General features: G+C 72.8%; 60 protein-coding genes and 1 pseudogene (2 of these 61 only partly in view). 34 read left to right on the top strand and 27 right to left on the bottom strand.

Going from position 1 to position 54065, the window contains the following annotated elements; all coding sequences use genetic code 11:
* From R9X44_RS29680 to R9X44_RS29660, 5 genes are all read right to left on the bottom strand, one after another.
* On the bottom strand, positions 1-180 hold the start of the coding sequence (locus R9X44_RS29680) for a QsdR family transcriptional regulator (RefSeq protein ID WP_319817633.1). Its footprint begins 417 nt before the window's first position; only the first 180 of its 597 coding nucleotides appear in the window; the start codon lies at positions 178-180; its stop codon lies beyond the left edge, outside the window.
* Between the two features lie 9 nt (positions 181-189).
* Positions 190-2157, bottom strand: coding sequence for a sigma-70 family RNA polymerase sigma factor (locus tag R9X44_RS29675; RefSeq protein WP_319817632.1), 1968 nt, complete (start codon positions 2155-2157; stop codon positions 190-192).
* A gap of 5 nt (positions 2158-2162) precedes the next feature.
* On the bottom strand, positions 2163-2477 hold the full coding sequence (locus R9X44_RS29670; protein WP_319817631.1) for a YciI family protein: 315 nt from the start codon (positions 2475-2477) through the stop codon (positions 2163-2165).
* An 84-nt stretch (positions 2478-2561) separates the two neighbouring features.
* Positions 2562-2981, bottom strand: coding sequence for a hypothetical protein (locus R9X44_RS29665; RefSeq protein ID WP_319817630.1), 420 nt, complete (start codon positions 2979-2981; stop codon positions 2562-2564).
* A 139-nt stretch (positions 2982-3120) separates the two neighbouring features.
* Positions 3121-3708 (bottom strand): helix-turn-helix domain-containing protein, encoded by a 588-nt coding sequence (locus R9X44_RS29660; protein WP_319817629.1) that lies wholly within the window; start codon positions 3706-3708, stop codon positions 3121-3123.
* 136 nt (positions 3709-3844) lie between these two features.
* Between R9X44_RS29660 and R9X44_RS29655 the strand changes: the two genes are divergently transcribed.
* Together R9X44_RS29655 and R9X44_RS29650 are read left to right on the top strand one after the other, a co-directional pair.
* Positions 3845-5374, top strand: coding sequence for an NCS1 family nucleobase:cation symporter-1 (locus tag R9X44_RS29655; RefSeq protein ID WP_319817628.1), 1530 nt, complete (start codon positions 3845-3847; stop codon positions 5372-5374).
* Positions 5371-6096 carry an aspartate/glutamate racemase family protein gene (locus R9X44_RS29650; protein WP_319817627.1) on the top strand — a complete coding sequence of 242 codons (726 nt, stop codon included), beginning with the start codon at positions 5371-5373 and terminating at the stop codon, positions 6094-6096. Before R9X44_RS29655 ends, R9X44_RS29650 begins: the two co-directional genes overlap by 4 nt.
* Before the next feature lie 29 nt (positions 6097-6125).
* Here the strand turns inward: R9X44_RS29650 and R9X44_RS29645 are convergent, their stop codons facing one another.
* From R9X44_RS29645 to R9X44_RS29625, 5 genes are read right to left on the bottom strand one after another with little or no spacing between them, the layout of a single operon-like run.
* Positions 6126-6743: an HAD-IA family hydrolase gene (locus R9X44_RS29645; protein WP_319817626.1), complete on the bottom strand. Its 618-nt coding sequence runs from the start codon at positions 6741-6743 to the stop codon at positions 6126-6128.
* 50 nt (positions 6744-6793) lie between these two features.
* Positions 6794-6976, bottom strand: coding sequence for a hypothetical protein (locus tag R9X44_RS29640; protein ID WP_319817625.1), 183 nt, complete (start codon positions 6974-6976; stop codon positions 6794-6796).
* 9 nt (positions 6977-6985) lie between these two features.
* Positions 6986-7390: a DUF2795 domain-containing protein gene (locus tag R9X44_RS29635; protein ID WP_319817624.1), complete on the bottom strand. Its 405-nt coding sequence runs from the start codon at positions 7388-7390 to the stop codon at positions 6986-6988.
* On the bottom strand, positions 7374-7691 hold the full coding sequence (locus tag R9X44_RS29630; protein ID WP_319817623.1) for a hypothetical protein: 318 nt from the start codon (positions 7689-7691) through the stop codon (positions 7374-7376). Before R9X44_RS29630 ends, R9X44_RS29635 begins: the two co-directional genes overlap by 17 nt.
* Before the next feature lie 52 nt (positions 7692-7743).
* Entirely contained in the window at positions 7744-8784 is a 1041-nt protein-coding gene (locus R9X44_RS29625) for an NAD-dependent epimerase/dehydratase family protein (protein WP_319817622.1), read from the bottom strand.
* Between the two features lie 205 nt (positions 8785-8989).
* On the opposite strand from R9X44_RS29625, the gene R9X44_RS29620 reads away from it, so the two are divergent.
* Positions 8990-10027, top strand: coding sequence for a chitinase (locus R9X44_RS29620; protein ID WP_319817621.1), 1038 nt, complete (start codon positions 8990-8992; stop codon positions 10025-10027).
* Here R9X44_RS29620 and R9X44_RS29615 read toward each other — a convergent pair.
* Positions 10024-11244 carry a PAS domain-containing sensor histidine kinase gene (locus tag R9X44_RS29615; RefSeq protein ID WP_319817620.1) on the bottom strand — a complete coding sequence of 407 codons (1221 nt, stop codon included), beginning with the start codon at positions 11242-11244 and terminating at the stop codon, positions 10024-10026. The two genes, R9X44_RS29620 and R9X44_RS29615, sit on opposite strands and share 4 nt — an antisense overlap.
* 143 nt (positions 11245-11387) lie before the next feature.
* Here R9X44_RS29615 and R9X44_RS29610 point away from each other — a divergent pair, with 143 nt between their 5' ends.
* Positions 11388-11657: a DUF6343 family protein gene (locus tag R9X44_RS29610; RefSeq protein ID WP_319817619.1), complete on the top strand. Its 270-nt coding sequence runs from the start codon at positions 11388-11390 to the stop codon at positions 11655-11657.
* Between the two features lie 26 nt (positions 11658-11683).
* Here the strand turns inward: R9X44_RS29610 and R9X44_RS29605 are convergent, their stop codons facing one another.
* On the bottom strand, positions 11684-13141 hold the full coding sequence (locus R9X44_RS29605; protein ID WP_319817700.1) for an MFS transporter: 1458 nt from the start codon (positions 13139-13141) through the stop codon (positions 11684-11686).
* Between the two features lie 37 nt (positions 13142-13178).
* Here R9X44_RS29605 and R9X44_RS29600 point away from each other — a divergent pair, with 37 nt between their 5' ends.
* Entirely contained in the window at positions 13179-13640 is a 462-nt protein-coding gene (locus R9X44_RS29600) for a MarR family winged helix-turn-helix transcriptional regulator (protein WP_319817618.1), read from the top strand.
* A 260-nt stretch (positions 13641-13900) separates the two neighbouring features.
* Here the strand turns inward: R9X44_RS29600 and R9X44_RS29595 are convergent, their stop codons facing one another.
* Genes R9X44_RS29595 through R9X44_RS29585 form a run of 3 tightly spaced genes read right to left on the bottom strand, consistent with a single transcriptional unit; the run spans position 13901 to position 16187 of the window.
* Positions 13901-14893, bottom strand: a complete 993-nt coding sequence (locus tag R9X44_RS29595) for a HEAT repeat domain-containing protein (protein ID WP_319817617.1) — start codon at positions 14891-14893, stop codon at positions 13901-13903.
* A gap of 13 nt (positions 14894-14906) precedes the next feature.
* Positions 14907-15554 carry a HEAT repeat domain-containing protein gene (locus R9X44_RS29590; RefSeq protein ID WP_319817616.1) on the bottom strand — a complete coding sequence of 216 codons (648 nt, stop codon included), beginning with the start codon at positions 15552-15554 and terminating at the stop codon, positions 14907-14909.
* 45 nt (positions 15555-15599) lie between these two features.
* Entirely contained in the window at positions 15600-16187 is a 588-nt protein-coding gene (locus tag R9X44_RS29585; protein ID WP_319817615.1) for an XRE family transcriptional regulator, read from the bottom strand.
* Positions 16188-16253: 66 nt separating this feature from the next.
* On the opposite strand from R9X44_RS29585, the gene R9X44_RS29580 reads away from it, so the two are divergent.
* Both R9X44_RS29580 and R9X44_RS29575 read left to right on the top strand, forming a co-directional pair.
* Entirely contained in the window at positions 16254-17234 is a 981-nt protein-coding gene (locus tag R9X44_RS29580; protein WP_319817614.1) for an NAD(P)/FAD-dependent oxidoreductase, read from the top strand.
* 339 nt (positions 17235-17573) lie between these two features.
* The gene (locus R9X44_RS29575) at positions 17574-18167 is read left to right on the top strand and encodes a hypothetical protein (RefSeq protein ID WP_319817613.1); all 594 of its coding nucleotides are present in this window, start codon (positions 17574-17576) and stop codon (positions 18165-18167) included.
* A 65-nt stretch (positions 18168-18232) separates the two neighbouring features.
* Here the strand turns inward: R9X44_RS29575 and R9X44_RS29570 are convergent, their stop codons facing one another.
* Positions 18233-19201, bottom strand: coding sequence for an SDR family NAD(P)-dependent oxidoreductase (locus R9X44_RS29570; RefSeq protein ID WP_319817612.1), 969 nt, complete (start codon positions 19199-19201; stop codon positions 18233-18235).
* Between the two features lie 83 nt (positions 19202-19284).
* Between R9X44_RS29570 and R9X44_RS29565 the strand changes: the two genes are divergently transcribed.
* Positions 19285-20193 carry an AraC family transcriptional regulator gene (locus R9X44_RS29565; protein WP_319817611.1) on the top strand — a complete coding sequence of 303 codons (909 nt, stop codon included), beginning with the start codon at positions 19285-19287 and terminating at the stop codon, positions 20191-20193.
* Between the two features lie 54 nt (positions 20194-20247).
* Positions 20248-20397, top strand: a complete 150-nt coding sequence (locus tag R9X44_RS29560) for a hypothetical protein (RefSeq protein WP_319817610.1) — start codon at positions 20248-20250, stop codon at positions 20395-20397.
* 122 nt (positions 20398-20519) lie between these two features.
* Here R9X44_RS29560 and R9X44_RS29555 read toward each other — a convergent pair whose 3' ends face one another.
* The gene (locus R9X44_RS29555; RefSeq protein WP_319817609.1) at positions 20520-21074 is read right to left on the bottom strand and encodes a flavin reductase family protein; all 555 of its coding nucleotides are present in this window, start codon (positions 21072-21074) and stop codon (positions 20520-20522) included.
* A 299-nt stretch (positions 21075-21373) separates the two neighbouring features.
* Between R9X44_RS29555 and R9X44_RS29550 the strand changes: the two genes are divergently transcribed.
* Positions 21374-22579 (top strand): acyl-CoA dehydrogenase family protein, encoded by a 1206-nt coding sequence (locus R9X44_RS29550; RefSeq protein ID WP_319817608.1) that lies wholly within the window; start codon positions 21374-21376, stop codon positions 22577-22579.
* Here R9X44_RS29550 and R9X44_RS29545 read toward each other — a convergent pair.
* Positions 22563-23879 carry a PucR family transcriptional regulator gene (locus tag R9X44_RS29545; protein WP_319817607.1) on the bottom strand — a complete coding sequence of 439 codons (1317 nt, stop codon included), beginning with the start codon at positions 23877-23879 and terminating at the stop codon, positions 22563-22565. The genes R9X44_RS29550 and R9X44_RS29545 overlap by 17 nt on opposite strands.
* Before the next feature lie 87 nt (positions 23880-23966).
* On the opposite strand from R9X44_RS29545, the gene R9X44_RS29540 reads away from it, so the two are divergent.
* From R9X44_RS29540 to R9X44_RS29515, 6 genes are all read left to right on the top strand, one after another.
* Positions 23967-24908 carry a VOC family protein gene (locus R9X44_RS29540; protein WP_319817606.1) on the top strand — a complete coding sequence of 314 codons (942 nt, stop codon included), beginning with the start codon at positions 23967-23969 and terminating at the stop codon, positions 24906-24908.
* Complete coding sequence (locus R9X44_RS29535) at positions 24905-26863, top strand: acetoacetate--CoA ligase (protein WP_319817605.1); 1959 nt, start codon at positions 24905-24907, stop codon at positions 26861-26863. The genes R9X44_RS29540 and R9X44_RS29535 overlap by 4 nt, the downstream gene beginning before the upstream one ends.
* Entirely contained in the window at positions 26860-27930 is a 1071-nt protein-coding gene (locus R9X44_RS29530) for an amidohydrolase family protein (RefSeq protein ID WP_319817604.1), read from the top strand. The genes R9X44_RS29535 and R9X44_RS29530 overlap by 4 nt, the downstream gene beginning before the upstream one ends.
* Positions 27927-28883 carry an amidohydrolase family protein gene (locus tag R9X44_RS29525; protein WP_319817603.1) on the top strand — a complete coding sequence of 319 codons (957 nt, stop codon included), beginning with the start codon at positions 27927-27929 and terminating at the stop codon, positions 28881-28883. Before R9X44_RS29530 ends, R9X44_RS29525 begins: the two co-directional genes overlap by 4 nt.
* Before the next feature lie 127 nt (positions 28884-29010).
* Positions 29011-30063, top strand: coding sequence for an aldehyde reductase (locus tag R9X44_RS29520; RefSeq protein ID WP_319817602.1), 1053 nt, complete (start codon positions 29011-29013; stop codon positions 30061-30063).
* A 30-nt stretch (positions 30064-30093) separates the two neighbouring features.
* A complete protein-coding gene (locus R9X44_RS29515) occupies positions 30094-30678 on the top strand; it encodes a TetR/AcrR family transcriptional regulator (RefSeq protein WP_319817601.1) in 585 nt (194 codons plus the stop codon).
* Positions 30679-30911: 233 nt separating this feature from the next.
* On the opposite strand, the gene R9X44_RS29510 is transcribed toward R9X44_RS29515, so the two are convergent.
* The gene (locus tag R9X44_RS29510) at positions 30912-32063 is read right to left on the bottom strand and encodes a tyrosine-type recombinase/integrase (RefSeq protein WP_319817600.1); all 1152 of its coding nucleotides are present in this window, start codon (positions 32061-32063) and stop codon (positions 30912-30914) included.
* A 170-nt stretch (positions 32064-32233) separates the two neighbouring features.
* Between R9X44_RS29510 and R9X44_RS29505 the strand changes: the two genes are divergently transcribed.
* The 3 genes from R9X44_RS29505 to R9X44_RS29495 all read left to right on the top strand — a co-directional run bounded on the left by R9X44_RS29505 (position 32234) and on the right by R9X44_RS29495 (position 34288).
* Positions 32234-33331 carry a hypothetical protein gene (locus R9X44_RS29505; RefSeq protein ID WP_319817599.1) on the top strand — a complete coding sequence of 366 codons (1098 nt, stop codon included), beginning with the start codon at positions 32234-32236 and terminating at the stop codon, positions 33329-33331.
* 72 nt (positions 33332-33403) lie between these two features.
* Entirely contained in the window at positions 33404-33634 is a 231-nt protein-coding gene (locus R9X44_RS29500; RefSeq protein WP_319817598.1) for a hypothetical protein, read from the top strand.
* A 378-nt stretch (positions 33635-34012) separates the two neighbouring features.
* Positions 34013-34288 carry a hypothetical protein gene (locus R9X44_RS29495; protein ID WP_319817597.1) on the top strand — a complete coding sequence of 92 codons (276 nt, stop codon included), beginning with the start codon at positions 34013-34015 and terminating at the stop codon, positions 34286-34288.
* A 43-nt stretch (positions 34289-34331) separates the two neighbouring features.
* Here R9X44_RS29495 and R9X44_RS29490 read toward each other — a convergent pair whose 3' ends face one another.
* Positions 34332-35267: a LysR family transcriptional regulator gene (locus tag R9X44_RS29490; protein WP_319817596.1), complete on the bottom strand. Its 936-nt coding sequence runs from the start codon at positions 35265-35267 to the stop codon at positions 34332-34334.
* Positions 35268-35407: 140 nt separating this feature from the next.
* Here R9X44_RS29490 and R9X44_RS29485 point away from each other — a divergent pair, with 140 nt between their 5' ends.
* Together R9X44_RS29485 and R9X44_RS29480 are read left to right on the top strand one after the other, a co-directional pair.
* A complete protein-coding gene (locus R9X44_RS29485) occupies positions 35408-36652 on the top strand; it encodes an MFS transporter (RefSeq protein ID WP_319817595.1) in 1245 nt (414 codons plus the stop codon).
* A gap of 97 nt (positions 36653-36749) precedes the next feature.
* A complete protein-coding gene (locus tag R9X44_RS29480; protein ID WP_319817594.1) occupies positions 36750-37349 on the top strand; it encodes a cysteine hydrolase in 600 nt (199 codons plus the stop codon).
* Between the two features lie 142 nt (positions 37350-37491).
* On the opposite strand, the pseudogene R9X44_RS29475 reads toward R9X44_RS29480, so the two are convergent.
* Together R9X44_RS29475 and R9X44_RS29470 are read right to left on the bottom strand one after the other, a co-directional pair.
* Positions 37492-37728, bottom strand: a pseudogene (locus R9X44_RS29475) (Tn3 family transposase); the annotation flags it as partial.
* A 75-nt stretch (positions 37729-37803) separates the two neighbouring features.
* The gene (locus R9X44_RS29470) at positions 37804-38445 is read right to left on the bottom strand and encodes a helix-turn-helix domain-containing protein (RefSeq protein ID WP_319817593.1); all 642 of its coding nucleotides are present in this window, start codon (positions 38443-38445) and stop codon (positions 37804-37806) included.
* A gap of 70 nt (positions 38446-38515) precedes the next feature.
* Between R9X44_RS29470 and R9X44_RS29465 the strand changes: the two genes are divergently transcribed.
* Positions 38516-39268, top strand: a complete 753-nt coding sequence (locus tag R9X44_RS29465; RefSeq protein WP_319817592.1) for an MBL fold metallo-hydrolase — start codon at positions 38516-38518, stop codon at positions 39266-39268.
* Positions 39269-39595: 327 nt separating this feature from the next.
* Here the strand turns inward: R9X44_RS29465 and R9X44_RS29460 are convergent, their stop codons facing one another.
* A complete protein-coding gene (locus tag R9X44_RS29460) occupies positions 39596-40831 on the bottom strand; it encodes an alpha/beta hydrolase (protein WP_319817591.1) in 1236 nt (411 codons plus the stop codon).
* A gap of 38 nt (positions 40832-40869) precedes the next feature.
* Here R9X44_RS29460 and R9X44_RS29455 point away from each other — a divergent pair, with 38 nt between their 5' ends.
* From R9X44_RS29455 to R9X44_RS29425, 7 genes are all read left to right on the top strand, one after another.
* Entirely contained in the window at positions 40870-41745 is an 876-nt protein-coding gene (locus tag R9X44_RS29455) for a LysR family transcriptional regulator (RefSeq protein WP_319817590.1), read from the top strand.
* Positions 41746-41852: 107 nt separating this feature from the next.
* A complete protein-coding gene (locus tag R9X44_RS29450) occupies positions 41853-43010 on the top strand; it encodes an NAD(P)/FAD-dependent oxidoreductase (RefSeq protein WP_319817589.1) in 1158 nt (385 codons plus the stop codon).
* Positions 43011-43055: 45 nt separating this feature from the next.
* The gene (locus R9X44_RS29445; RefSeq protein ID WP_319817588.1) at positions 43056-43952 is read left to right on the top strand and encodes an RNA polymerase sigma-70 factor; all 897 of its coding nucleotides are present in this window, start codon (positions 43056-43058) and stop codon (positions 43950-43952) included.
* Between the two features lie 318 nt (positions 43953-44270).
* Complete coding sequence (locus tag R9X44_RS29440; RefSeq protein ID WP_319817587.1) at positions 44271-44393, top strand: hypothetical protein; 123 nt, start codon at positions 44271-44273, stop codon at positions 44391-44393.
* Positions 44394-44403: 10 nt separating this feature from the next.
* A complete protein-coding gene (locus R9X44_RS29435; RefSeq protein ID WP_319817586.1) occupies positions 44404-45150 on the top strand; it encodes an SAM-dependent methyltransferase in 747 nt (248 codons plus the stop codon).
* Positions 45151-45421: 271 nt separating this feature from the next.
* A complete protein-coding gene (locus R9X44_RS29430; protein WP_319817585.1) occupies positions 45422-45778 on the top strand; it encodes an RNHCP domain-containing protein in 357 nt (118 codons plus the stop codon).
* Positions 45778-46182 carry an RNHCP domain-containing protein gene (locus tag R9X44_RS29425; protein ID WP_319817584.1) on the top strand — a complete coding sequence of 135 codons (405 nt, stop codon included), beginning with the start codon at positions 45778-45780 and terminating at the stop codon, positions 46180-46182. Before R9X44_RS29430 ends, R9X44_RS29425 begins: the two co-directional genes overlap by 1 nt.
* A gap of 108 nt (positions 46183-46290) precedes the next feature.
* On the opposite strand, the gene R9X44_RS29420 is transcribed toward R9X44_RS29425, so the two are convergent.
* Positions 46291-46818, bottom strand: a complete 528-nt coding sequence (locus R9X44_RS29420) for a DUF6326 family protein (protein ID WP_319817583.1) — start codon at positions 46816-46818, stop codon at positions 46291-46293.
* Positions 46819-46978: 160 nt separating this feature from the next.
* On the opposite strand from R9X44_RS29420, the gene R9X44_RS29415 reads away from it, so the two are divergent.
* The gene (locus R9X44_RS29415; RefSeq protein ID WP_319817582.1) at positions 46979-48124 is read left to right on the top strand and encodes a sensor histidine kinase; all 1146 of its coding nucleotides are present in this window, start codon (positions 46979-46981) and stop codon (positions 48122-48124) included.
* The gene (locus R9X44_RS29410) at positions 48121-48768 is read left to right on the top strand and encodes a response regulator transcription factor (protein ID WP_319817581.1); all 648 of its coding nucleotides are present in this window, start codon (positions 48121-48123) and stop codon (positions 48766-48768) included. Before R9X44_RS29415 ends, R9X44_RS29410 begins: the two co-directional genes overlap by 4 nt.
* Before the next feature lie 60 nt (positions 48769-48828).
* Here the strand turns inward: R9X44_RS29410 and R9X44_RS29405 are convergent, their stop codons facing one another.
* On the bottom strand, positions 48829-50892 hold the full coding sequence (locus R9X44_RS29405; RefSeq protein WP_319817580.1) for a hypothetical protein: 2064 nt from the start codon (positions 50890-50892) through the stop codon (positions 48829-48831).
* 191 nt (positions 50893-51083) lie between these two features.
* Between R9X44_RS29405 and R9X44_RS29400 the strand changes: the two genes are divergently transcribed.
* On the top strand, positions 51084-51752 hold the full coding sequence (locus R9X44_RS29400; RefSeq protein ID WP_319817579.1) for a PP2C family protein-serine/threonine phosphatase: 669 nt from the start codon (positions 51084-51086) through the stop codon (positions 51750-51752).
* Positions 51753-51856: 104 nt separating this feature from the next.
* Here the strand turns inward: R9X44_RS29400 and R9X44_RS29395 are convergent, their stop codons facing one another.
* Positions 51857-52258: a helix-turn-helix domain-containing protein gene (locus R9X44_RS29395; RefSeq protein WP_319817578.1), complete on the bottom strand. Its 402-nt coding sequence runs from the start codon at positions 52256-52258 to the stop codon at positions 51857-51859.
* A gap of 102 nt (positions 52259-52360) precedes the next feature.
* Between R9X44_RS29395 and R9X44_RS29390 the strand changes: the two genes are divergently transcribed.
* Complete coding sequence (locus R9X44_RS29390) at positions 52361-52960, top strand: flavodoxin family protein (RefSeq protein WP_319817577.1); 600 nt, start codon at positions 52361-52363, stop codon at positions 52958-52960.
* A 58-nt stretch (positions 52961-53018) separates the two neighbouring features.
* On the opposite strand, the gene R9X44_RS29385 is transcribed toward R9X44_RS29390, so the two are convergent.
* The gene (locus R9X44_RS29385) at positions 53019-53906 is read right to left on the bottom strand and encodes an oxidoreductase (RefSeq protein ID WP_319817576.1); all 888 of its coding nucleotides are present in this window, start codon (positions 53904-53906) and stop codon (positions 53019-53021) included.
* A gap of 82 nt (positions 53907-53988) precedes the next feature.
* Between R9X44_RS29385 and R9X44_RS29380 the strand changes: the two genes are divergently transcribed.
* Positions 53989-54065 carry the start of a TetR family transcriptional regulator gene (locus R9X44_RS29380; protein WP_319817575.1) on the top strand. Its footprint extends 523 nt past the window's final position, so the window shows 77 of its 600 coding nt (coding positions 1-77); its start codon is at positions 53989-53991; its stop codon lies beyond the right edge, outside the window.

Below are 54065 nucleotides of genomic sequence, written 5' to 3'. Positions count from 1 at the left end.
CAGCTGGTCCCGGTTGCCGACCCACCGGAACAGCGTCGAGCGGTCCACGCCCAGCTCGTCGGCCAGGCGGCGCATGTCGACCCGCTGCCCGGCCATGAAGGTCCGCCGCGCCAGCCGGAACGCCGCCTGCGCGTCAGGCCGCACGACGGGGGCGCGCCCGGGGCTGACAGATCCGCTCACACCGCGATCCTATTTCGCGCCGGGCACGGGGCCGGACGGGTCGCGGAGCCTGCCGAGCGTGAGGCCGGACGGGGACAGGCGGCGGGTCGCGGACTTGAACAGGTACTCCGCCCGCTCATACGACAGCCGGACCCGGCCGGTCTCGGGGCACACGTCACGCGGCGAGGCCGGCGCGCGGGAAGGGGCGGGGCGGCGGTCGGTCAGGAACACCGGACCCCGCGTGCGGCCCGCGACCAGCCCCGACAGCAGATCCGCCGTCGTCGCCGACCACGTGACGGCCCCCGCCCGCCGGGAGGCCAGGTCGAGGTCCTCCACGTTCAGATCCAGGACCACGCCGATCGGCGCGGCCGACTCATGCAGCACCCGCCACAGGACGACCTCGCGCACCCCCACCCCCGGCAGGGACCACAGACGCGCCACCTCCTGCGCAGGCAGCGGAGCCGCACGGGCGCGGGCGACGGGGCGCAGGGCGAGGCCGTCGCCGAGGTCGGGACGGCCCGCCCACGCCGCGAACGAGCGGACCGTCGAGACATGCCGGTTCCAGGTGCGCGGCGACGCCGACCCCCACGCCGTCACCACCGCGCCCGCCACCGCCGAGGCGTCGGCGTCGGCCAAAGGCAGCGAGTCGCCCAGCGCGCGGCACAGCCGCGCCAGCGTCTGGGCGTAGGAGCGGGCCGTCGCGCCGGAGCGCCCGGCGAGGAACGCCGCGCCCGCCTCACCCAGCGACCTGCCCCGCGACGGACCGGGCGCGGCGACGGCGTCGGCGCGGCGCAGCAGAAAACCGCGCTCGGCGTCGTTGGCGGTGAGCGCCGCCGCCCGCTCGTAGTGGATGCGGGCGTCGGCGGGGCGGCCCGCGCGCTCCAACAGGTCGGCCTGTACCGCGGGCAGCAGGTGGTAGTCGCGCAGCGAAGGGTCGGCCGTGAGCGGCGCGAGGAGGGCGAGGCCCGCCTCGGGGCCTTCGGCGCGGCCGAGCGCCGCCGCGCGGTTCAGCCGCACGACCGGCGACGGGGTGAGGGCGTCGAGGACGGCGTACAGGGCGGCGATCGCGGGCCAGTCGGTGTCGGCGTCGCTGGCCGCGCGGGCGTGGCAGGCGGCGATCGCGGCCTGCACCAGGTAGGGGCCGGGCGGGCCGCCCAGGTCGCGGGCGCGCAGCATCGCGGTGAAGCCGCGCCGGATCAGCAGCGGGTCCCACCGGCCCCTGACCTGCTCGTGCAGCGGCACCGGCGCGCCGTCCGGGCCGATCCTGGCCGGTGAGCGGGAGGCTTGCAGCTCCATCAGTGCGACGAGGCCGTGGACCTCGCTTTCGTCGGGCGCGAGGGCGGCGAGGGTGCGGCCGAGCCGCAGCGCCTCGCGCACCAGCTCGGGCCGCAGGACCCGGCCGCCCGACGTCGCGGAGTAGCCCTCGTTGAACACCAGGTAGACCACGCCGAGGACCGAGCCGAGGCGTTCGGTGAACTCCGCGCCCTCCGGTCGGTCGAACGCGACGCCGGCGCGGGCCAGCGCGGCGCGCGCCGCGGCGATCCGGCGGACGATCTCGGTCTCGGCGGTGAGCAGCGCGCGGGCGATCTCGGCGGCCGACAGGCCGGCGACCAGCCGGAGCGTCAGCGCGACGCGTTCGCGCGCGGGCAGCACCGGATGGCAGGTGACGAGCATCAGCCGCAGCACCTCATCGCCCGCGCCCTCCCCCGGGCCCGCGACGGCCGCGCCCGCCCGGTCGACGGCGTCGCCGTCGGGACGGGCGCGGCGGAGCCGTCGCAGGTGGTCGAGGGCGCGGCGTTTGGCGACGGTCGTCAGCCACGCGCCCGGATTGTCGGGGACGCCGGTGTCCGGCCAGGTGTCGAGCGCGGCCAGCAGCGCTTCTTGGGCGCAGTCCTCGCCGGTGCCGACGTCCCCGGCGACCGCCGCCGCGGCGGCGACGATCGTCGCGGACTCCAGCTTCCACACCGCGTCGAGCCGGGCGCGGACCCCGCCGCCCACGGCCGTCAGTAGACCTGGTGGACGACGCTGCGGCCGTCCCCGACGATCGCGCGGAACCTGCGCGCGAGCTCCAGCGCCTCCTCCCGCGAGGCGACCTCGACCAGCGCGAACCCGGCGGCGGCCTCCTTGGACTCGGCGAACGGCCCGTCGGTGACGGTGACCTCCCGGCCGGTGGAGGTGACGACGGTCGGGTCGGGGGCAAGGCCCCCGGTGGCGAGCAGGACGCCCTTGGCCGTCATCTCCTCGATGAACGCGCCCATCTCGGCGAACAGCTTCTCGTCGGGTGCGTCGCCGCCTTCGGACAGCATCAGGTAACGCATCGGGGTCCCCTTTCGTCGGTGAACTTACGCCTGGACGACGCACCGGCGATGTGACAGGGAACGCCTCCGGTCCCGGAGCGTATCTCAGCGGCGGTTCCGGCAGTCGGCGAGGCCGTCGATGACGAGGCCGAGGGCGATCCCGAGCAGCCACACGTCCTTGCTGACGGCCATGCCCTCCTGCGTCGGCCAGATGCTGCCCGGCTTGTGCATGCCGGGGGTGCGCCAGTACATGCCGAGCAGGCCGCCCGCGAATCCCGTCAGCGCCGTCCCGCCGACCAGGGCGGGCACGAACGGGATCAGCAGCGCCGCGCCCGTCGCGATCTCCGCCGCCGCGACCGCCCGCAGGAACCTGCGCGGCGGGATCTTGCCGAGGAAGGGGTAGGCGCCCGCGGCCATGCCGTGGATGCCGGCGGCCTGCTGGTCGTCGCCGCTCCACTTGCCGAGCCCGGAGTGCAGGACGTAGGCGCCCGCCGAGATCCGGCCCGGCGCGTGCCCGGCCCTCACCGCGCGCCCCCGCCGTCGTGTCCGCCGCTGCCCATGGCCGTCCCCCTTCTCGCGCCGACATCTCCCACAGGCGCGCATACCCCGCCGAGCGTTACGGGAGCGGAACGGACCGCCCAACACGCCGCCAAACCGGCGGCGGTCAGGGGTGGACGATGAGCCAGGTCGCAACGGCGCGGGCGGTGGCCGACCGGTTGGCGATGAGGTGGGGCCGGTCGCACGGGTAGGTGATGGAGTCCCCGGCGGCCAGGGTGACGACGTCGTCGTCGAAGTCGATGGTCAGCTCGCCCTCGGTGACGGTCCCGACCTCATAGCCCTCGTGGCGCAGGAGGCGGCCGTGGCCGTCGGCGGCCGCGCCGGGCGGGTAGAGCGATTCGAAGAACTCAAGGCCCCGGGTCGGCACCGGCGACAGGCGGCGGAACAGCACCCCGCCGCCGAGTTCGATCGGCGCGACCTCGAAGGAGCGGCGGACGGCGAACGCGTGCTCCTCGCGTTCCTTGGCCGCCCCGGCGTCGAACACCGCCGACAACGGCACCCCCAGCGCCGTCACATAGGCCAGCAGGCGGCTGACCGAGGGGCGCAGGACGCCGCGTTCGATCTGGGAGACGGCGCTGGGGGAGATGCCGAGGTCCTTGGCCAGCGACCGCAGGGACCGGCCCGTGCCCTCGCGCAGCTCGCGCAGGCGCGCGCCCAGGAGCTCACTGGTGAGGGCGTCAAGGTCGGAGGTCATGGGCGGGCCTCATTCACGCAAGTGTTACGCGCTGGAAATTGCCGGGCGGGTGTGAAGGCATAACTTCACGAATTGTGTTAAGTGGACGCTTAACACGAAGTCTCCCGAGACGCACGATACCCCCCAGGGAGCCGTGATGCCCGAACCCACCACCGTGCCCGAACACCCGCAGGACCTCGTCGAAGCCGCCGGCATGCCCGTCGGCTCAGGACACGTCCGCGCCGACTACGACCCCCGCCTCACCAACGAGGACCTCGCACCGCTGGAAAAGCAGTCATGGTCGTCCTACAACATCTTCGCGTTCTGGATGTCGGACGTGCACAGCGTCGGCGGCTACGTCACCGCAGGCAGCCTGTTCGCCCTCGGCCTGGCCTCCTGGCAGGTCCTCGTCGCGCTCGTCGCCGGCATCGTCATCGTCCAGATCTTCACCAACCTCGTCGCCAAGCCCAGCCAGGTCACCGGCGTGCCCTACCCCGTCATCAACCGCGCGGTGTTCGGGGTGCTCGGCGCGAACGTGCCCGCCGTCATTCGCGGCCTCATCGCCATCGCCTGGTACGGCGTCCAGACCTACCTGGCCTCCCAGTCCCTCATCATCATCTTCCTCAAGTTCTGGCCCTCCACCGCCTCCCTGCAGGAATCGACGTTCCTCGGCCTCACCCCCCTCGGCTACATCGCCTACGCCATCCTGTGGGTCGCCCAGGCCGCGGTGTTCTGGAAGGGCATGGAGGCCATCCGCCGGTTCATCGACTGGGCCGGGCCCGCCGTCTACGTCGTCATGGTCGTTCTGGCGGTCTACCTGGTGTCCAAGGCCGGCTGGTCGAACATCAGCTTCGACCTGTCGTCCGGCGAGCCCCTGTCGACCGCCGCGACGATCTCCACGATGCTGTCGGCCATCGCCCTGGTGGTGTCGTACTTCAGCGGGCCGATGCTGAACTTCGGCGACTTCTCCCGCTACGGCAAGTCCTTCGACGCCGTCAAACGCGGCAACCTGCTCGGCCTGCCCGTCAACTTCCTGTTCTTCTCCCTGCTCACCGTCATCACCGCCTCGGCCACCGTCCCGGTCTTCGGCGAACTCATCACCGACCCCATCCACACCGTCCAGCGGATCGACACTGCGTTCGCGATCCTGCTCGGCGGCCTGACCTTCGTCATCGCCACCATCGGCATCAACATCGTCGCGAACTTCATCTCGCCCGCGTTCGACTTCTCCAACGTCAGCCCCCAGCGCATCAGCTGGCGCACCGGAGGCATGATCGCCGCCGTCGGATCGGTGCTGCTCACCCCCTGGAACTGGTACAGCAACCCCGACGCCATCCACTACACCCTCGGCCTGCTCGGCGCGCTCATCGGACCCCTGTTCGGCGTCCTCATCGCCGGGTACTACCTCATCAACCGCCAGCAGGTCGACGTCGACGCCCTGTTCACCATGAGCCCGCAAGGCAAGTACTGGTTCAAGGGCGGCTACAACCCCAACGCCATAGGCGCGACGATCGCCGCGGGCCTTCCCGCGATCGCCGCGGTGCTGGTGCCCAAACTCCTGCTCGACCTCGACATCACCACCATCGACGTCACCTGGATCTCCGACTACTCCTGGTTCATCGGCTGCGGGCTCGGGTTCGTCGCCCTGCTGGCCCTGGAACGCCGCTCCCCCCAGACGGCCCGATGACCCGCCTGCACGTGATCAACCCCAACACCGCCCGGGCCATGACCGAGACCATCGGCCGCCGCGCCCGGGCGGTCGCGGGGCCGCACACCCGTATCGAGGCGATCACCCCGGCCAGCGGGCCCGCCTCCATCGAAAGCCACTACGACGACGCCCTGGCCGCCGTCGGCGTCCTCGCCGAGATCACCGCCGCACCCCACGCCGACGCGTACGTCATCGCCTGCTTCGGCGACCCCGGCCTGCACGCCGCCCGCGAGCTCGCCGCCGGACCCGTCGTGGGCATCGCCGAAGCCGCCATGCACACCGCGACCCTGCTCGGCCGGACGTTCAGCGTCGTCACCACCCTCGCCCGCACCGCACCCCACACCCGCGACCTCGCCGAACAGTACGGATTCGCACGCGCGCTCGCCGGGGTCCACGCCACCGGCATCGCCGTCCTCGACCTGCACCACCCGCCCGCACGCCGGCAGATCTTCGACGCGTGCGCCGCCGCCCTCGACCGCGACGGCAGCGACGTCCTCGTGCTCGGATGCGCGGGCATGGCCGACCTCGCCGACGACCTGGCCGAGGGATTGTCGGTGCCCGTCGTGGAGGGGGTCGGGGCGGCGGTCAAGCTCGCCGAAGGGCTCGTCGGGCTCGGCCTGCGCACCGGCAAACGCCATGAATACGCCCCACCGCCCCCCAAACCCGTCACCGGGCTCCTCGCCCCCTACAGCCTCAACTGAACGACCTCGGCGACGGCCCCTACAGCCAGCTAGGCCGGAAGGAGCGCCAGGAGGTCGGGGAGGCCGCCGGTCAGGTCCAGGTCGGCGTGCAGGCCCTTCAGGGCCGCGACGGCACAGCCCGCCGCCCGGCCCGCCGCGATCCCCGGCGCGGAGTCCTCCACCACAAGGCAGCGGCCCGGCGCGACGCCCAGGTCGGCCGCCGCCCGCAGGAACCCCTCGGGGTCGGGTTTGCCCCTGCTGATCTCGTCCACCGTGACCAGCAGGGGCGGCACGATCCCGCACGCGCCGAGCCGCGCCTTGGCAAGGCGCTGGTCGGCGCTGGTGACCACCGCCCACGGCGTCCCGACCTCGCCCAAGCGGGCGAGCAGGTCGAGTGCGCCGGGCGTGGGGACCACGTCGGACAGGTCGTCGTACTGCAACTCCAGCTGCCGGGCCGCCGCCGCGGCCACCTCGGCCGGGCTCCACGCCGGGAACAGGCCGCGGATCGTCACGTCCGACGGGCTGCCGTGCGCGACGGCCAGCACCCGCTCCAGCGGCGCGCCGAACTCACCCGACCACACCGCCCACGACCGCTCCACCGAGGCGTCGGAGTCCACCAGCGTCCCGTCCATGTCGAACAGGAACGCCTCGATCTTCGCCAGGTCCATGCCCTTGAGTCTACGAACCCGCCCGCGCCGCCCGGCGCGGGCGGCGCGTCTCACACGCGGGTCTGCGGCTCGTAGCCCTCGTCCTGGCCGCCGGGGCCGTCGGCGGGGGCGATCGGCGGGAAGGACGGGCCAGGCGCGTGCTCCTCGGCGAAGTCCGGCTCGTCCTCCTCCTGCGGCGCGCCCATCTCGGCGCGCCGGTCGGCCAGCGGCCGGGTGTCGCGTTCGCGGCTCATCCCCGCCGCCTACACGCGGCGGTCTTCATGGCCGATGCCCAGGCCCCGCACGACCTCGGGCAGCGCCCCATAAGACCGGTCGGGAAGATGCGACAGCCGGTCCACCACGTAGTCCGGGCCGCCCGCCTCCCTGGCGTGCTCGGCCAGCGCGCCCGGCGTCGCCGGATACCGCACCCCCGCCAGCAGCGACGCGAACGTGCTGCGCTCCTGCACGTCGCGCGGCGTGATGCCGGGAGGTGAGCCGCCCCGGTCGTTGAGGGTCGCCGTCGGGTCGCGGCCGGAGTCGGTGTCGATGGGCTCCGGGTAGTCCCAGGGGCGGGTGTGCGGCGGGTCCGCGCCGCGCGTCAGCGGCTCGGACTCCCGGCTCATCTCCTCGTCAAGGCGGACGCCGTGCTTGTTACCGCTCTTGTCCATCGTCGCGTGCCTTCCTGTCGTGGGGCCGGTGGTGGGGCCGGTCGTAGGGGCGGGGGTGGACGCGGCTGTCGTCGTGCCGCTCGGCGTCGCGCACGCCGCTCTCGTCGGCGCGCCCGGTGTTGGGGGCCGGCCTGGTGACGCCGGGGACGCCGGTGCCGCTGATCCCCGGTTTGTCGCGTTCGGCGGGGATCGTGCGGCCCCTGGCGTCGCCGCCGCGGGTGACGGGGGCGAAGAACCTGTCCCCGGCCTCACCTGACCTGCGCTTATCGTCCTTATCGCGTCGTTTGTCCTCTTCGTCCATATGGGTGCCCTACCCCGTTCCGGCCCGCCCCAACGGGAGATCTACCGGGCCTTCACCCGCCCACCCCCGAGAACAGCTCACGCACCCGCCCCGGAGCCGACGACGGCCGCAGCACCGCCGTCGCCTCGCCCGCGCCCGCACGCAACCCCTCGATCAGCTCCGGCAACGCCGAAGCCGCCGTGTGCACCGGCTCCCAGTGCAGCTCCGCGCGCGCCCGCTCGGTGTCCATCAACGGCAGCCGCATCACCAGGTCGAAAAGATCAGGACCCGCCGGAGCAAGCCGCAGCCGGTAAGCCGCCGCCAGCGCCGCGCGGACCGCCGCCGCGCTCGTGCGGACCGTGCGCGCCCCCAGCACCGCCGCGATCGCCGCCGCGTCCAGGACGGGCTCGGCCGCCAGGTTGAACGGGCCGCGCACCGGCCGCAGCGCCGCCAGCGCGAACGCACGGCCCGCGTCGGCGGAGTGCAGCGCCTGGAACCGCAGCCCCGGCACGTCAGGCACCACCGGCACCCGGCCCGGACGCAGCAGCATCGTCGGCAGCAGGGGACCTGCGAAGATCCGCCGCTGCGCCGACGCCGCGTGCCGCCCGAACACCAGCCCCGGCCGCATCCGCACGACCCGGATGTCGGGCCGGTCGGTCTCGAACCCGTCGAGGAGGCGTTCCACGTAGGCTTTCTCGCGGCTGTAGGCCGAGGTCGGGTAGCCGAACGTCGGCCAGTCCTCGGCGACCCGCCGCTCCGGCGGGCCGGGCGCGTAGGCGGCGACCGAGGAGGCGTAGACGATCGCGCCGACGCCCGCGCGGGCCGCCGCCTGCAGGACCCGCGCCGTGCCGAGCACGTTCGTCCGCCACGTCGCGACCGGATCGCGCATCGGATGGAACGACCAGCCGAGATGGATGAGGACGCCCGCCCCGGAAAGGAGCGGGTCGAGGGCGTCGCGGGTGATGTCGGCGCGGGCCCAGCCCGCCCCGGGGATGTCGAGGTCGGGGCGGCGGCGCGCCACCCCGAGCAGCGAGGTGACGGCCGGCTCGTCCGCCAGCGCCCGCATCGTGCTGAGTCCGAGGTTGCCCGTGGCGCCGATGACTACGACCCGCATCCTGACCCCTTCCGTTCGTCACCCAGAGTGACAATGTGCACTCTCCCCGCGATCCCGTCCAGGAAACACGGCGAACCGGGACGGATCTCCGTGCGCCCTTGGGGCCGCGCGCCCTCTAGGCTTTGGGCGGACGCTCCCCGGGGACGCGACGGGGACGGCCCCGACCACGCGGCGGGGAGCACGAAGGCATCCGAGGAGTCAGCGCATGAGGGGCGTCCACCTGGGCATCGGCATCGCCGCGGGAGTCACGGCGGGGGTGCTATGCGTCGGGGTCCTGGCCGCCGTCGGCGAGGACGACCCGGCCGCCAAGGTCCCCCCGCCCGCCGCCACGCCCACCCCGAGCGGGCCGGCCGAGCCGCGCATCGCCGCCGCCCCCTACCTGCACCTGGGCTGGGGCAAACCGCCGCAGGTCGCCAAGGTCATGGACGCCACCGGCATCACCGCCTTCACCCTCGCCTTCGCCCTGTCCGACGGCGGATGCGAGGTCGCCTTCGACGGCCGCCGCCCCCTCGCCGGCGGGCCCGAGGCCGCCGCCGCCCAGGCGATCAAGGACGCCGGCGGACAGGTCCACGTGTCGTTCGGCGGCTGGTCCGGCCGCAAACTCGGACCCCTGTGCGGCAGCCCCGAGGACTACGCCGCCGCCGTCCAGAAGGTCGTCGACGCCTACGCCCCCACCGCCCTGGACTTCGACATCGAAAACGACGACGAGCTGCGCAGCGCCGCCGTCCAGGACCTCATCCTCAAGGGGATGAAGATCGTCAAGGCCGCCAACCCCGACATCGCCCTCATCATCACCACCAGCACCGACAAGAAGGGCCTCGACAAGTGGGGGCAGCGGCTCCTAGAACACGCCGCCGCCCTCGAGGTCCCCGTCGACAACTACACGGTGATGCCGTTCAACTTCGGCGGCAGCGCCGACATGTACGCCGACACCGTCGCCGCCGCAGAAGACCTCAAGACGCGCCTCGCGGACATCCACGGCTGGGACGACGCCACCGCCTGGCGGATGAGCGGCGTGTCCGGCATGAACGGCGTCTCCGACGACGGCGAGATCACCACCCCGCAGATCTGGACGCGGGTGCGCGACTGGGCGTCGTTCCGGGGCCTCGGGCGGCTGTCGTTCTGGTCGGTCAACCGCGACAGGCCATGCCCGCAGGGCGGCGGCGACGTCGTCAGCGACTGCGGCGGCGTCCCCCAGAAACGCTGGGAGTTCACCGAGATCACCGCAGGGTTCCAGCGCTAGGGACGCTCACGCAGCGGAATCCGCACCACAAGGTGCGCGCCGCCGTCGCCGTCGGCCACATGCAGGGTGCCGGAGTGCGCGTGCGCGACCTCACGCGAGATCGCCAGGCCCAGGCCCGTCCCCGACGGGTCCGAGGCGCGCGCGTCGGCACGCCGGTAGAAGCGGGTGAACACCGCCTCACGGTCCTCCGGAGGGATGCCGGGCCCGTCGTCGCGTACCCCGAGCACCGCGTGCCCGTCCTCCACCGCCAGCGTCACCTCGATCCGCGACGCCGCGTGCCGCTCGGCGTTGGCCAGCAGGTTGTCCACCAGCCGCGCCAGCCGCACCGGCGACCCCGTGACGACCACGCCGCGCTCCAGGTGGGTGTCGACCTTCGGCTCGGTGCGGGTGCGGTGCGCCAGGCACGCCTCGACGATCTCCGCCAGATCCACCGGCTCGGTCCTCGTCGGCTCCCGCGCGTCGAGCCGCGCCAGCTCCAGCAGGTCCGCGACGATCGCGCCGAGCCGCTCGGCGTCAAGCAGCGCCGCCCGCAGGATGTCCTGCGGATCGGCCAGCGGGTCCTCCAACGCCACCTGCAGCCGGGTCTGCAGGCCCGTGATCGGGCCGCGCAGGTCGTGTGAGGTGTCGGCGACGGCCTTGCGCTGGCGTTCCATCTCCCGGCGCAGCTGGGCCGCGTCGCGGGTGTCGCGCTCGCGCGCGCCGCGCAGCCGCTGGTGCTCGGCCTGGAGCTCGGCCGTGCGGGCGTACAGGTCGGCTTCGATGACCTGTAGACGCGCCTCAAGCCCGTAAAGGACGCCGTCGCCGGTCGTGGTCCGCGCCCTGACCCGGTGGACGAACGCGGTCGCCTCCTCGCCCCGGTGGATGATGTAGCGGACCTCGCCGTGCTCGTCGAGGACTGGGGCGTTCATCAGGCACCAGTACCGCTCCTCGATCACGCCCTCGGGCGAGGTCAGGTCGTAGCGCAGCAGCGGGAGCACGTCGACGCGCCGCTCGGCCACCACCCGGGCCAGGGACGCGCGGATGATCGCCTCGCCCTGCCCGGTCGGGCCGCTGGGGAACCGTTCGAAGATCTTCTGGCCGAGGACCTGGTCGCGGGGCCGCCCGGTGACCCGCTCGAACGCCCGGTTCACCGTGAGGAGCGTCCCGTCGGGGGCGAGGATGGCCGTCGGGATCGGCATGGCGTCGAAGACCGCGCCGAAGTCCACCGCGTCCATCATGTCCCCCGTGTCGGCAAGGCGAGCGTGTCACCCGCTAAGGGGAACCTCCCCGCCACGCGCCATCGCCGGGTCAAGCGCGGCCCGCGCCGACGTCAAGCCCGAACACCCGGTTTCACCAACACAACAGAGGAAACCGGAACCATATGAATGAACCCGACGAACAACATCGAAGTACTCATCGGCGGGCGGGCACCGAACCCGTCAACGCCCGCAGCGCCCTGGGCCTGCGCGCCGCCCTGTCCGCCGTCGCGCTCGTCGCCGCCCTCATCGTCTGCGTCGTGTTCGCCGTGCGCGGCGCACAGGGCGCGGGCCCCGGCGCGGCCCCCTGGATCATCGCCGTCATCACCGGCGTCACCGCCCTCATCGCCGCCGTCGACCTCGCCGTCATCTACCGCCGCTCCCGCGAACCCTGACCCCTCGGGGGCCAGGGTTCGCGCGGTCACGCGTGGACGGGCTGGGGGACGGTCGAGCCGTCGGGCGCGGCCTTGGGGATGCGGATCGTGGCGATCAGGCCGAGCAGCACGAAGCCCGCGGCGAGCCAGCCGCCCAGCCCGACGCCGTCGGTCATGGCGGTGCGCCCGGCCTCGGCGACCGCACGGGTCTGAGGCTCTGCGGCGAACCCCTCGATGGCCGCGCCCGCGCTGTCGGTGATCACACGGCCGTACTGGACGGCCTGGGCCACGGGCACCCCCGCGTCCTTGAGCTCCTCGTGCGCCCGCGTGTTCAGGGTCGTGAAGAACACCGTGGTGAGGATCGCGATGCCCAGCGCCGAGCCGAGCTGACGGAACGCGCTCTGGATGCCGGACGCCTGCCCGGCGCTGCTCTCGGGGATCGCGTGCAGGACCACATTGGTGACCTGCGCCGTCGCGAACCCCACCCCCGCGCCGTACACGCACAGGATCAGCGCGATCGACCACCAGGAACTGCCCGTGGAGGCCAGGGCCGCGAGCGCGGCGAGCCCGGCGACCTCGAGGGCGAGGCCGAGCCGCAGCATCGACAGCGCCGACACCCTGCCCGCCATGCCGAAGCTCGCGCCGCTGGCGATGAAGCTGCCGATCGCGACCGGCAGCAGCGCCAGGCCCGACTGCAGGGCGCTGTAGCCGAGGGTGAACTGGAGCCACAGCGGCAGGACCGCCACGATCCCGAACTCGCCGAGGCCGATGATGAGGGTCGCGATGTTGCCGTTGCGGAACGACGCCCGGGAGAACAGGCCGACGTCCATCAGCGCCTTGTCCGCGCTCCCGCCGCGCCGCAGGGCCGCCTGCCGCCACACGAACGCGCCGAGCGCGACGACCGCGCCGACCAGCGCGGCAAGGACGGGCGAGATCCCGCCGTCCCACGTGAGCCCGCCGACCTCGAGCGGACGGACTGTCTCGATCCAGCCGTAGGTGCGTCCCTCGACCAGCCCGAAGGCCAGCAGCCCGAGGCCGAGCACCGACAGGACCGCGCCGACCCCGTCGAGACGGCCGCCCGTGCGGGGCGACGGCGCGACCCAGGCCAGGACGCCGAGGACGATGACGACCGCGAGCGGCACGTTGATGCCGAATGCCCACCGCCACGAGGCGTGCTCGGCGAGCCACCCGCCCAGCAGCGGCCCGAGCGCCGCCGCCGCGCCGATGGTCGACCCCCACACCGCGAACGCCTGCCCGCGCGCCTTGCCGGTGAAGTTGGCGTTCAGCAGCGCCAGCGACGTCGGCAGCAGCATCGCCGCCCCCGCCCCCTGCAGGAACCGCGCCACGATGAGCAGCCCGCCGCCCGGGGCGAGCCCGGCCAGGACGCTCGTCGCGCCGAACACCACGACCCCCGCGACGAACACGCGCCGCGCCCCGACGATGTCGGCGACCCGCCCGACGACAAGCAGCAGCGCCGCGAAGACGATCGCGTAGGACTCCTGAATCCACTGCGCCTGCGCGGACCCGGCGTCCAGATCCCCGATGATCGAGGGAATGAACCTGCGCGGCTACGGCGCGACCTACCGCGAGTTCAGCCGCAGGTTCGCCGCCTGGCTCGGCCTGCACTCCACCGACGCCGAAGCCCTCATCGAGATCCTCGGCGCGGAAGAACGCGGCACGCCCCTGTCCCCGGCCCGGCTCAGCGAACGCATCGCCCTGTCCTCAGGGGCCACCACCGCCCTGCTCAACCGGTTGGAACAGGCAGGACACGTCGTCCGGACCCGGGAGCACACCGACCGCCGCATCGTCACGCTGCGTGGCAGCGGACGCGTCCAGCACCTCGCCGACGAGTTCTTCGGCCCCCTGTCCGACCGCGTCGACGCCGTCATGTCCGCCTACCCCCCCACCCTCCTGACCCAGGTCGAAACCCTCATCACCGACCTGCGCACCGCCATGGACGCCCAACTCGCCGCCCCCCCACCCACCCCACCCCAAGCCCCCTGACCCCACCCGCCGGGGCCCGGAAACGCGGCGTCACACGTCGGCCGAGCGCCACGCCCGCCCCGCCTCACGGCTCCGCGACGTCGTAGATGACCCAGTGATCGTCAGGTGAGGGGCGGCCGAGGGAGTACCGCAGGGTCGTCTCACCGTCCTTCACGCGCCCTTCCTCGTGCTGCCGCAGCACGAACCGCGCACGGACGACAGCGGTCTCGGTGAAGCCACTGCCGGCAGGGACTACGGTCCTGACCGGGTGCGGCGGTGGGTCAGGGGCGGAGGGTGAGGAGGTAGGTGGCGGTGAGGGCCACGGCGCGGTCCTCGTCGGTGGTGAGGGATTTGAGGGCTTGGGTGGACCTGTCGCCGGGGATGTCGCCGAGGGCCTGGGTGAGGCGTTGGCGGGTGCGCGGGTCGGTGGCGGGGGAGGCCAGGTGGGTGGTGAGGGTCGTGGTGATCTGGGCGGCCAGGGCTGGGGTGGTGGCCAGGGCGGCGAGGGCGTCGGCCGCGTCGGCGTCGCTGTCCTCGGTGAGGATCATGGTGATGAGGGTGGGGATCGGGTCGGGGACCCCTCGGGCGGCCAGGGCCAGGGCGGCGTGTTTGCGGACGACGGGGTCGGGCGCGGTGTGGGCGTCGCGGAGCAGGGCCGTGGCCTCGGGGCCGGGGATCTCCGCGACGGACTTGACAGCGCGTTCGCGGACCGCGGGGTCGGAGGAGGCCAAAGCGGGCGCGAGCAGGGGGAGTGCGGCGCTTCCGGCGCGGGCCAGGGCCCAGCGCAGCGCCCCGGCGACGCTCACGTCGGATTCGGTCAGGACCGCCTCGACCAGGGCCTCGACCGGGACGTCCTCGGCCGAGGACAGGGCCGCGCGCTGCCGCCGGTCGGCGCTGTCGGAGCCGAGGGCGTGCAGGAGCGCGACGATCTGCAGGACGTCCTCCCACCCTTCGGGGTCGGCCGCGCCGATCCGGCGGAGCCGGGTGAGCAACTCGGTCTCGTCGGCGATCCGCCGACGCGTCTGACCGATGAGGTCGTCGACCAGCTCGGACGGGCGGAAGGCCGGGTCGTCCAGCGCGCGCTTGACCTCACGCAAGGAAAGCCCCAAAGAGCGCAGGCTCTCGATGTGGAAGATCCGCCGGATGTCCGCGCCGGAGTACTCCCGGTAGCCCGCGCCGGTGCGGCCCGTGGGCCGCACCAGGCCGAGCGACTCATAGTGCCGCAGCATGCGGGCGCTGACGCCCGAGCGCCGCGCCACATCACCGATCAGCACCGCAGGCCACCTCTCACTCGACGCCGAGCGCCATGACGCGCTTGGCCTCCTCGATCGCGAACTCGAACCCCGCCTCGGGGTCCTCGATCAGCCGCTCGGTCGCGATCGCGTGCCGCCGCACCCCCGGATCGGGGCTCGTCGCCGCCGCGCGCACCGCAGGGGCGGCGGCGTCGCCGAGGTCGACCAGCGCGCGGCTCAGGCTCAGCTGGGTCTCACGCCCGCCCCTCCCCAGCTGACGGACCAGCGCCGCCGCCAGCCCGGCCCGCTCACCCTCCGGCACGAGCACGACCGCCGCGCGCCAGGCGGCGCGCGCGACCTCGTCGTCGGCGTCGGCGAGCAGCTCCGCGGTGATCGCTGGCCACGCCGCAGGGTCGCCGATCTTGGACAGGGTGTGCAGCGCCTGGCTGCGCGCCTGCGCCCGTCCCGCGCCGACCTCCGCGACGAGCCGGGGCACGGTCAGCGACGCCGGGTGCCGGGTCAGCGCCCACGTCAGCATGTCCCGCACGAAGAAGTCCGGCTCGACCGCGCACCTGCCGACGATCGGCTCGACGAAGCGCGCGTCGGGGGCGGTGCCGACCGCCAGCGCCGCCCGCAGCCGCACCGACGCCGTGCCGCTGTCCAGCGCCCGAAGCGCGAGGTCTGTTTCCTGGTGTTCTGTCACGGTCACCTCCTGGGCACCAGTGAAGGCCCTGCCACCGTGTCAAGGTCAAGCCCGACCCTTGGGACGGGCCCGCAGGTGCGCCCGCTCGCCCTGGCGGCCGAACAGCGACAGGAACTCCACCCCGCCCGAGTCGGCCGTGCCGAACCAGTGCGGCACCCGCGTGTCGAACTCCGCCGCCTCACCCGGCGCGAGCACGAGATCATGCTCGCCGAGCACCACGCGCAGCCGCCCGTTCAGCACATACAGCCACTCATACCCCTCGTGCGTCCTCGGGTCGGGCTCGTCGCGGCCCGCCCCCGCGGGGATCACCAGCTTGAACGCCTGGATGCCGTCGGCGCGGCGGGTCAACGGCAGCATCGTCATCCCGTCGCGCACGACGGGCCGCAGATGGATGCGCGGATCACCCGTCGGGGGCGCGTCGACGAGCTCGTCAAGGGTGACGCCGTAGGCGCGGGCCAGCGGGAACAGCAGCTCGAGGGTCGGTTTGCGCGCGCCGGACTCCAGGCGCGACAGGGTGCTGACCGAGATGCCCGTCTCGGCCGCCAGCTCCGTCAGGGTCCGCTCCCGCTCACGCCGCAGCGCCCGCAGCCGGGGGCCGACGGCCTCAAGCGCGCGGTCCATGTCCTCATCCATCCCTCGAGTTTGCCATACCGGCAATGAAGTTTGCTCCCCCGACGGCCTCTGGCGCACTCTTGGCGCGTGGAGGTACACGACATGAACGACCAGCTCACCGCACCCGACACCTACGACGCCGTCGTCATCGGCGGGGGAGCCGCGGGCCTGTCCGCCGGGCTCATGCTCGCCCGCGCCCGCCGCGCCGTCGCCGTCATCGACGCGGGCCAGCCACGCAACGCGCCGGCCGCCGCCGTCCACGGCCTGTTCGCCCGCGACGGCCTCAGCCCGGCCCAGCTCCTTGCCCTCGGCCGCACCGAGGTCCGCTCCTACGGCGGCCGCCTCATCGACGCCCACGTCACCGCCGTCACCGGAACCAGCGGCGCGTTCTCCGTCGCCCTCGCCGATGGCCGCGCCCTCACCGCGCGCCGCGTCCTTGTCGCCACCGGCGTCACCGACACCCTGCCCGACCTTCCCGGCCTGCGCGAACAGTGGGGCGACGGCGTCATCCACTGCCCCTACTGCCACGGCTGGGAAGTGCGCGACAAGCCCATCGGCATTCTCGCCGTCGGGCCGATGGCCGTCCACCAGGCGCTGTTGTTCCGCCAGTGGAGCGCGGACGTCGCCCTGTTCACCCACACCGCCGCGCCGCCCACCCCCGAGCAGGCAGAACAGCTCGCCGCGCGTGACATCCCCGTCATCGACGGCGAGGTCACCGCCGTGGAGAGCCGCGACGGACGCCTCACCGGCCTCCGCCTCGCCGACGGGACCCTCCATGCCCGCGACGCCGTCGCCGTCGGCGCGCCCATGGAGGTCCGCGCCGACTTCCTCGCCCCCCTCGGCCTCACCCCCCAGACCCACCCGAGCGGCATGGCCACCCACCTGCCCGCCGACGCGATGGGCCGCACCGACGTCCCCGGCCTGTACGTCGCGGGCAACGCCACCGACCCCACCGCCCAGGTCGGCGCGGCGGCCTCCGCCGCCGCCCTGGCCGCGGCCCTCCTCAACGCCGACCTCGTCACCGAGGAGACCGCCCAGGCCGTCGCCGCCCGCCGCGCCCTCGTGTGAGGCGGGAACCGCCGCCCGGGCCCGTCCGTTGGACCCGCTGAGCCCAGGCTCAAGACTCGTGCTGACGCCAACGACGCCGTCGCACGGGTTCCCCCCGGCCCTCGGCCCGCAGGACTCGACGTTCGCGGCCACGAGCGCCCGGCTCCCATGATCGCGCGGCGCGCACCACAGGTTCGGGCGAGTGCGTGCGGGGGTGGTGGGGCGCGGGGTGCGCCTACTGGTCGGTAAACGCGAAACCGTGTCATATTCCGGTCGGAGATGAAGAAGTTTCGCCTATTGACCGGTTTGTCAGGGTTTTTTACGTTCGCTGTGGCATCCCACCCCGACTAAGGAGCCAACGTGAACGCTCTTCGCAAGACCGTCACGATCGGCGCGGCGACCGTCGCCGCGCTCGCCCTCGCCACCCCCGCTCACGCCGCCACCCCCGTCCTCGACGCGGCCACCGGGACCGTCTACTCCGGCGGCGTCCAGGGCGCGCTCAACGGCACCGCCTCGGTCACCACCTCCCTCGGCGGCGGCACCTGCACCTCCTCCACCCTCGGCGGGTCCGTCACCAGCGGCGGCGCGCTCACCATCTCCGCCGCCACCTTCACCGACTGCGGCGACACCACGGTCACCGCCCAGAACCTCCCGTGGACCGGCGGATCGTTCGACTCCACCACCGCCGGACCCGGCGGCCGCGACGGCACCGTCACCATCCAGGGCTTCCGCGTCCGCGCCGTCGTCAGCGTCTTCAACATCACCTGCATCTACGCCGGGACCGTCACCGCCAACGGCTTCAACAACGCCGACCTCGACGTCACCATCAACCAGTCCCTGTCCAAGCAGTCCGGCAGCAGCTTCCTGTGCCCCGGCACCGCCAACGTCACCGCCGCCTACACCATCCGCGGCGAAACCACCCCCGGCGTCTACACCCGCGCCCTCGCCCTCTAGCCCACCCGGCCCGCCCCATCGGGGGCGGGCCCCTGCTCTCGCCGAGGCCGTTTACCCATGCTGCGCTAGCGGGCGTGCAGGGTCGTGGTGGCGTAAGTCCATAGGCGGTCGGCGGAGGCGGGGTCCAGGGCGTGCGCGGCGACGCCGCCGGGGGACTCGTCGGCCGGGTCGGCGACCCTGGCCTGCTGGTTGTCCTCGAAGTAGCGGCCGGTCACGCCCTCCACCAGCGGGGAGGCCGCCAGCAGGACGGAGGTGGCCGCGCCCTGCTCGGGCGTCTTGTAGTAGGGCAGGGGCTTCAGGTTGCCCTCGTCGTCCAGGACGCCGAACGCGCGCATCGTGGCGTCGTCGACGTGGCGTTGCAGGCCGGTGAGGATGTAGCCGGGGTTGACGGCGTTCGCGGTGATCCCGTCGGCCGCCCAGCGGCCCGCGCCCACCGCGAACAGCACGTCGGCGGTCTTGGACTGGCCGTAGGCCGCCCACGGGTCGTAGGGACGGCGCGCGAAGTGCGGGTCGGCGAAGTCGAACGGCGCGCCCCGGTGCGCCCCTGAGCTGACGACCACGATCCGCGCCCCGCCCGCCTCCCGCAACGCCCCGTGCAGGCCGACGGCGAGGGCGAAGTGGCCGAGATGGTTGGTCGCCAGCTGCGTCTCCCACCCGTAGGGGGTGAGGGTCAGCCCGGGAAGCGCCATGATCCCGGCGTTGGCGACGAGGATGTCGAGCGGTCCCCGCCACGAGCGCGCGAAGGCGTCCACCGAGGCGAGGTCGGCCAGGTCGAGCGCCCGCGCGCGCACCCGTCCCGCGCCCTCGACGGCCGACAGGTCCGCGATGAGCGCCCGCGCGGCGTCCGGGCGGCGGGTGGCGATGGTGACGTCGGCCCCGGCCGTCGCCAGCGCCCGGACCGTCTCGACGCCGAGCCCCGACGCCCCTCCGGTGACGACCGCGTGCCGCCCGGCGAGATCGACGCCCTCGATCACCTCGGCCGCGCTCGCCTCGGCGGAGAACGGCGTGGTCACTGGGTTCTGGTTCGCTGTCATGCCTCCACGCTACGACCCCGATCCTGGACGCTCTATAATCGAAAGTCCGCCTATCTTTAGCGAACGTCCAACCGGGGGTGGTCATGGATCCGCTCGAGGATGTGCTGACCCTGCTGGAGCCGCGCGCCCGCCTGTCGGCCGGACTGCGCGCGGGCGGCCGCTGGGCCGTGCGCTTCACCGCCCCCGAAGCCGTCAAGTTCAACGCCGTCCGCCGCGGCTCCTGCCTCCTGGAAGTCGACGGCCTCGACGCGCCGGTCCCGCTCGCCGAAGGCGACTGCTACCTCCTCACCCGCCCCCGCCCCTTCACCCTGCGCAGCCACCCCGACGTCACCCCCGTCCCCGCCGAACCCCTGTTCACCCGCGCCGACAACGGCACGGCCCGCGCGGGCGACGGCGACGAGGTGTTCCTCATCGGCGGCGCGTTCTCCTTCGGCGCACGCGCCCAGGACCTCCTCCTCGACCGGCTGCCCCCACTCGTCCACCTGCCCGCCGCGACCCCGCACGCCGAGACCGTCCGCTGGGCGCTGGACGCCATCGACCGGGAACTCACCGCACGGCCCATGGCCGCGACGCTCGTCGCCGAACACCTCGCCGTCGTCATGCTCGTCCACGTGCTGCGCCTGCACCTGGCCCGGGAGCAGCACGCGGTGTCCGGATGGCTCGCCGGACTCGCCGACCCCGTCGTCGCCGCGGCCCTCACCGCCCTGCACCGCGACCCCGCCCGCCCCTGGACCGTCGCCGACCTCGCCGACGCCGCCGCCGTCTCCCGCTCCACCCTCGCCGCCCGCTTCAAGACCACGGTCGGCCAAGGCCCCCTGGAATACCTGACCCGCTGGCGCATCGAACTCGCCGCCCGCCAGCTCCGCGACGGCACCGCCACCCTCGCCGCCATCGCCCACTCCGTCGGCTACGGCTCGGAAAGCGCCCTCAGCGTCGCCTTCAAACGCCTCACCGGCACCCCACCCACCACCTACCGCCACCACCCCAACTAAGCAGGCAACGCCACCGGGCGGCCCGCGCGTTGTGCGGCAGGGTTTCTTTTCGCTATGGACGACGTCGAGGTCCCGGACACCGGGGCGCTCTACTACCGGCTGCTGGTCACCGGCAGCCCCATCGACCGCGCCTACGCCGAACGACTCGTGCCGTCCGTGCTCGGCGGCGCACTGCCCCCCACGGAGAAGGGATCGACACCATGACCACGACCACGGGCGACGAGCCGGCGACGCCGACGCCCCAGCCCGCCCCAAGCGCCGTCGGCGACGGATGCTGACCATCTCAGCGCTCGTCGTGGCCGCGCTGATCGGCCCGCGCGACGGGGTCAGGCGTTCCACCAGGCGAAAGGCTCGGTCGTCGCCGACCGCAGGCGGGTGCGGTCGAGGGGGACGAGGCGGCCCTGGAAGAAGACAAGGGGCCGGGCGGCGGGACCGGACTCCAGGGAGCGGACCCGGCCGAGGATCGCGACGTGGTCGCCCGCGGGGTGCACGGCTTCCACGTCGCAGTCGATCCAGGCGGCCACGCCGTCGAGCCGGGGCGCGCCGTTCGGGCCGGTCTCCCACGAGCAGGCGGTGAAGCGGTCGGCGGCGCGGCCCGCGAACGCCGAGCACACGTCATGCTGCCCCTCCGACAGGACGTTCACGCAGAACCTGCCCGCCGACGCGATCGACGCCGCGCTCGCCGACGAAGCGCCGCAGTAGAACACGATGAGCGGCGGGTCCAGTGACACCGACGTGAAACTGCCGACGGTGACGCCGACGGGCCCGTCCGGCGTCATGGCCGACACCACGCACACCGAGGTGGGCACCTTGCCGAGCACCCGCCGGTAGTCGGCGGGGTCGACGGCGTCGAGGGAAGCTGTCGCGGTCGGGGTGGTCATGGCGGTCCTCCTCAAGTGTTGCGGCGGGCCGCCTGCCCGCCTCGTCTCGCAGTGAACCGCGCCACACCCGGCGACTCCCATGGTCCGCCGGACCAGATCCACACCCCCGCCTTGGCCTGGCGGGCCAAGGCGCGCCGCGGTTTGGCCCCGCAGACCAACGACCCGGCCGAATCCTGCGGCTCGGGCATCACGACATCCCGCGCGAGTAGGCGTGGAATCGCTCACAGGCCCGCCGATGTGAGCCGCGCCGCACCACCCCTTGGAAACCTCGCAGACCACCCCTCAACGAGGAGGCACCCATGACCGTCACGAGCACCGCCACCGCCCCGACCGCGACGGGCCAGAGCCCCGCCGAGCGCGCCGCCGCCCTGGTCCCGCTCCTGCGCGAGAACGCCGCGCGCACCGAGAACGACCGCAGGGTCGCCCAGGAGAACATCGACGCCCTCACCGAGGCCGGCCTGTTCCGGATCACCATCCCGGCCGTCTACGGCGGCGAGGAGGTGTCGATCCGCGAGTTCGTGGAGATGTCGGCGCAGCTCGCGCGCGGCTGCGGCTCCACCGCGTGGGTGGCGACCCTGGTCAACGTGTGCAACTGGCTGGTCGGCCTGTACCCGCGCCAGGCGCAGGACGAGGTGTTCGGCGCCGACCCGAACGCCCGCGTGTGCGGCGTCCTCGCGCCCAGCGCCACCGCCCGCGCCGTCGAAGGCGGCCTCGTCGTGACCGGCCGGTGGGGGTTCGCGTCCGGCTGCATGCACGCCACCTGGGCGAGCCTCGGCATCCCCGTCGTCGACGCCTCCGGCGCGCAGATCGACCAGGGCGCGGCCCTCATCCCGATCAGCGACCTGACCATCGAGGACACCTGGCACGTCGCCGGCATGCGCGGCACCGCCAGCAACACCCTCGTCGCCGACGAGGTCTTCGTGCCCTCCCACCGGATCCTGTCGGTCACCCAGGCCGTCGAGGGGAACTACCCGGTCGGCGACGAGGCCGGCGCGCTGCACCGCTCGGCGCTCGTCCCCGTCCTCGCGCTCGTCCTGGCGGGCCCGCAGGTCGGCATGGCCCGCGCCGGACAGGAGATCGTCGCGGCGTCCCTGGCCAAGGGCAGGGGCATCTCCTACACCTTCTTCGACAAGGCGTCCGAGGCGTCGCTGGTGCAGAACCAGTTCGCCGAGGCCGTCCAGCTCATCGACACCGCCGAGCTGCACCTGCTGCGCGCCGCCGACGACATCGACGCCCACGCCAAGGCCGCGACCCAGATGGACCTGACCAGCCGCGCCCGCGCCCGCATGGACACCGGCTACGTCGCCCGCCGCTCCCGCGAAGCCCTCGACATCCTGCTCAGCGTGCAGGGCGCGGGCAGCTTCGCCGAGGCCAACGCCCTGCAGCGGATCTGGCGCGACCAGGAGACCAGCAGCCGCCACGCCATCGTCAACCCCGCGGTGTCCACCGAGCTGTACGGGCGGGCGCTGCTGGGCGTCGCCGAGCAGATCACTCCGCTGATCTGAGCCCGTCGGCGCGCCGCAGGACGGCGTCGCCGAGCAGGTGCGCCGCCTCCAGCGCGGCGTGCACCTCGAACCGGCGATGGGAGATGTCATGGCCGAGCAGCTGCCTTGCCCGGTTGACCCGGTAGGTGACGGTGTTGCGCGCGACGTGCACCTGCGCCGCCGCCGCGGCGAGGCTGCGCTCGCCGCGCAGGTAGTGCAGGAGCGTCGTGCGCAGCTGGGCGGCCTGCGCGGTGTCGTCGGCGAGCGGGCCGAGCTCGTCGCCGACGAACGCGCGCAGCCCCGCCATGTCCTCGCACATCAGCGCGACGAGCCCCGCCTCGGCGTGGTCGGCGACGACCAGGTGCGGGGAGACGCCGACGACCCGCGCGACCCGCAGCGCGTCCTGGTGGGAGCGGCGGAACCCGTCGAGCCCGACGCGCGGCGCGCCCACCGCGACGCGCACGCCGCCGCCTTCGGGCACCTCGGACGACCCCTGGGGGATCCGGCCCTTGCCGGGCGTCCCCCACGCCCACAGGGCGGTGCGGCCGGTCGGCACCACGAGGGTCGTCGCGCAGCCCCTGCGGCGCAGGAGGTCGACCGCGACCTGGTGGAGGCGGGCCGCGCCCGCGTCGGCCAGCGCCGGGTCCTCGGTCCACGCCGTCAGCGCGAGGTGCTCGCCGCCCAGCGGGTAGCCGAGGTCCTGCGACGCGGTCGCGGCGTCCACGCCCTCACCGGCGAGGATCGCCTGGACGGTCTCACGCCGCACGGCGGCCGCACCGGCCATCCACCGCTCGTGCTCGGCGAGGTAGGCGTCGGCCAGCCGGGAGGCGAAACCGTCGATGAACTCGAACGTCGCCTCCGACGTCCGGCTCATCACCTCGGCCTGCTCGGCCGGCGGCACCAGCACCCGGATCTCGTCGGCGAACGCGCGGGCGGCGATCGCGTGGCCGAGCCGCACCCCGCGCAACACCTTGTCGAGGGGGATGCCGCGCCGCGCGAAGTCACGCCCGCCCTCCAGCGCCTCGTCGGTGACGGGCGCGGCCCGCACCCCGGCGAGCCGCAGCAGGATCCGCAGGACCGCCGACTCGGTGCCCATCCGCAGCGTCCGCAGCGACAGCCGGTCGGTGCCGTGGTCGGGCACCCGCGTGACGATCTCACGCGCCATGTCCTCGCCGAGCGCGACGGTCCACGCCACCGGGCCGGGACCCAGCCGCGCGAGCGCCGCCTCGATCGTCGCGGCGGCGCTCGCGGGCTCCACCGTCACCGGCTCGGCGGGCGTGAGCCGCAGCGTCCACGCGCCCCCGCCCTCGTCGTCGCCCATCGCCGTCTCCTCCCGAACCTGACCTGAACACGCGCGCGGGACGCCGTGCGTCCCGCGCGGAACCCTGAGGAAGGATCCCACCCCGCCATGTCACTGCACCGTCTCACCCAGATCGTCATGGGCGTGCCCGACGTCGCCGCGACCGCCGCCTACTACGCCGAGTTCGGGCTGACGCCGTCGCAGGCGTCCCCGAACGTGCTGTCGACCGTCGACGGCGGCGAGCAGCTGAAGATCGCGCACTCGCCGACCCGGCGGCTGCTCGACCTCGGCGTCGGCGCGGACGACCCCGACGACCTCGACCGCGTCGCGGCCTCCCTCACCGCGCTCGGCGTGCCCGTCAGGCGCGCCGAGACCTCGGTGTCGGCGGTCGACCCCGGTACCGGCGTCACCGTCCGGGTCGAGATCGCGCCGCGCTGCGAGCAGACCCCGTTCACCCCCGGACCCTACAACGCGCCGGGCAACGTCGCCCGCCCGGGCGAGCGCGCGCCGGGCATCCTGCGCGAGGACAAGGTACGGCCCCGCAAGCTCGGCCACGTCGTGCTCGGCTCGACCGACCAGGAGACCTCGCAGCGGTTCTTCACCGACGGGATCGGCTTCAAGGTGTCCGACTCCTCCCCGGGCCTGGCGGCGTTCATGCGCTGCTCGACCGACCACCACAACGTGCTCGTCCAGCAGGCCCCGCTGGCGTTCCTGCACCACACCTCATGGCAGGTCGACGACATCGACGAGATCGGCCGCGGCGCGAGCGCCATGCTGGAGGCCGACCCGTCCCGGCACGTGTGGGGGCTCGGCCGTCACTTCGTCGGGTCGAACTTCTTCTGGTACCTGAAGGACCCCGCGGGCAACTTCTCGGAGTACTACTCCGACCTGGACTGCATCGTGGACGACGCCCTGTGGAAGCCCGGCATCTGGGAGGGCGCCAAGTCGCTGTTCGCGTGGGGCGCGCCGCCGCCCCCGTCGTTCCTCGCCCCCGAGGACCTCGCGGCGCTCATGACCGGCGCGCACGGCGAAGGGACGAGCGGCGCGTGAGCGGCACCCCCATCTGGACGCCCGACCCGCGGGTCGCGGCCCGATCCCGGATCGCCGGGTTCACCGCGTTCGCGGCCGAGCGGACCGGCACACCGTTCCCCGACTACCGGTCCCTGTGGCAGTGGTCCGTGGACGACCTCGCCGGGTTCTGGAGCGCGGTCTACGACTTCTTCGACCTGCGCTCCAGCACCCCCCACACCGCGATCGTCGACGACGCGCCCATGCCGGGCACGCGGTGGCTGCCCGGCGCGCGGCTGAACTACGCAGAACACGCCCTGCGGCACGGCGCTGACGACGCCGTCGCGCTGATCGCCGAGCGTGAGGACGGGACCGTCACCGAGGTCACGTGGGGTGAGCTGCGCCGCGCGGTCGGCGCGTTCGCCGCGTGGCTGCGCGGCCAAGGCGTCGGCCCCGGCGACCGGGTCGTCGGCTACCTCGCCAACACCGAACACGCGATCATCGCGTTCCTCGGCGCGGCGAGCGTCGGCGCGGTCTGGTCGGCGTGCGGACAGGACTACGGCGCGTCCGGCGCGGCGGCGCGCTTCGCCCAGCTCGACCCCGTCGTCCTGGTCGCCGCCGACGGGTACCGGTGGAACGGCAAGGAGTACGACCGCAGGAGCGAGGTCGCCGAACTCGCCGCGGGGCTGCCGAACCTGCGCGCGACCGTGCACGTGCCAGTCCTCGGGCTGCCGCGCCCCGACGACGGCGTCGCCTACGAAGACACCATCGCGGGGGACGCCGAGCCGGAGTTCGCGCAGCTCGACGCGGACGCGCCCCTGTGGGTGCTGTTCTCCTCCGGGACGACCGGCGCGCCCAAGGGCATCGTCCACGGGCACGGCGGCGTCGTGCTCGACCACCACCGGCTGCTCGGCCTGCACCTCGACCTGTCCGAGGGCGACCGGATGCTGTGGTACACCACGCCCAACTGGATGATGTGGAACCTCGTCGCGTCCGGGCTGCTCCTCGGCGCGACCGTCGTGCTGTACGACGGCGCACCCGCCCACCCCACCCCGGCACGGCTGTGGGCGGCCGCCGCACGGCACCGCGTGAACGTCCTCGGCGTCAGCCCCGGCTACCTCCAGGCGTGCGCGAGGGCAGGGCTCACCCCGGGCCGCGACCTCGACCTGTCGGCCCTGCGGACCCTCGGCTGCACCGGCGCGCCGCTGCCCGCCGCGTCCTACCCGTGGGTCCGCGACGCCGTCGGCCCGCACGTGCAGGTCGCCTCCACCAGCGGAGGCACCGACATCGTCAGCGGGTTCGCCGGCGGCGCACCCACCCTTCCGGTGTACGCGGGAGAGATCTCCGCGCCTCTGCTCGGCGTGGCGCTCGCCGCGTGGGACGGCGAAGGCAAGCCCGTGACGGGCGAGGTAGGAGAACTCGTCGTGACGCGGCCGCTTCCGTCGATGCCCCTGTACTTCTGGAACGACCCCGAAGGCACCCGCTACAAGGACGCCTACTTCGGATGGTGGCCAGGGGTGTGGCGGCACGGCGACTGGGTGACGGTGACGTCCAACGGCGGACTCGTCATCTCCGGAAGGTCCGACGCCACCCTCAACCGGCAAGGGGTCCGGCTCGGGAGTGCCGACATCTACGCCGTCGTGGACGCGCTCCCGTCGGTGGCCGAAAGCCTGGTCGTGGGGGTGGAGCTCGCCGAGGGCGGCTACTGGATGCCCCTGTTCGTCGTCATGGCCGACGGGTATGAGCTCACCGACGACGTCCGCAAGGAGATCGTCCAGGAACTGCGCACCCGCGCCTCGCCCAGGCACGTCCCGGACGAGATCATCGCCGTGCCCGTCCTGCCGCACACCCGCACCGGCAAGAAACTGGAGATCCCGGTCAAACGGCTCCTGCAGGGCGCGCGGCTCGACGACGTCGCGGGCCGCGAGGCCGTCGACGACCCCGCCGCGCTCGCCCAGTTCACCGGCTTCGCCCGCACCGGCAAGGAGGACGCATGACCGAAACGACAGTGCTGACCGACGTCCGCGTGTTCGACGGCGCGCGCCTCACCGAGGCGACGACCGTCACCATCGTCGGCGACGTCATCGGCGAGGGCGCCGAGGCCGGCGAGACCGTCGACGGGGCGGGGGCCACGCTGCTGCCCGGCCTGTTCGACGCCCACGTCCACCTCCTGACCGGCGACGACATGACCGCGCTCGCCGCCTGGGGGATCACCACCGCGCTCGACATGGCGTGCTGGCCGCACCAGCGCGTCGAGTCCTTCCGCGGCGGCGTCCCCGACATCCGCAGCGCGGGCGTCCCGGCCATCGGACCCGGCGGCAACCACTCACGCATGCTCGGCATGCCCGACGACGCGATCATCACCGCGCCCGGGCAGGCCGCGGGGTTCGTCGCGCGGCGGGTCGCCGAAGGGTCGGACTACATCAAGGTCGTCATCGAAGACGACCTGCTCAGCCAGGAGATCATCGACGCGCTCATCGCCGAAGGCAAAGCGCACGGCAAACTCACCATCGCGCACGCCTCCTCCCTCGACTCCTACCAGCGCGCGGTACGCGCCGGAGCCGACGTCGTCACCCACGTGCCGCGCGACGCCGTCCTCGACGACGAGACCATCGCGCGGATGGTCGAGCACGGCCAGGTCGCGGTGCCGACCCTGGCGATGATGGAAGCCGTCGTCAACGGTCTCGGCCTGCCCGCCGCGCTGTACGGGAACAGCCGCGACAGCGTCACCGCCCTGCACGCCGCGGGAGTCCCGGTCCTGGCGGGCACCGACGCGTTCTCCGCGCCCATGCCGTTCCCGCCGGTCGCCCACGCGGGCGGCCTCCAGCACGAACTCGACCTGCTCGTCCAGGCGGGCCTCGGCAACGCCGAAGCGCTGAACGCCGCGACGTCGCTGCCCGCCCGGTACTTCGGGCTGCCCGACCGGGGGCGCGTCGCACCCGGGCTGCGGGCCGACCTCGTCCTGGTGGACGGCGACCCGCTCACCGACATCACCGCCACCGGCCGGATCCTGCGCGCCTGGAGCGCGGGCCGGCCCCTGACCGTCAAGGGGGACACCGCGTGAGCGACCCGCTGATCGACGTCCACGCCCACTTCGTCACCGACGCCTACGTCGCGGCGGCGCGCGCGGCCGGACACGTCAACCCCGACGGGATGCCCGCCTACCCGTCATGGAGCCAGGAAGCGCACCTGCGCGTCATGGACGAGCACGGCATCGCCGTGTCGCTGCTGTCGATCTCCTCACCGGGCACCCACTTCGGCGACGACGCCGCCGCGCGGGCCCTGTCGCGCGAGGTCAACCTCGCCGGGGCGCGCGTCGTGGCCGACCACCCGGACAGGTTCGGGCACTTCGCGTCACTGCCGCTGCCGGACGTCGAAGGCTCCCTCGCCGAAGCCGTCTTCGCCCTTGACGAGCTCGGCAGCGACGGCGTCGTCCTGCAGAGCAACGCCCACGGCCGCTACCTGGGCGACGCCGCCTACGAGCCCCTGTGGGCGGAGCTCGACCGCAGAGCCGCCGCGGTGTTCGTCCACCCGACGTCCCCGCCCGGCGCGGAGGCGCTCACCTCGGGACGGCCCCGCCCGGTCCTCGAGTTCCTGTTCGACACCACACGGACCGCGACCGACCTCGCCCTGACCGGCGTGTTCACCCGTTACCCGCGCATCAACTGGATCCTCACCCACTGCGGCGGCACCCTCCCGCTCCTCGCCGACCGCATCGAGATGTTCCGCACACTCCTGCTCGGCGGCACCGCCGACCAGGAATCCGTGCCCGCGCAGCTGGCGCGCCAGTGGTTCGACCTCGCCGGCACGCCCTTCCCCAACCAGGCAGCCGCCCTGTCGGCCGCCTTCGGAACCCGCGGCGCCCTGTACGGCAGCGACTTCTGCTGGACCCCGGCCCCCGCCGTCGCCACCCAGATCGCCTCCCTGGACGCCGCCTCCCCACCCCCCGAAGGCGGCACCTGGCGCACCCTAACCACCGCCAACGCCCGAACCCTCTTCCCCCGCCTCAAACCCTGACCCCCCCGTGCGGGCGGCCGGGGGGCCGCCCGCCCAGGAACCCCACCATCGAAACCCCGTTGTCGAAAACACGTTTTTCTTCCACTAACGTGGTCGACGTCCGGGTAACGAGCCGAGGAGGCGGGGGATGGGCGGGCAGCAGGTCCTGGTGACCGGGGGAAGCGGGTTCCTCGCGGCATACTGCATCGCGCGACTACTCGACCAGGGCCACCGCGTGCGCACCACGGTCAGATCGGCCGCGAAACAGGGAGTCGTCCGCGAGCACGTGGCGGCGGTCCGGGCCGCGGCGGGGGCGTCAGGCCAGGACGGCGGGGTGGACCGGCTGTCGTTCGCGGTCGCGGACCTGACCGCCGACGACGGCTGGGCCCGCGCGGCCGACGGCTGCGACCACGTCCTGCACGTCGCCTCGCCGTTCCCCGCCGCCGCGCCGAAGGACGAGAACGCGCTGATCGTCCCCGCCCGCGAAGGGACACTGCGGGTGCTCCGGGCGGCGCGCGACGCCGGAGTCACGCGGACCGTGGTGACGTCGTCGTTCGCCGCGATCGGCTACGGACACCCCGCCACCACCCGCGCGTTCACCGAGCGCGACTGGACCGACCTGTCCGGGCCCGGCGTCGCGCCCTACATCAAGTCCAAAACGCTCGCCGAGCGCGCGGCGTGGGACTTCATGGAACGTGAAGGCGGGGCGATGGAACTCGCGGTGGTCAACCCCGTGGGGATCTTCGGACCGGCGTTCGGCCCGGACATCTCCAGCTCGCTGGGGATCATCAAGCAGATGCTCGACGGCGGAATGCCCGGGGTCCCGAACCTCGCGGCCGCGGTCGTCGACGTGCGGGACGTCGCCGACCTGCACCTGTTGGCGATGACCAGCCCGCGGGCGGCAGGCGAGCGGTTCATCGCGACGGCCGGCGACGCGGTGTCCTTCCGGCACATCGCCCGGACCCTGCGCGAGCGGCTCGGCCCGGCCGGCGGCAAGGTCGTCACCCGTCCGCTGCCCAGCCCCCTGGTGCGCGTCGCCGCCCGGTTCGTCCCACGCCTGGGCGAGATCACCGGCAACCTCGACGTGGTCCGCCACGTCGACGGCACCAAGGCCCGCACCGTCCTCGGCTGGACGCCGCGCTCGAGCGAGGACGCCGTCACCGCGACCGCCGTCAGCCTGCGCGAACTCGGCCTTGCCTGACCGCGCCCCGAAACCACGGAAGCAGCGCGCATGACAGCACCGACACCCCGCGGACGGCTGACCGCCGAACGCCGCCAGCAGATCCTCGACGCCACGTTCGACCTCGTCGCCGAGGTCGGCTACGACAACGCCACGGTCGACGAGGTCGCCCGCCGCACCAGGTCGAGCACCGCCACCCTGTACCGGCAGTGGGACAGCAAACCCCGCCTGGTCATCAGCGCCCTGGCCGCCCGCAAGTACCCGCCGCTGCCCGACATCGACACCGGAGACCTGCGCGCGGACCTGCACGCCCTGGCCCGCGCCCTGCCACCACCCCACCCCGCCGGGACGCCCACCCTGGGCATCTGGCAGGCCGTCCTCGCCGACCCCGCCCTAGCCCGCGCCCTACGCGAGGTCCTCCTAGCCCCCTACCTCAACGCCCTCACAACCATCCTCACCCGCCACGTCCAGCGCGGCACCATCCACCCCGACAACCCCGCCCTCCACCACGCCGAAACCCTCCTCCTCGGCACATTCTTCATCGAAAAACTCTTCACCGGCCAAGAACCCACCCCCGACCACCTCATCACGATCACCAACACCTTCCTCCTCCCCGCCCTAACCCCCACCCCCTGACCACCCAGCGGCGAGATCGCGCTGTGCGTCCTCGTCGATCATCTGGCCCATGTGGAACGTCGCGAGGAACGCTGGTCCGCAGAGCGGCAGACGTGGGAGGAACGGGGGGCTTTCACCTCGACCGGGGTCACTGGAGCGTTCACCGGGCTTGTGGCCGGACCCTAGCCGTCGATGAGCCGATGGTCTCCTTCCACTTCTGGAACGGACCGGGCTCCGGGAGGGGGTTGGGGGTGTTAGAGGTTGCCTTCGAGGAGGCGTTCCATGTCGTAGGCGGCGTGGGAGGAGAGGGTGGAGGTGCCGCGTTCGTAGCGTTGGGTGGTGGTGGAGGAGGTGTGGCCCATGGCTTCCTGGACTTTTTCGCGGGGGACTCCGGCTTCGCGTAGGAGGCTGGCGAAGGTAGCGCGGGCGGTGTGGGGGGTGAGGCCGTGGGAGCTGAGGTTGGCGGCGGTGGCGGCGCGGCGCAGGGCGGTGTAGGCGCGCCAGCGGTCCCAGGGGCGGCCGTCGTCGGTGTGGAAGATGGGCTCGTCGGCGGGGCGGCCGGCGATGAGGGGGAACAGCAGGACGGCGACGGCGGGTGGGATCGGGACGCGCGCGGTCCGTCCGCCCTTGCGGGCGAAGACCAGCACGCGGTGGCCTGAGTCGTCCTTGACCTGCCCGCACGTCAGCGCGGTGATCTCGCCGATGCGCATCCCGGTCATGAACAGCAGCGTCACGCAGACGGCGTCGGCGGGGTAGCGGTCGAGGAAGTCGTCGGCCCCGGCCGCCGAGGTGAGCCCCTGGGCCTCCTCCTTGGTCCGCATCGGCGTCTTGCCCTCACCCGACACCACCGGCCGCTCCACGAAGCCGGGGTCGGCGGGGTTGGCGCGCAGGCCCGCGCGGCGCATCGCGTACTTGTAGAACGACGACAGCGTCGACAGCCGTCGCGCGACGCTGGCGGCGCTGAGCGGCTTGCCCACGTCCCGCACGCCTGCCCGCGCCGTGCCCGTCGCGAGGCTCTCCCGGTACCCGGTGATGGTGTCCTCACTCACCGCGAGCAGCGCGAGGCCGGGCGCGTGGACCTCGAGCCAGCGCAGGAACGCCGCGACGTCCTGCAGCCGGGCCCGCCGGGTCTGCACCGACTTGGCCGCCGTCAGCCAGGCCGCGACCGTCGGCCACACCAGCTCCCTCGGCAACGCGTCCACAAGATCGACGTCCGCGCCGGGCACCTCCCCGCCGTCGCCGCGCTCGCGCCGGGGGGACAGCCCGGCTATCGCGCCGACCGAATCCAGCATCGGCGCGGGCGGCGTGATCTCCCGCCCGTCATCGAGCCTGACCGTCCTCGGCGGCCGCGCCCCGGTGGAGGGCAGGTAGACGGCGGAGGGGACCAGGGCGTCTTTTTCGCTCACGGGGCGGGGCTCCTCGCGTCTCGGGCGTCAGGCGGGCTACTCCCCAGCATCTCACATAACTTCAATTATGTGAGATCGACACGCGATCTTGAGAGGGGTTATTAACGCGTATCGCGACACGCTTAAGTAGTTACGCGTCATGGATGCGCGAAAAGGCTAGGCTGTGGGGTGTGAACGAAGAGACAGCAGCGCAGAACCCGAACGGCACGGCCCCTACCGGAGGGCCCGTCCCCGCACCACGCGGCGTGTGCGGGCTCGACGGATGCGACCTTCCCCTGCCGCCCGCCGGACGCGGACGCCCGCCGAAGTACTGCGGCAAAGCCCACGCCGACCAGGCAAGCCGCGAGCGCCGCGCGGCCGACGCCGCGCTCGTCGAAGAACCCCTGAAGCACGCCGAGGCGCTCGCGCAGCACGTCCCTGCCGCGATCGCCGCGCTCCAGGCGCAGCTGTCGGAGCTCACCGGGTTCCTGGACAAGGCGCAGACCGGGGCGCTCGCGCGGGTGGAGCGCGCCGAGGCCGAGACCCGCACCGCACGTCAGGCCGCGGCCGACGCCGAAGCCCGCGCCGACGCCGCCGAGACCGCCGCCGCCCGAGCGCTCGAAGACGCCCGTAACGACCGTGCCGCCCGCACCACCGCCGAGCGCGAAGCCGCCGCCGCGCGCGCCGACGCGGAACGCGCCCGCGCCGACGCCGCCGAACGCGTCGAGGCGCACCAGCAGGCCCGCACCGCCGCCGAAGCCGCGCGCGCGGCCGCCGAGCAGGCCCGCGACGGCGCCGTCGCCGACCTCGTGGAATCCCGCCAAGCCCGCCAGCACGACGCCGAAGCCGCCCGCGCCCGCGTCGCCGAACTCACCGCGCTCCTGGACGCCCACGCCCGCGAAGCCGACGAACTCCGCGCCGCCCTCGCCCAGACCCGCGAAGCCCTCGCCGACGCACGCGGCCAGGCCACCGCCCAACAGTCCCGCGCCGAAGCCGCAGAAGCCGACCTCCACACCACCCGCCACGAAGCCGTCAAAACCCAAACCCACCTGTCCGACGCCCTGGACCGCGCGACCGCCCAGGCCGAAGCCGCCCGCACAGAAACCGCCCAGGCCCTCGCCGCCCTGTCCGAAGCCCGCGCCACCGCCGCAGCCGCCCAGGCCATCAACACCCGCCTGGAAACCGACCTCACCACCGCCCGCGCCGAAGCCGCCGCCCAACGCGAACGCGCCGCCCGAGCCGAAGCCCACCCCACCCCACAACCCGACCCGACCACCACCGAGCCCTAAAAAGCCCAAACCACCGGGGGCGGGCGAAGCCATCCGACCCGCCCCCACACGGCCCCCTGCTGCCTCAATGGCATGGTCCTAGCGAAGAGCGGCAAGCCCAAGCTCCCCGCACCCGTACGCCGGTCCATCCGCAGCCGCTGCGCCGAAGGCGAGGTCACCCTCGGCGACCTGTCCACCGAGTACAGCGTCGGCCGCTCCACCGTCCACGGACAGGAAACACCCGGCTCAGCGACGACCTGGGGGTTGAGGAACATCCATGTCAGATCGTGCGCTAAGCCGACGTCGGCCCTGGTGGGCGGCTGACGGAACGTCGGCGGCCGGATCCGCTTGAATTCTTCCCGGCCCGCTCGAAGATGGCAGTCGTCCGGCTGATCGCGCGGCGCGAGGTGCACCTGCGGGAGAAGACGCTGTGGCGGATGCTCTACGAGACCGCCGGGCGGTCCGAGGAGATCCTGGGCGTCAACATCGAGGAACCGGACCTCGCCGGGCGCCGTTGCCTGGTCAAGGCCAAGGGAGCCCGGACCAAGGTCCGCCGCCGGGGCCAGTCGCGCGAGGACTACGTGCGGAGCCCGTGTACTGGGATGCCGGCACCGCCCGGCTACTCAAGGGACGAACCCACGGGCCGGTGTTCGTCACCCATCGCCGCCCGGGGCCGGGCAAGGTCGTCAGCCCCCGGGACGTATGCCCGGACACCGGGCTGGCCCGGCGTCGTACGGGCAGGCCCGCGCCCTGCTCTACGAGCACACCGCCCTGCGCGGGCCGAGTACGGGCTGGGACCTGCACGAGTACCGCCACTCCGCCCTGGCCCATCTCGGCGAGCAGGGTGCCTCGCTGTTGATGCTGATGGCGAAGTCCCGGCACAAGAAGCCGGAGAACGTCCGCCGCTACTTCAAGCCCTCCCCGGCGGCGATCGCCGAGCTGACCAGCCTGCTCGCCCCCGGCGACGCCCGCCGTTAGCCGCCTGCGCTGGGCGGGGCCGGCCGCACGGGCGGGGAGCCGTTCAGCGAGGAATCGCCCAGCTCGGTGTCCAGGTCCCGGTGGCGTCGTAGCCGGTCGTCGTGGTGGCGAGGTGGGTGCGGAGGGTGGCCAGCGCTGGGTGGGGGTTGTCGCGGTGCCAGAGGAGTGAGTGCGGGTAGACGGGTGTCGGGTCGGTCACCGGGATGCGGCGCAGGCCGTGGTCTATGGGCCAGATGAGGCGGGTGCGTTCGCCCATGAAAGTGGCCAGGGCAGGGGTGTCGGCGATCGTGTCGAGGAGTGCGTCGGAGCCGAAGTTGGGGCCGGTCACTTCGATGGTGAGGCCGAACTCGGCGACGAGGTCGTCGTAGTAGGCGCTCCACTCGGTACCGGGGGCGATGCCGGGCATCCAGATCCGGTGCCCGGTGAGCCGGGCGACGGTCACCGACCGGGCGCCTGCCAGCGCGTGGGCGGGTCCGGTGAGGAGCTGGAGCGGTTCGTCGAGCACCCGGACGGAGGCGATGCCCTCGGGCAGGGGCCGGCCGGGCGCGGCGACGGCGCGGAAGGACGCGTCGATCGCACCGGAACGAATGGCGGTGACGGCCGTCTCGATGTCGAACAGCATCATCACGTCGAGTTCGATGTCGGGGTGCGCGCGGTGGAAGTCGCGCATCAGGCCCGACTGCGCGCTGCGCGAGGCGATCACGTCGACGCGCAGCGGACGGCGGCCGGGGCGCACGGACGCACCCGCGCGCTCGGCGACGCGCAGCAGCTCGCGTGCGTGGGGCAGGAACGCCTGTCCGTCGATGGTGAGCTCGGCGCCGCGTGGGGCACGGGTGAACAACCGCACACCGAGGTCGTGCTCCAGTGTGGCGATGCGTTTGGAGACGGCCTGCTGGGTGATCGACAGGTCGGTGGCGGCTTTCTGGAACTGGCCCGCTTCCGCGACGGCGACAAAGGTACGTACTGCTTCGAGGTCCACGCCGACCCACCTTAGTGAACAACTACTGGTTGTGGATTACTGGCAGGTCGGTTGTTTGACCTGCCGTTGTTCTGTCCGCTTACCTCTCATCGGTCAACGTCAGTTTGTTCAGATGGGATTTCAAGGGGAGTGCGCTGAGCATGGTGGGCAGGAGACGGTTGGGTCGGCAGTTCGGTTGGCTGTGGGCGTCATATGCGGTGAGCGCGTACGGGTCCGGGTTGGGATTCGGGGTGTTGCCGCTGATCGCCGTGCTGGTGTTGCATGCCGGACCTGCCGAGGTGTCCGCGCTGTCCGCAGTGGGGCCTGCGGTGGGCGCGTTGATCGCGGTGCCGCTCGCGCCGTGGGTGGAGTTCCGGCGCAAGCGCCCGGTCATGATCATGATGGACCTGGCCCGGTTCGCGGCCATGGCGACGATCCCCGTCGCCTACGCTTTCGGACGGCTCAGTTTCGTCCAGCTGCTCGTGGTCTCGGCCGTGGTCGCCGCAGCCAAGATCGCCTTCAACGCGGCCAGCGGCGCCTACCTCAAGGCCCTCGTGCGGCCGGACGACCTGCTCGTCGCCAACGCGCGGTTCGAGTCCACGAACTGGAGCTCCATCGCGGTCGGACCACCGCTCGGCGGGGCGGCGATCGGCCTGTTCGGGCCGGTCACCACCGTGGTGGCCGACGCGCTCAGCTACCTGCTCTCCGCGCTGGGCATCACCGCGATCCGCGGCCAGGAAGAAGCGCCGCGAACGACCGACAAGAGCCCGCTCCGGGCGGGCGCACTGCTCGACGGCTGGCGACACATCATGGGCCACCCCGGTCTGCGGCCTCTCTACCTCAACCAAATGCTCGTCGCCGGTCTGATCATGGCCACCGAGCCGCTGCTGGCCGTGCTCCTCCTTCGTCAACTCGGGTTCCCGCCCTGGCAGTACGCCCTCGCCTTCGCCGCCCCCTGCCTCGGTGGACTCATCGGCTCACGGCTGGCCCGCCGTGTCGTGGCCCGCTTCGGCCGGCACTGGGTCTTCCGGACTGTCGGCACCCTGCGCGCCATCTGGCTGATCGGCCTGGCCTTTGTCAGTCCCGGCGTCGTCGGCCTCGTCACCGTGATGGCCGTCGAGCTGGCAATCATCATCAACATGAGCCTGTACAGCCCCGTGCTCGCCACCTACCGGCTCGAACACACCCCCAAACATCTCGTCGCCCGCACCCTGACGGCGTGGTCGATCGGCCAGCAGGCGTCCATCGCCGTCCTCACCGCGCTCGCCGGGCTGCTCGCCAACGTCACCAGCCCACGCACCGCTCTCACGGTCGCGGGACTGCTCATCCTGACCACCCCGCTCCTGCTTCCCCGACAGGACCAGACGTCGCAGCACGAGCTGGAACTGTCCCGCAGCCACTCATGAGGCACCGCAACTCACCGCCGAAGCCCACAGGCCGCAGCCGGTCCGCCGGTGCGCGTCCGCGTCGACCAGGCACACCACCAGCAAAGGGAACACTCGCGTGAGCACTGCGCCCGTACTTGACCCCACGCACACCGCGCTTCTCGTCATGGACTACCAGCCCGCGATCCTGGCCTTTGTGCCCGAAGGCGAGGACCGCAACGCCCTGCTCGGTCGCGTGGAAGGGGCCATTGCCGACGTTCGCGCAAACGGCGGCACCATCGCCTACGTACGCGTCGGCTTCACCGAGGCCGACTGGGACGCGATCCCGGCCACCAACAAGTCCTTCGCCCCGCTGGCCCAACACCGCGCCATGCATCACGAGGACCCTGCCACCACCATCCACGAGCGCCTGGCTCCCCAGGACGGCGACATCATCGTGCGCAAGAACCGCTACGGCAGCATGTCCACCACCGACCTTGACCAGCAGCTACGCGAGCGTGGCATCACCACTCTGGTCGTCTCCGGCATCAGTACCAGCGGCGTCGTCCTGTCCACCGTCATCGACGCTGCCGACCGCGATTACCAGCTCTATGTACTGTCCGACGGCGTCGCCGACCCAGACACCGAAGTCCACAACGTCCTGCTCCACCGGGTCTTCCCCTCACGGGCTCACGTCATCGACACCATCGAGCTGCATTCCCTGCTCCGGGCTGGCTGACTCCGACCACGAGCCGATCCCACCCCGGGCCTCCGCACCCGCCCGGTGCGGGGGCCGCCCGCACTCCAGTGCCAGCCCAGCAGCAGCCCGGAGCTTTCACCGCCGAGATAGCCCCGGCGCTGAAATGCCACCCGCACCGGGTTCACGCTTCTTCGGCGGCCTCCGGGTCACGCAGCGGACGCAGACCGCCGGGCAGGTCGGGGAGCTGGAAGGAGTACCGGCCGAGCATGTTGATGTGGTGCCGCACAAACGGCGAGAGGCGGGCCACGTCCTCATCACGAACGTCGAAGCCATCCGCCCGCAGCTGGTCCACCGCAGCGTCCATATGCCGGGTGTTGAACAGCACGAGTGCGTTGAGGACCAGGCCCAGCGCCCCGATCGTTGTGGCTGGAGGAGTTCGGGGTTGTAGCGGGAGCCTGCGACGGGGGCGGCCGGGGCGGTGAGGAGTTTGGGCTCAGGGTGGGCTTGGAAGGGCTGAGGTGAGCAGTTCCGTTAGCCAGTCCTCGTAGGTGTCGGCGGCCCAGCCGCGGACGGAGGTGAGCTGGGTGTACAGGTGGGGGCCGGTCAAGGCCCACCAGGAGTCCGCCAGGCGGGCCGCGTCGATGTCCGCGGGCAGGACGCCCGTGCCGGTGAGGTGGGCGACGAAGGCGGTCACGCCGGTCATGCGCTCTTGCTCGCTGAGGGCGAGAACCTGTCCGACGTCGGGGCCGGCCTGGGCGAGAAGGGCGGACAGGGCGGCGAGGCGTTCGTGGACGCCGCGGACGAACCCGGCGTACAGGCGAAGTTTGGCGTGGCCGTCGCGGGTGGCCAGAACGGCCTGGAGCTGGGGCCGCTCGGCCATGGTGAGCGGTTCGTCGTCGCCGGCCAGGGTGATGTCCCACAGTGCCTTGACCAGCCCTGGTTTGCCGCCGAACGCCTTGTAGACGGTCTCGGGAGAGACGCCGGCGCGCTCGGCCACCGCGCGGACGGTCGTGGCCTGGTAGCCGTCACGGAACAGCAGTTCCCGGCCGGCCGCCAGGATCGCGGCGCGGTTGCGGTGCGCGGCCTCCTGCCGACGCCCCGAGTCGTAGGGCCTGCGCGGCGTTCCACTGGGCATCTCGGTTGCCTCCCCAATCTATTACAGTTAACTGTATCGAAATTTGTCCGCCCCGTCCCTGGAGGTCCGCATGGCCCGCTCCACCCGCTCCGACCGGCGCGTCGCCCCCGGCGTGGACCGCCTGGGTGATGACGTCGTCAACTTCTACCTGGTCGAGGAGCCCGACGGCCTGGTCCTCATCGACGCGGGGCTGCCGGCCCACCTGGGGCAGCTGCGCGAGCACCTGGCCGACTCCGACCGCTCCCTGACCCACGCCCACCCCGACCACACCGGCCTGGCCCACGCCCTCCAGCAGGCCGGCGCCGACATCTGGATCCACGACAGCGACGCCGCGATCCTGCGCGACGGCCCGCGCAGCGCCCTTCGCCACGCCAAGCCCGAACGCTCCATGCTGCCCTACCTCCTGCGCCGGCCCGCCGCGATCGCCACCCCGCTCCACCTCGCCCGCGCCGGCGCCTTCACCGCCCCCGCCACTCCCGGCGCACGCGTCTTCGACACCGACCGGCGGCTCGAGGAGGTTCCCGGCGCGCCGCGGGCCGTCCCGCTGCCCGGCCACACCCCCGGCAGCACCGGCTACCTCTTCCCCGAACGCGGACTGCTCTTCACCGGCGACGCCCTGGTCACCCACGACGGCCTGACCGGACACACCGGCCCCACCCTGGTCTGCCGCGGCTTCACCCACGACAGCCACACCGCCCTTGCCTCCCTCGACCGGCTCGACGAACTCACCGGCGCGACCCTGCTCCTGCCCGGCCACGGCCAACCCATCACCGGCGCCCCCCGCACCGCCACAAACCAGGCCCGGCAGGCCGACTCACACTGAACGGACAGGAAAGCCCAAAGCACCCAGCCGGACGCCGATCACCCTGCCGGGGTCAGTGAGCCCGTAGAGGCCGGTCACGCGCGGGCAGAACTTGACGGTCGACAAGACCCACAACGACCAGGCCGTACAGCCGCCGCCACGCCGAGGTCTCCTCACCGATTGCTACCGGCGGATGTACACCGTCCGCGACGCCGTCGAACAGGTCTCCCTCCATTCATGGCGCACCAGCCCGCCTGAACTGAACCCCCCGACGGCCGACCGCTGCGGTGGCGTCCGCCCGGACCTCACCGCAGCCCCGGCACCGAAGCGAGACTGGGCCGCACGGATTCATGTGGTATTTGGGGGGGTTGTTGGGGGGTGGGGGTGGGTGGTGAAGGCTTCGATGGCGTCGATGAGGGCTTCGAAGCGGAAGGAGTGGTAGAGGTCGAAGGCGTGGTTGCCGCCGCGGAGTTCGGCGTAGACGACGGGGGCGCGGGAGGTGCGGCGCAGGGCGTCGGTGAAGCGGCGGGCGTGGGCGACGGGGACCAGCGGGTCGAGGTCGCCGTGCGCGACGAGGAAGGGCGGGGCGTCGGGGGTGATGTGGTCGAAGGGTGAGGAGCCCGGCTCGTCGTTGAAGTAGGGGCCGTACCAGCCGTTCAGGTAGATGACGCCGGTGACGGAGGTGTCGGCGTCGGCGAAGCCGGGCTGGAAGGCGGGGTCGTTCGGGGTGAGCCCGGCCAGGGCCGCCATGTGGCCGCCGGCCGAGCTGCCCGCGACGAACAGCGTCGACGGGTCGGCGCCGTACTCGTGGCCGTGCTCCCGCACCCACGCGATGATCTTCTTCAGGTCGATCAGATGGTCGGGATGCTGCGCCTTGGGCCGGAGCCGGTAGTTCGCGCTGACGCACACCCACCCCCGGTGCGCCAGGTGGTGGAGCAGCGCCAGTGACTGGCTGTTCTTGTGGCCGCTGTCGTAGTGGCCCCCGTGCAGATGGATCATGACGGGCGCGCCGCCGGGCCGCGACCGGTGATGGTAGACGTCGAGCAGGTTGCGGCGGCCGGCGTCCCCGTAGGACAGGTCGGCCACCCGCCGGACGTCAAAGCGCCGCTTGAGAATCGGCAGGAACAAGATCCGGAGCAGCGGCGGACGACGGCGCAGCCCGGCGTCGATCGCGTCACGCCACCCGGGACCCAGTCCCCGGTCCATGGCGTCCTCGATCCGCGCCCGGTCCCCGAGCCCGCGCCACGCGATGACCGCCAGCCCCGGCGTCGTCACGACGGCCACCGCGACGATCGCCCAGCCGCCCGCCGAGTGGACGTCGCCCTCGGCGAACGCCAGCGCCGTCGGGATCAGCAGCATCCAGAAGAACGCCGCGAACGGCAGCTCATTGATCGCAAGGCCCAGGTAGTAGCTCACCCGGCCGAGGGGCCGTTCGAACGGCACGGGCCGCAGCGCGAACAGCGTGCCGAGCGCGACGAGCGCCACGGGGATCAGATATCCGACGGGCACCGAGCCTCCCAGGTCTTGCGCGCTGACGCGGTTCAGCCTGCCCGACCCGTCCCCTGTGGATCTACGACGGATCAAGTAACCTCTGTTAACCCTGAGCTTAAGAAAGGCCCGTCATGGAGATGCGAGAGATCGAGATCTTCCTGACCGCCGCCGAGGAACTGCACTTCACCCGCGCGGCCGAGCGGCTCGGCATCAGCCCGGCCCGCGTCAGCCAGTCGATCAAGAAGCAGGAACGGCACATCGGCGCGCCCCTGTTCGACCGCACCACGAGGGCCGTCCGCCTCTCACCCCTCGGCGAGCAGCTGTACCGGGCGCTCAAGGACGGCCACCGGCAGATCACCCAGGGGATCACCACGGCCCAGGCGACCGCCGACGGCACCGCGGGAACCCTGACCCTCGGCACCCTCGGCCCGAACTCCGTGGCGATCAAGAACGTCGCCGACCTGTTCCTGGCCCGCCACCCCAACGCCCGCGTCCTGCATCGCGAGATCCAGCCCGCCTCCCCCCTCGACCTGCTCAAGTCCGGCGAAGTGGACGTGGCGCATCTGTGGCTGCCGATCCGCGAGCCCGACCTGACCGTCCGGCCGACCCCGCACAGCTCCGCCGTGCTCCTGATGGTCTCCACCGACCACCCCTACGCGCACCGCGACGCCATCGGCCTTGAGGACCTCGGTGACTGCGCCGTCGTCGAGGGCCAGTCGATCCCCGCCTACATGGAGGAGGTCTTCAACCCCTGGCACACCCCCTCGGGCCGGCCCGTCCGGCGCGGCCCGAAGGTCACCACATGGCAGGAGGCGCTGAGCGCCGTCGCCTCGGGACAGGCCACCGCGGGAGTCACCGCCGAGGTCGCCGACCTCTACCCCTGGCCCAGCCTCGCCTTCGTCCCCATCCGCGACGCCGCCCCCTGCCGGTGGGCCTTCGCCTGGCGCACGTCAGCCGAGACCCCGCTCATCCGCGCCTTCGCCCAGGCCGCCGCCGACGCCCGGTAACCGCCCGCGCCGTGACCGCGCCCGGGGGTGATCTGTCTCACGTGCTGTCACAGGGGTCGATCAGGCGGTGTCTTGTGCACGAACCGCCTGAAACGAAGGAGAGCACCATGACGGGGAACACCAATGTGGTCGTGATCGGCGGCGGGTACGCCGGCGTCCTGGCGGCCAACCGCCTGACCAAGCGCGACGACGTCACGGTCACGCTGATCAACCCGCGTTCGACCTTTGTCGAGCGGATCCGCCTGCACCAGGTGGTGGGCGGGTCCCACGCGGCGGTCGTCGACTACCGCGAGATCCTGGGCGAGCGCGTCAAGCTGGTGGTCGACACCGCGGCACGGATCGACGCCCCCGGCCGCACCGTGGCGCTGGCGAGCGGGGACACGGTCGGCTACGACTACCTGATCTACGCGGTCGGCAGCGGCAGCGCCGCCCCGACCGTGCCAGGAGTTGCGGAGTTCGCCTACCCGATCGCTACCTTGGAGGAAGCACAGCGGCTGCGGACGGTCGTCGCCGCGGCCCCCGCGACGGCCGCGGTGACGGTGGTGGGAGCCGGGTCGACCGGTATCGAGGTCGCCGCCGAACTCGCGGAGTCCGGCCGCGCCGTGACCCTGGTGTGCGGCGACGTCCTCGGCCCGTACCTGCATCCGAGGGTCCGGCGCTCGGTCGCCAAGCGGCTGACGGCGCTCGGCGTGGACATACTCGAAGGCCCCGACGCGAAGGTGACGTCGGTCGCGCGCGACACCGTCCGCCTCGGCGACAGACGCGCGCTGCCGAGCGCGGTGACCGTCTGGACCGCCGGGTTCGGCGTGCCGGACCTCGCGGCGCGCAGCGGCCTGAGCACCGACGCCCTGGGCCGCCTGCTCACCGACGAGACCCTGACGAGCGTGGACGACGAGCGCGTCGTCGCGGCCGGGGACTCCGCCGCGCCGTCGGACATGCCGCTGCGCATGAGCTGCCAGACCGCCCGTCCACTGGGCGCGCACGCCGCCGACACGGTGCTGGCCAGGATCGCGGGCGCGCGGCCCGAGGTCATCAACGTGGGTGTCGTCGGCCAGTGCCTCGCCCTGGGCCGTCGCGCGGCCGCCCTGCAGCTCGCCTCCAAGGACGACACCGCGAACAGGTACCACATCGGCGGCCGGCTCGCCGCGGGGATCAAGGAGCGCACGTGCAGGGGCGTCGTCAAAGAACTGGTGGACGAGGCGCGCAAGCCGGGCTCGTTCACCTGGGGGTTCAAGAACGACGGGCGGCGGCAGCTGCTGCGGTGAGCCGTCGGCGACGACGGACGGCTCGGGAAGGAGAAAGATCGGGATATGAGCGACCATGCCGCCCACGCGGCGACGGACACGTTCGTCGCCCACCGCAACCTGCTCTTCACCGTCGCCTACGAGATGCTCGGATCGGCGGCCGACGCCGAGGACGTCCTGCAGGAGACGTGGCTGCGGTGGGTCAAGGTCGAGGTGGGGCAGGTGCGCGACCAGCGCGCCTACCTGGTCCGGATCACGACACGTCAGGCGCTCAACCGGCTGCGGACCATGAGCCGCCGCAAGGAGACCTACGTGGGCTCGTGGCTGCCCGAGCCGCTGATCACGGCGCCGGACGTGGCCGAGGACGTCGAACTCGCCGAGAGCATGTCGATGGCGATGATGCTCGTCCTTGAGACGTTGTCGCCGACGGAGCGCGCGGTCTTCGTGCTGCGCGAGGTCTTCGACGTCGACTACGACGAGATCGCGGCCGCCGTCGACAAGAGCCCCGCGGCGGTCCGCCAGATCGCGCACCGGGCCCGTCGGCACATCGACGCCCGCCGCCCGCGCTCGGTGGTCTCCGCGGCCGAGACCCGGGCGGTCCTTGCGTCGTTCCAGCGCGCGCTGGAGACCCGGGACCTGCAGGGGCTGCTCGACGTGCTCGCGCCGGAGGTCGTCTTCGTCAGCGACGGCGGCGGCGTCAAGCGGTCCGCGCAGCGTCCGATCACCGGCGCGGACAGGACGGTTCGCTTCCTGGCCGGGGGCCTGGCGAAGAACGACGCCACGATCACCCTCGACCCGACCGTGGTCAACGGCCACCCGGGGTTCGTCTTCCGTCTGGACGGCGAGATCGACGGCGTCATGACGGCCCGCGTCGAGGACGGCCGCATCACCGGCCTGTACTACGTCCGCAACCCGCAGAAACTGACCCACATCGGCTCCCAGACCCCGCTCACCCTGCGGTGAACCCCGCTGAAACCCTCCCTAACCCCCGGCCGGGGGTTAGGGAGGGTTTCAGGTCGGCGGGCACGGACGGTCACCGTGGGTGGTATCGTCGGGGCGGAAGCGACATTTGTCGCATATGGAGATGTGAGAGGTGAGTTGATGTCTGTCGCGGAGACGACCGCTGCGCGCGGCGCCCGGACCATCCTCACCTTCCGGGCCTCTGCCTGACCCTCGCCTGCCCACCTCCCCGTCGGGAGTAGATCCGGCACGCCTGCCGTCCGGCGAGGCCCCCGTCCAAGGGTCTCCACACTGTTTCCTCAACCCTCTTCTCCGCGCGTCATGACGCCGGCCGACCACGGCCGCGACGACGCGCGTTCCCTCACCCCGTCCCGGGCCGTGGTGTCCCGCGGCGACGCGCGGCTTCGCCGTGCCGTCGCACAGGCCCCGAACTTCAAGTCCTAAGGAATCGGTCATGGACCTTCCCCGTATCTTCACCATCCGCGAGAGCGGCCACCGCATCCACAACCCGCTGACGGCCGCGAAGTTCGCGACGCTCGGCGCGGCACTGCGCCTCGCGCCCGGCACGCGCGTGCTCGACCTGGCCAGCGGCTCGGGCGAGATGCTGTGCACCTGGGCGCGTGACCTGGGCTTCACCGGCACCGGCGTCGACATCAGCACGCTGTTCACCGCGCAGGCCAGGGCCCGCGCCGACGAGCTCGGCGTCGCCGGGCGCGTCGAGTTCGTCCACGGCGACGCCGCGGGCCACGTCGCCGCCGAGCCCGTCGACCTGGCGTGCTGCGTCGGCGCGTCGTGGATCGGGGACGGCGTCGCCGGAACCGTCGAGCTGCTCGCCCGCAGCCTCCGTCCCGGCGGCATGATGCTGATCGGCGAGCCGTACTGGCGGCGGACCCCTCCGGACGAGGAGACCGCCAAGAACTGCCACGCCACGGGCGTCGCCGACTTCCTGCCCCTGCACGGCCTGATCGAGCAGCTCGGCGACCTCGGCTACGACGTCGTGGAGATGATGCTCGCCGACCGGGACAGCTGGGACCGCTACACCGCGGCCCAGTGGCTCAGCATGCGCCGCTGGCTCGACGAGAACCCCGACGACGACCTCGCCCCCGAAGTACGGGACGAGCTCGCCGCCGAGCCCGCCCGCTACACGCGCTACCTGCGCGAGTACCTCGGCTGGGGGGTCTTCGCCCTCATGAAGCGCTGACGCCCCCGCGGGCCCGGCCCCACACGGGCCGGGCCCGCACGGCGCGAATAAACCGTTGGCGCGCCCGCGATCGGCCGGGTTACCCTGCCGACGTCCCCGCCACGACCGCCGCGTCGGTCCTTCCTCCGAAAGGGTGCTGTTTGGTCACCGCCTGCGCCGAGCGTTCCTCGGTGCCCCCCATGACCAGCGCGTTCGCGCGCTCCGCCGGTATCCGAGGCACGCTCGGCCCACTCCTGCTGTCATGTTCGTTCCTCAGCAAGGAGCCCTCCGGGTGCCCATCAACAGCAACTTCCAGAAGGTCGACACCTTCGACTGCGCACGCTGCGGCCTTACCGCGACGACCTATGCCGCAGACGGCCGACGCCGCAACCACTGCCCGTCGTGCCTGCACTCCCTGCACGTCCAGGACGCCTCCGGCGGCGTCAGCGCGTGCCGCTCCCGGATGTCGCCCATCTCCATCGCGGTGCTCCGCGACGGCGACTGGCGGATCATCCACCGGTGCGTGCGGTGTGACGAGCTGACCTCGAGTCCCGTCAGCCCGGATGACAACCAGCTCATCCTGCTGCGCATGGCCGTCCGTCCGCTCGCCCAGCCGCCGTTCCCGCTCGAAGCGTTCGGGGACCTGTGATGCCCCGGCGGACAGTCCCGCGCGCGGGGCGGGAGCAACGGCGCAAAACCGTGGAGCGGGTCAGGCAGGCGGCGCGGGACTTCCGTTGTGTCGGCTGCCGGCTCGACGTGCCCGCGTCCGCGCCGGGCACCGCGCACCGCAACCACTGCCCGACCTGCCTGGTCAGCCTGCACGTCGACCGGCGCGTCCCCGGCGACCGCGGCGCGACGTGCCGGGGCCGCATGGACGCGCTCAGCGTGTCCGCCCGCCCGGACGGCGAGTGGATGATCGTGCACGAGTGCGCGGCCTGCGGCGAGCTCAGCGTCAACCGGATCGCCGGCGACGACAACGCGCTCGCCCTCGTCCGACTCGCGCTCCGCCCCCTCCGCGACCCCCACATCGCGAAGGCGCTGCTGACCCTGTAACACCCTCGTGCGGGGGCCGCCCGGCCCCCGCACGAGGCGGCGTTCTGCTAGCCCCGCACCCCCCGCCTGACGCACGCATTCCCGCAGGTCGCGACCGGAGGCGGGCGGTCACACCTGCTGCGGCGGGCGGACCGGCTCGCTGTCGAAGGCTCCAGCCGGGGTGGGCGGTGATGTGGTGCGGTGGGGCCAGGTCCGGGCGGAGTGAAGGATGAAGGCCAGCAGGAGCAGTTCGAGTCCGATGGACAGGCCGTAGAAGTAGGAGTAGGACCACGGCTCGCCTGCCGCGTTGTACACCGTGACGGGGATGTAGAGCGCTGCCACGACGAGGTTGGCGGTGCGGTTGACGCGGGCGGGCAGTGTCACGGAGAGCAGGATCATGAGGATCGGGACGGCCATGAGGGTGAGCGCGGCGGCGACGAAGGTCGGGCCCAGGTCGAACTCGTGGACGATGCCGGCCAGGAGGTCGTCCAGGAAGCCGGGCTTGTACAGGGCGAGGTAGTCGACGTAGATGTAGAGGAACATGAAGCTGGTCCATGCCGCGGCGAGCTTGGCCTGCACGGGCAGGCGCAGATCTTCCAGCGTGCGCTGGGACGGCGGATTCTCCGGGGCGGTGCGGGGTTGAGGCGTTCTCGTCACGATGCTCCTTGGCTTGATCAGGTGGGTGCTTCCACCTTCACGGACGCCGACGGCGGGCGCATCAGCCCCGGAGCCTGATCCGACCTGGTCGTTGGCACAGCCGATTTCTTGTACTTTCGGCGGATGCACCGCAACACGCGGGCTGCCTAGGCTGCTCGAGATGGCCACCAACGCACTCCGCTCGCTGTGGGCCGAACCCCGACCCGCGCGCCCGTCGGACCGGAGGGCGCGGGACCGGGCCCTGGTCGCGGTACTGATCTGCTCATCCGTGCTGGAAGCGGTGCTGCGCGAGGACCTTGCGCCGTTCCCGCTGGCGCTCGTCGCCGTGCTCGCGGTCGTCGTCCCCCTTCCGTGGCGACGCACCCACCCGCTCGTGGTGTCCGTGGTGGCGTTCGGCACGGTGACGCTGGTCGACCTCGTCCGCGTCCTCACCGGAACGCACGGCACCCTGCCCTCGAGCGTCGCGGCCACCCTGCTCATCACCTACGCCCTGTTCCGGTGGGGCTCCGGTCGGGAGGCCGTGAGCGGCCTCGGCGTCATCCTGCTGTGGCTGGCCGTCACCTACGTCGCCGAGACGGGCAGCGTGACGGAGATGGCCGCCGGATACGCGTTCTTCCTGTGCGCCGCCGCGCTCGGCGCAGCGATCCGCTATCGCACGAAGATCCGCGTCCGCGACATCGACCAGGCCAAGGCCCGCGAACGCGAACTGCTCGCCCGTGAACTCCACGACACCGTCGCCCACCACGTCTCGGGCATCGCCATCCAGGCCCAGGCGGGCCGTGCCGTCGCGGCCGCCCACCCCGAGCGTGCCGTCGAGGCCCTTGCCGTCATCGAGGACGCGGCGACCCGCACCCTCACCGAGCTGCGCGCCATCGTCGGCGTGCTCCGCTCCGCACAGGACACCGAGTTCACGCCGCGGCCCGGTGTGGCCGAGGTCGCGCGGCTCGCCACCGACGGCCAGACGCGTCCCCGCGTCGAGGTGACGCTGTCCGGCGAACTCGACGGCCTCAGCCCGGCGGTCGGGGCCGCGCTCTACCGGCTGGCCCAGGAGTCCGTCACCAACGCCCGACGGCACGCCCGCCACGCGACCCGGGTCACCGTCGCCGTCACCGGCGACGCCGACCGGGTACGGCTGACCATCGACGACGACGGCTCCGCCGCCGGCGGCCGCGCCCCGGCGGGCTACGGCCTGATCGGCATGCGGGAGCGCGCCGCACTGCTCGGCGGCACCTTCCACGCGGGCCCCGCCGCCGCGCGGGGCTGGCGGGTGGAGGCGGTCCTGCCCAGAGCCGGGACGCCGCGATGAGCATCAGGGTCCTCATCGCCGACGACCAGCCCATCGTGCGCACCGGGCTTGCCATGCTGCTCGACGCCCAATCCGACATCGAGGTGGTCGGCGCGGCCGCCGACGGGCGCGAGGCGGTCCGCCTGGCGCGCGAGCTGCGCCCCGACGTCGGCCTGTTCGACATCCGGATGCCGCTGATGGACGGCATCGAAGCCACCCGGCGCCTCGCCGGCCCCGACGTCACCGACCCCCTGCCGATCGTGGTCATCACCACCTTCGACCTTGACGAGTACGTCCACGGGGCGCTCAAAGCCGGCGCGCGCGGGTTCCTGCTCAAGGACGCAGGACCCGCCCTGTTGACCCAGGCGATCCACGCCGCCGCCGACGGGAACGCGCTGATCGCGCCCAGCGTCACCGTCCGGCTGCTCGCGGCGTTCGCCCGCGCGGAGACCGCACCGCCGAGGCAGCCGACGGAACCGCTCACCGCCCGCGAGGAGGAGGTCCTCGTGCCCGTGGCGCAAGGCCGCACCAACAATGAGATCGCCCGCGCGCTCCACATCACCCCGAGCACCGTCAAAGCCCACCTCGCCAGCCTCATGCGCAAGCTCGGCGCGCGCAACCGCGTCGAGGTCGCCATGTGGGCCCACGAGACCGGCCGCGTCTGACGCTCCCGCCGCCGTTCGTCGCCGGGCCGTCGCATAGTGCGCCGCGGCCGTCGGGCGGGGTTACACGTCGTTCAGGGTCGGGGTGAGGGGTGTTTCCAGGCCGTGGGTGAACGCCTTCTCGTAGGGGAGGTCGCCGATCGCGGCGCGGATGCCGGTCTCGCACGCCTGGCGGGCCGCGGCGAGTTCGGGCGAGCCGAACTGGGCGGTGCCGAACGTCGCCCGCCACGCCTGCTCGCCCGTGCCGAGGATCGACGCGGCCTGCTCGAACTCGCCGAGTCCCGCGAGCGCCAGGGCGAGGGAGTCAAGAACGAGGGCCATGCCCCAGTAGTCGCCGAGCTGCCGGTTGGCCTCAAGGGCCTGGCGGGCGTGGTCGACTGCGGTGCTCATGTCGCCGGTGCCGAGGGCCGCGAGCGCCCAGATGTAGTCGCCCCACGACCGGTACTTGTACTCGCGCCGCCGCACCCCCTCGGCCCTGATCCAGCGGGCGAGGTCGACGGCGTCGGCGTAGTCGCCCCGGACGATGTGGATGTAGGACACGCACGCCTGCACCATCAGCGCGGTCGCCTCGGCCATCCCCTCGGCCTCGTGCGGCCCGCCGGGCTCGGGCAGCACGTCGAACGGCGCGACGAGGGTCATCGCGAGGTCGGCGTCGCCGCGGATGGACCAGCCGGTCCCGCGCAGATAGGCGGCGGCACGGGCGGACACGCCGTGCGGCGGCCGGTCGGCTTCGGGGGCCGCGCCGGTGCAGATGTCGATGGCGTGGTTGGTCGCGTCGATGTCGCCCTGCGCCAGGACGACGAGCCCGTACGCCCACGCCGCGCGCATCCGGTGGTAGCCGGGCCCCGTGTCGTGGGCCAGGGCACGTTCGAAGTAGTGGCGGCCTTCGCGCTGGTGGCCGCAGCAGTACCAGAAGAACCACAGCGCCCCGAGCATCTCGAGGACGGCGTCGCCCGGCTCGGTGAAGCACGTCTCCAACGCCACCTGCAGGTCGGCGAAGTCACGCGCGAACCCGCGCGCGAGGTCGGCCTGCTCGGGCCCGAACCACAGGGCGAACGCGCGCCGCGCCTCGTCCCGGTAGTGGTCGCGGTGGCCGACCCGCAGCGCGCGCTCCTCCCCCAGCTCGCGCAGCCAGTGCGCGCCGAACTCCGCGATCGTGTCGAGCAGCGCGTATCTGCCGTCGCGGGTCTTGACCAGCGACTTGTCGACGAGCGCGGCGAGCGTCGCCGCGACGTCGTCGGCGGTGAGGGGGCCGCCCGCGCACACCCGCTGCGCGGCCGCCAGCGTGAACGATCCGGCGAACACCGACAGCCGCGCCCACAGCAGCCGCTCCTGCGGGGTGCACAGCTCGTGGCTCCATCCGATCGTGGTCCACAGCGTCTCGTGGTGCGGGGGAGCCGAGCCCGTCTGCTTGCGGCGCGCCTCGAGGCCGAACCTGTCCTGGATCCGCGCGGTCAGCTCGGCGACCGGCAGGTCCGCGACGAGCGCGGCGGCGAGCTCGACGGCGAGGGGGATGCCCTCCAGGCGCTCGCAGACCTCGACGACGGTCGGGCGGGTCTCGTCGGTCAGCGCGAAGGAGGGGGCGACGGCGGCGGCGCGGTCGGCGAACAGGCGGACCGCCTCGCGCGCGGCGGGCAGCGGCTCGAGCGCGATGGGGCGCTCGCCCCGCACGCCGATGGGCTGGCGGCTCGTCGCGACGATCCGGACGCCGGGCGCGACCCCCAGCAGCACCATGATCATCATCGCGCAGGGTTCGAGGAGGTGCTCGCAGCCGTCCAGGACGATCAGGCAGCGGGAGGCGGCGAGCCTGTCGGCCAGGACCTCGACCATCGGCCGTGTCGTCTGGTCCTGCACGCGCATCTCCCGGCAGATGAGGTGCGGCAGGAGGGTGCCGTCGCGCAGCTGCGACAGCCGCACCACCCACACGCCGTCGGGGAAGTCGTCCGCGACGCGCGCGGCGGCCTCCAGCGCCGTCCTGGTCTTGCCGACGCCGCCGACGCCGGTCAGCGTGACCAGCCGCGCGGCGCGCAGGGCCGCTTCGATCGAGGCGAGCTCGTCGGCGCGCCCCACGAAGCTGGACAGGTCGGTGGAGATGTTGCCGCGCCGAGGGTGCGCCTGTGGTGCCATGGATGCTCCGCTCACTGGACCGGTGACTTTGCGGAATTGCGACGATACTCCGCGCGTCGGCGATTTGTTCGCTCTTCGCGTGCATCACCTCACCCACGGCTAGGATGAAGGCCGGTCAGGGTCACGAGAGGCGGTCAGTGGAACCCTTCGACGCGCAGGCGACCCCGTCCTCGCACTGCGGAGGTGTCCGAGTGGAGCGCGCGCATCTCGCGGGCGGCGCGCGCCACTGCGAGGTCATCCACTCGCCGTTCGGCGTCCGCGCGATCGCCGCGCACCCCGTCGGCGCGGACCCTGCGGCTCTGCTGGGCGAGGTCATGCGCGGTTTCGGCGAGCTGGCGATGCACGAGACGAGCCTGGCGGGCATCGCGTTCCGCGTCGACGGGTTCCTGTCCGACCGGGGCGAGGAGTACACGAGCGCGGTCCTCGTCCAGTTCGACCCTGCGGGCCTTGACGCCGAGGTGATCTGCTGCGGCCACGCCCCGCCCGTCATCGTGCGCGGCGACGGGCGCGCCGAGCCGTGCGCCCTGCCCGCCGCGCTGCCGCTCGGCCTGCAGGCGCTGGAGGCCGGCTGGTACACCCCCACGTGGATTCCGCTGGCCCCCGGCGACGGCCTCCTGCTGTACTCCGGCGGCGTCACCGCCGTGCAACGCCCCTATCCGTTCCTCACCCGTATCCCCCGCCTCGCCTCCCACGACCCGTCAGCGTTCACCGAACAGCTCGCCGCCGACGTCCGCCTCCACTCCGCCGACCCCACCGACCTGCTGCTCCTCCTTCCCGAAACCTCCCCCTTCCGCCTGGAGCGCCCCCGCCCCCAGGTCCCCACCCTGGGCCCCGCCTGGTCCGACACCCCACCCCCATAACCCCCCACCTCACCGCTTCCCACGACACGCGGCCGAGCAGACGCCTCGCCACAGCGCGGCGAGCCTCGCAGGCCGTGGAGGGCTCGGCTGTCGACGTCGGGGGGTCAGGGGGTGGGGCGGGTGTCGTAGGCGTGGCGGGCGGCGAGGACGTCGGGCATGTGGTGTTCGAGGAGGGTGATGAGGTCGAGGAGGCGGGCGGAGACCTCGGCGCCGAGGGGGGTGAGGCGGTATTCGACGCGGGGCGGGTTGCCGGGGTGGGCGTCGCGGATGACCAGGCCGTCGCGTTCCAGGGCGTGCAGGGTCTGGGAGAGCATCTTCTCGCTGACGCCGTCGACGCGGCGGCGCAGTTCGTTGAAGCGCAGGGTGTCCTCGCGCAGCGCGCCGAGGGTCAGCCCGCCCCAGCGGCCGGTGACGTGCTCCAGCGTGGTGCGTGACGGGCAGGTCCTTTCGAACACGTCGAACGCGTCGATGCTCTCGGCCGTCGGCGCGGCGGTGGGCAGCGTCATGCGATCAACTTACCATAGGGTAGCGCTTCCCCCCGGTTTGCGCTTTCTAAAAGTTAGTGCTTTCCTGTAGCGGTCATTCCACAACTCTTCCAGGGAGCACCCATGCCCCGTCCCGTCGTCGCCATCGCCTACCACTCCGGCTACGGCCACACCGTCATGCTCGCCGAGGCCGTCCGGAGCGGCGCGGCGGCCGCCGGCGCGGACGTCCGCGTGATCGCGGTCGACACGATCACCGAGCGCCAGTGGGAGGAGCTGGACGCGGCCGACGCCATCGTCTTCGGCTCGCCGACCTACATGGCCACCGCCTCCGCCGCCTTCCACGCCTTCGCCGAGGCGTCGTCCAAGCGCTGGGCCGCGCACGCCTGGCAGGACAAGCTGGCGGCCGGGTTCACCAACTCCGGCTCCATGAGCGGCGACAAGATGGGCACGCTCCAATACTTCGCGCTGCTCGCCGCCCAGCACGGCATGACCTGGGTGAGCCTCGGCGTGCACTCCGGCTGGAACAGCGCGACCAGCTCGGAGCACGACCTCAACCGGCTCGGCTTCTACCTGGGCTCGGGCGCCCAGACCAACGTGGACGCCGGACCCGACGGCGTGCACAAGGCCGACCTCGCCACCGCCGAGCACCTGGGCCGCCGCGTCGGCGAGGCCGCCAAGGTCGCCGTCGCGGGCCGCGCGGCGCTGGCCGCCGACCCCGTCTGACGGCCCCGCGCCCGCCGCACGCACGCGCACCCCCGGCGGCGGGCCCACGGGTCGGCGTTCAGAACGCGAAGGAGACGCCCGTCATCTTCTCCGAGACGTCCCACAGGCGGGCCGCGGTGTCGGGGTCGGTCGCCGACCGGACGGGCCGCACCCGCTTGGGGTACCCGCGCAGCTCCCCGGGACCTTGCGGCCCGTAGAACTCGCCGCCCTGAACGCCCGGAGCGGTCGCGGCGTACAGCTGGTCGAGCGCGCCCTTGCTGACGTGCTGGGCCAGAAGGAGGTTGCCCAGGCGGCCGCCCAGGTTGAGCACACCGGTCGGACCTGAGGTCTGCAGGTTGGTGGCGCTGTAGCCGGGATGGGCCAGGACGCTGATGGCCGGGCTGCCCGAGGCGCGCAGGCGGCGGTCGAGTTCCAGGCCGAACAGCACGTTGGCGAACTTGGACTGGGCGTAGGCGCGGGTGGGCGAGTAGGAGCGCGCGGCGTCCAGGTCGTCGAAGTCGACGCGGCCCTGCCGGTGCAGGCTCGAGCTGACGGTGACGATCCGGGGCGCGGACCCGGCGCGCAGCACCGGGTACAGCAGCGCGGTCAGCGCGAAGTGGCCGAGGTGGTTGGTGCCGAACTGCAGCTCGAAGCCCTGCGCGGTGGTGCGGTGCGGCGTCATCATCACACCGGCGTTGTTGACGAGCACGTCGGCGCGCTCGACCCCGGCGGCGAAGCGGGCCACCGACTGAAGGTCGGCCAGGTCGAGGGTGCGGACCTCGACCGAGCCCGGCAGGCTCGCCGCTGCGGCCCTGCCCTTGTCGGGGTCGCGCGCGGTCATGATCACATGGGCGCCGTGTTCGGCGAGGCGGCGTGCGGTTTCCAGGCCGAGGCCGCTGTTCGCGCCGGTGACGACGAACGTGCGGCCGGTCTGGTCGGGGATGTCGGCTGCTGTCCATTTGGTCATGCGCCACAGCATGCCGTCTGTGTCACCGAGTGTCAAACATTGCAGGAAGAGGCACCTTTGGCACTGTTGATAGAGTTCTGTGGTGATCTGGAAGACCGAGCCGCCCAACATGGCCGAGCGCAAACGCAGGGCAGTCCGGGAGGAACTGGGCGAGGTCGC

It is taken from the genome of Actinocorallia sp. A-T 12471, assembly GCF_033875155.1.
Lineage (GTDB): Bacteria > Actinomycetota > Actinomycetes > Streptosporangiales > Streptosporangiaceae > Actinocorallia.
This window is presented reverse-complemented; position numbering and strand designations above follow the sequence as displayed.

Bases quoted from the DNA above. Each gene is read 5' to 3' on its own strand.
- R9X44_RS29390 (WP_319817577.1), top strand. From the start codon at position 52,361: ATGCCCCGTCCCGTCGTCGCCATCGCCTACCACTCCGGCTACGGCCAC.
- R9X44_RS29635 (WP_319817624.1), bottom strand. From the start codon at position 7,390: ATGGACAAGAGCGGTAACAAGCACGGCGTCCGCCTTGACGAGGAGATG.
- R9X44_RS29620 (WP_319817621.1), top strand. From the start codon at position 8,990: ATGAGGGGCGTCCACCTGGGCATCGGCATCGCCGCGGGAGTCACGGCG.
- R9X44_RS29650 (WP_319817627.1), top strand. From the start codon at position 5,371: ATGACCCGCCTGCACGTGATCAACCCCAACACCGCCCGGGCCATGACC.
- R9X44_RS29645 (WP_319817626.1), bottom strand. From the start codon at position 6,743: ATGGACCTGGCGAAGATCGAGGCGTTCCTGTTCGACATGGACGGGACG.
- R9X44_RS29470 (WP_319817593.1), bottom strand. From the start codon at position 38,445: ATGCCCAGTGGAACGCCGCGCAGGCCCTACGACTCGGGGCGTCGGCAG.
- R9X44_RS29550 (WP_319817608.1), top strand. From the start codon at position 21,374: ATGACCGTCACGAGCACCGCCACCGCCCCGACCGCGACGGGCCAGAGC.
- R9X44_RS29465 (WP_319817592.1), top strand. From the start codon at position 38,516: ATGGCCCGCTCCACCCGCTCCGACCGGCGCGTCGCCCCCGGCGTGGAC.
- R9X44_RS29555 (WP_319817609.1), bottom strand. From the start codon at position 21,074: ATGACCACCCCGACCGCGACAGCTTCCCTCGACGCCGTCGACCCCGCC.
- R9X44_RS29545 (WP_319817607.1), bottom strand. From the start codon at position 23,879: ATGGGCGACGACGAGGGCGGGGGCGCGTGGACGCTGCGGCTCACGCCC.
- R9X44_RS29660 (WP_319817629.1), bottom strand. From the start codon at position 3,708: ATGACCTCCGACCTTGACGCCCTCACCAGTGAGCTCCTGGGCGCGCGC.
- R9X44_RS29560 (WP_319817610.1), top strand. From the start codon at position 20,248: ATGGACGACGTCGAGGTCCCGGACACCGGGGCGCTCTACTACCGGCTG.
- R9X44_RS29670 (WP_319817631.1), bottom strand. From the start codon at position 2,477: ATGCGTTACCTGATGCTGTCCGAAGGCGGCGACGCACCCGACGAGAAG.
- R9X44_RS29565 (WP_319817611.1), top strand. From the start codon at position 19,285: ATGGATCCGCTCGAGGATGTGCTGACCCTGCTGGAGCCGCGCGCCCGC.
- R9X44_RS29500 (WP_319817598.1), top strand. From the start codon at position 33,404: ATGGTCCTAGCGAAGAGCGGCAAGCCCAAGCTCCCCGCACCCGTACGC.
- R9X44_RS29495 (WP_319817597.1), top strand. From the start codon at position 34,013: ATGCCCGGACACCGGGCTGGCCCGGCGTCGTACGGGCAGGCCCGCGCC.
- R9X44_RS29445 (WP_319817588.1), top strand. From the start codon at position 43,056: ATGAGCGACCATGCCGCCCACGCGGCGACGGACACGTTCGTCGCCCAC.
- R9X44_RS29440 (WP_319817587.1), top strand. From the start codon at position 44,271: ATGACGCCGGCCGACCACGGCCGCGACGACGCGCGTTCCCTCACCCCG.
- R9X44_RS29625 (WP_319817622.1), bottom strand. From the start codon at position 8,784: ATGCGGGTCGTAGTCATCGGCGCCACGGGCAACCTCGGACTCAGCACG.
- R9X44_RS29415 (WP_319817582.1), top strand. From the start codon at position 46,979: ATGGCCACCAACGCACTCCGCTCGCTGTGGGCCGAACCCCGACCCGCG.
- R9X44_RS29485 (WP_319817595.1), top strand. From the start codon at position 35,408: ATGGTGGGCAGGAGACGGTTGGGTCGGCAGTTCGGTTGGCTGTGGGCG.
- R9X44_RS29515 (WP_319817601.1), top strand. From the start codon at position 30,094: ATGACAGCACCGACACCCCGCGGACGGCTGACCGCCGAACGCCGCCAG.
- R9X44_RS29405 (WP_319817580.1), bottom strand. From the start codon at position 50,892: ATGGCACCACAGGCGCACCCTCGGCGCGGCAACATCTCCACCGACCTG.
- R9X44_RS29600 (WP_319817618.1), top strand. From the start codon at position 13,179: ATGATCGAGGGAATGAACCTGCGCGGCTACGGCGCGACCTACCGCGAG.
- R9X44_RS29520 (WP_319817602.1), top strand. From the start codon at position 29,011: ATGGGCGGGCAGCAGGTCCTGGTGACCGGGGGAAGCGGGTTCCTCGCG.
- R9X44_RS29610 (WP_319817619.1), top strand. From the start codon at position 11,388: ATGAATGAACCCGACGAACAACATCGAAGTACTCATCGGCGGGCGGGC.
- R9X44_RS29435 (WP_319817586.1), top strand. From the start codon at position 44,404: ATGGACCTTCCCCGTATCTTCACCATCCGCGAGAGCGGCCACCGCATC.
- R9X44_RS29540 (WP_319817606.1), top strand. From the start codon at position 23,967: ATGTCACTGCACCGTCTCACCCAGATCGTCATGGGCGTGCCCGACGTC.
- R9X44_RS29530 (WP_319817604.1), top strand. From the start codon at position 26,860: ATGACCGAAACGACAGTGCTGACCGACGTCCGCGTGTTCGACGGCGCG.
- R9X44_RS29640 (WP_319817625.1), bottom strand. From the start codon at position 6,976: ATGAGCCGCGAACGCGACACCCGGCCGCTGGCCGACCGGCGCGCCGAG.
- R9X44_RS29655 (WP_319817628.1), top strand. From the start codon at position 3,845: ATGCCCGAACCCACCACCGTGCCCGAACACCCGCAGGACCTCGTCGAA.
- R9X44_RS29630 (WP_319817623.1), bottom strand. From the start codon at position 7,691: ATGGACGAAGAGGACAAACGACGCGATAAGGACGATAAGCGCAGGTCA.
- R9X44_RS29450 (WP_319817589.1), top strand. From the start codon at position 41,853: ATGACGGGGAACACCAATGTGGTCGTGATCGGCGGCGGGTACGCCGGC.
- R9X44_RS29395 (WP_319817578.1), bottom strand. From the start codon at position 52,258: ATGACGCTGCCCACCGCCGCGCCGACGGCCGAGAGCATCGACGCGTTC.
- R9X44_RS29410 (WP_319817581.1), top strand. From the start codon at position 48,121: ATGAGCATCAGGGTCCTCATCGCCGACGACCAGCCCATCGTGCGCACC.
- R9X44_RS29455 (WP_319817590.1), top strand. From the start codon at position 40,870: ATGGAGATGCGAGAGATCGAGATCTTCCTGACCGCCGCCGAGGAACTG.
- R9X44_RS29425 (WP_319817584.1), top strand. From the start codon at position 45,778: ATGCCCCGGCGGACAGTCCCGCGCGCGGGGCGGGAGCAACGGCGCAAA.
- R9X44_RS29615 (WP_319817620.1), bottom strand. From the start codon at position 11,244: ATGATGGACGCGGTGGACTTCGGCGCGGTCTTCGACGCCATGCCGATC.
- R9X44_RS29585 (WP_319817615.1), bottom strand. From the start codon at position 16,187: ATGGATGAGGACATGGACCGCGCGCTTGAGGCCGTCGGCCCCCGGCTG.
- R9X44_RS29570 (WP_319817612.1), bottom strand. From the start codon at position 19,201: ATGACAGCGAACCAGAACCCAGTGACCACGCCGTTCTCCGCCGAGGCG.
- R9X44_RS29385 (WP_319817576.1), bottom strand. From the start codon at position 53,906: ATGACCAAATGGACAGCAGCCGACATCCCCGACCAGACCGGCCGCACG.